This is a genomic window from Paenibacillus sp. FSL W8-0919 (assembly GCF_038003785.1).
Taxonomy (GTDB): domain Bacteria; phylum Bacillota; class Bacilli; order Paenibacillales; family Paenibacillaceae; genus Paenibacillus_AQ; species Paenibacillus_AQ lactis.
This window is the reverse complement of sequence record NZ_JBBOPV010000001.1, coordinates 5,217,187-5,274,857: the sequence shown is the minus strand read 5'-3', so window position 1 is coordinate 5,274,857 and position 57,671 is coordinate 5,217,187. Positions and strand designations below refer to the sequence as shown.

The window sequence follows — 57,671 nt, the reverse complement described above, 5'->3', positions numbered from 1 at the left end:
ACATGTCTCCATTGCGGGGCGAACCCCTTTCATGCAGGGCGGTGAGCAGCATGTGTGGCAATACCAATCCGATGACTACAAGCTCTTGCGAATCGAATGGCAGAACGGAAGATTTATGCTGTATGAAGGAGAGAAAGTGATCCCGGGGGATGTACGAGTCATCCGGGCGACGTAGGGAGTGGTGACATGAAGGAACGCTCTTTTTTAACGATCAAGGTGCTGCTGGTGGTCAGCCTGTTCGTATCCTTGCTCAGCGGATGCGGAGCGCCGAATGTTACGGATACGTATCCGCTCGAATCCGTGAACCGGGATGGGAACGCGACATCCTACGTGTACCGTGCGGCGGATAAGAGCGTACCGGAGGTTGCTGACGAGCTTATGTCCGCAGGCACGCCGGACCAGTCTTCACCCGTTGACAATGAGCGAATGTTTCTCGTCTACGGGGATGAGTATTACCATCTGCAGCAGGATCCGCAAAAGCCTGAGGATACGCTGATTGAAATCGATTCCAAGGAATATGTGCAGCGTAATTATGATTCAAGCTTTCTACAGGGCTACTTAACGGCGGTCCTGATCGGCAATTTGTTTGATACGTTCGGCGGCGGGAGCTACCGCGGGTATACGAGCAAAGACGTGTATAAACCGAGGGAAGGCAATTACCGCAAGCCGACGAGTCAGGACAAGAAGGCAGCGCCTCCGCTTACGGTTGACCGCAGCGGGAAGATTACCCGCAGGGGTCAGGACAAGGTCGGGACGGGAGGCGGCTTGTTTCAGCGAACTCCGGACAACGGGGGCACCCGAGGTTCGATTGAGCGAGGCGAGCGGGGAGGCGGTTTGTTCGACTCTCCTAAACGATCCTACAAAAAACCGAAAACGCGAACCGGCTCGGGCAAGATATACAGGCGGGGCCGAAGATGAATAAATAAAGAAAGCGTACGGCAGGTTGTCCGTGCGCTTTTTTTTCGTCACTGATCGTGATATGCTGCCTTGTCAGAATGAGATGACTGTCCGGTTCAGATTTAGGAAAACCTGCTCAGGTTTTTCGGATATCGAAACACCGATTAGCTGCACCTTCCGTCGTTCACGGTTTCGTTGTTTGCCACGGATACGTGGTTCGCGTTATAACTGAATGGAGAAGTTCGTTTGCAAGCTAACAGGAAAGCGAGGTTTTTTACATGTCGGAGCATAACGCGATAGACGACTTGAGCCATCGTCGTAAATTCAAGCGCCGGCCAATGCAAGTGGCGGATGCCCAAGAGCTAGCGGTCTCCTATGCAGCTACAGGATTGACGGAACATATCCGGCTTCAGGAAAGCGACGGGCGCGTGCTGGCTGCCGATATGATCGCCCCGCATCCGTTCCCGGCGTTTGCCCGGTCGGGGATGGACGGGTATGCGATCCGTTCGGCGGATACGAGCCGGTGTGAGCTTGGAGAGACCGTCTGGCTGAAAGTGGTAGATGAAATTCCATGCGGATACGTATCTTCCATTCCGATTGAATCCGGTACCGCTTCGCGAATCATGACAGGCGCTCAGGTACCCGAAGGAGCGGATGCCGTTGTGATGCTGGAAGCGACGGAGATTCGGCACGAGGGTTCCGAGACAATGGTCGGGATCAAGCGGCCGCTTGCCCCAGGCAAAAATATTACCCCAATGGGCTTCGAGCTGCAGGAAGGCGATCTCATCCTGCGCAAGGGAACGAAGATCGGCCCCGGGGAAATCTCGGTCTTGGCTACTTTTGGACTTCACCAGGTTAAGGTATACCGCAAGCCCGTTGTCGGAATTTTCTCTACAGGGACGGAGCTGCTGGATATCGAATCGCCGCTGGAGCCCGGCAAAATCCGCAACAGCAACACGTATATGCTGGCTTCGCAAATCAGGGAGGCTGGCGGGGTGCCGGTGATCATGGAGGCGATTCCGGATCGCATCGAGCTCGCGAAGCAGAGGGTCGAGGAAGCGCTGGCCGAATATGATCTCGTCGTAACGACAGGCGGCGTCTCTGTCGGCGATTACGACATTATGGGGGAGCTTGTGACCTCCGGCAGTATGGAGATGCTGTTTAACAAGGTGACGATGAGGCCAGGAAGCGTGACAACCGCTGCGGTGAAAGACGGAAAGCTGTTGTTTGCCCTCTCCGGCAATCCGGGCGCGTGTTACGTCGGATTCCTGCTGTTCGTCCGGCCAGCAATTCGAAAAATGCTTGGCATGGAGCAGTTTTACTTGAAGGAATGGACGGCTGAGCTTGGAGCCGACTATGCCAAGGTGAACAACTTCACCCGGTTTGTCCGGGGACGGCTCGAGGTGCAGGGCGGGAAGCTGATAGCGACACCGGCGCTGCTGGATGAATCGAGCGTGATGATCACGATAAAGGACAGCGATTGTTTGATCGTCATTCCGCCGGAGCTGAAGGGTGCTGCGAAGGGACAAGCCGTGCAGGTTCTTGTGCTTCCGGGGGCATGGACATGAACGTTGTTCAAATATGCGGGTATAAAAACAGCGGAAAGACAACGCTGATTGCCGCCCTGCTGCCGCTCCTGAAGGAGCAGGGATTACGGGTCGCGGTGATTAAGCATGACAGCCACGGCTTTGACATCGATCATAAAGGGACGGATACCTTTCGGTTCCGCGAAGCGGGAGCGGAAGGGGTAGCGATCGCTTCGCCTGGCAGAACCGCTATCATGAAGGAGTCCGAGGCGAAACTGGAAGACCTGCTGGCCAGCTATGACGATTTCGATCTGGTTCTGATCGAGGGGTATAAGCGAGAGGGTTACCCGAAGCTGGTGCTGCTTCGGAATGCGGATGACTTGGCACTGCTGGATGAGACGGTGGCGGTACAAGCCGTCATCGTTCGCCCGGCCGTGCTGAAAGAACCGTCCGTTCTGCCGGAGATCCGGCAGCGGCAGACGGTTCCTGTTCTAACCTGGGACGATACTTCGCAGATCGCTGCAATGATAATGAAGCTGTGCTGATCGCCCGTATTTTACAATTCACCGGAGCGGCGTTCAATGGCCTCGGACATCGTTTTGTCCGTCAGATGGGCGTATACTTCCGTCGTCTCCGTTGAAGCATGGCCAAGCTGCTCCTTGGTCTTGTAAATATCATTTTGCAAATAATAGTCGGTAGCAAAGGAATGCCGCAGCTTATGAACCGTCAGGGAAGGCTTGCCAAAGCGTTTGGCGTATTTGATGATCATGGCCTGAATCGCACGCTTGGTCATCCGCTGGCCTTCCTGCTGCCCGTTGCGGAGCGCGACGAACAGCGCTTTTTCCTTCTTGGGCACCTTATATCGCGATTGCCGGAGCTGCAGGTAGCATTCCAGATCGTCCTTGGCCTGCGCCCGGAAGTAGACGGGCGTTTTAAAGGTCTCGTCATTGTTGCCTTTGCGGAACACATGGAGCAGCTTGTTGCTCAGATCGATATCCGACAAATTCAAATTGACGACCTCGGACACGCGAAGTCCCGAGTTCAGGATCAAGCTGGCAATGCATGCGTCCCTGACCTTATTCTGTTCATGGGCGTAGAGCGCTTGCTTGTTGTTCGCGACATCCTGACCATAACCTTCGTGAATATACGTGATAAAGTCCTGGAGCTCTTCCTCCTCGAGAATTTTGCCCTTCAGCTTGGCGGCCGTATCCTTTGGCTTATGAATGCGTTTAATTTCCACCTTGGCCATGATGTTGCGCTTCAGCAGCGGATAGAAATCCTCATCCTCGGCAATCTGACTTAGGTAATGAAACAGAGACCGCAGGGAGGAAAGCTTGCGGGATACGGTAATTCTGGAATTGGCCCCTTCCCTGCGCGTGGTAAGGTACAGCCGATAACCCGTAATGCTGTCCATTCGCAGACGTTCCAGCTCGGCCAAGGTCACCTCGGCATTGGAAGCGGCTTCCGATAAACCTTCCGAACGCAGCCAATTGAAGAAGGTTTCATAGTCCCGCACGTATTCAAGCAGGGTTGAGGGGGACAGGTCCGGCAGCTTGTAGTCGATGAATTGCTGTACATACCAGGGCATGGTTGGAGATTTTTCATCCAGCTTCGCCCGGTCCATATCTTTTTGTATATTCATATGAGCCACCTCGATTTTGAATCATTGTTGTGTTGATTCCTATTATACGATTATACGTTCTAGTGTAACATATGGAAAATTCCTAGTCTCATAACCTCCTGCCGCGCGCTAATGTGATTTACGATTGCATTGCATCCTTGATTGAAATGCCGTTCATCGCATAAGATGGATATGCATGGCAGTCGGCACATAATACATAACAAAATGCTTGGGAGGCGGCAGCGTGATATCCATCCAATCGGAGCGGAAAGGGATCGAACTGGTCCCAAGAAGGAAGCAAGCCGTAATCGAAAATTTGATGCAGCTGTACCTGTATGACTTTACCAAATATTTGGATATTTCCGTGAATGATAAAGGATTGTTTCCGCCCTATCCGGATTTGGATGAATTCTGGAAAAAGCGGGACAGAAAATTTCCGTTCTTGATTAAATATGACGGCAGACCCGCGGGATTCGCTCTGATAGAGCGGGTGACGGATGATCCGAAAGCGGATTATTATATGACGGAATTTTTCATCATGCAGAAATACCGGCGAAGCCGGCTCGGCACATGGGCTGCAACCCGGCTGTTCGAGCACTTCCAGGGGCGCTGGAAGGTGACGCAGGTGAGCATTAATTTTCCAGCCCAGGCTTTCTGGAGAAAGGTGATCGAGGCATATACAGGCGGAAATTACGAGGAAGTCATCGAGTCGCCGCATAATAACCCGAGCCAGTATTTTCAATCCAAGCGTTACTAGATTTGTCTAACGTTATAACCGTGCACACAATCGATCCAATTTACAACCGGGAAACAGCAAACGGAGGGATAGTTGATGTATTTACCAAGCTTCAATCTTGAGGGGAAGAGAGCCTTTGTTACGGGTGCCGGACGCGGAATCGGGCGCGCGATTGCCATCGGGCTGGCGGAGGCCGGCTGCGTTGTCGGGCTGATGTCCAGAACCCGAAGCGATTTGGAGGAGACGGCTGCGATCATTCAGAGCTTGAATAAAGGTGGAAGCATCGTGCTGCCGGGAGATTTAACGAAGCGAACGGAGATGGAAGGGGCCATCGCGGAATTCGTTTCGCAAGCCGGCGGGATCGATATTCTGGTCAATAATGCCGGAATGAATATCCGCACACCTGCTCTTGAAGTGACGGACGACGAGTGGGAGCTGATCGTGCAGACCAATCTGAAATCTGCTTTCGTTGCTTCACAGGCGGCTGCAAGGTACATGAAGGAACAGAAGGAAGGACGCATCATCAACATCGCTTCAGTCGGCGGACATACCGCGCTTCGAACCGGGGTTGTGTACGGATCAACGAAGGCGGCCCTCATTCATATGACCAAAGTATTGGCCATGGAGTGGGCGCAATACGGCATCCAAGTCAATGCGGTCGGCCCGTGGTATTTCCGCACGCCGCTGACGGAGAAGCTGCTTAGCGACGAGGCCTATCTGAAGGACATATTGGACCGTACGCCGATGAAGCGGGTCGGGAAGCTGGAGGAGGTCGTCGGTCCCGTTGTTTTCCTGGCATCCGATGCCGCGAACTACATGACGGGACAGACGCTGCTTGTGGATGGCGGGATGAGCATTTACGGCTTTTAGAAAATTTGGGAATCCCAACTGACCCCTGTTAGAAAAGGGTTCAATAATGGGTAATAAAGTATGGAACTTTGTTAAATTTTAAGATCGGATGCTGCGATCAGACAGTAGAGGAGCGTGAAGGGATGGAACGGAGAGCGTTTGGAAACACGGATATGTCTGTCAGTATTTTGGGATTCGGCGGTGCGGAAATCGGGGAGGCCGACCAGCGCACGGTTGATCGGTTGCTGCATAGCGCCATGGATGCAGGACTGAATATGATCGATACGGCGGAATGCTACGGCAACAGCGAGGAACTGATCGGGAAGGCATTGGCCGGCAGACGGGATGATTGTTATCTGTTTACGAAATGCGGTCACGCGTCAGGGATGGATTATCCGGATTGGGATCCGGTGCTGCTTGCAAGAAGCATTGACCGCAGTCTGAAGCGCCTCAAGGTAGACTATGTCGATGTCGTCCATCTCCACAGCTGCTCTGAAGAAATTCTCCGGCGAGGAGAAGTAATCGAGGTGCTGCAGAGAGCCAAGGAGCAGGGGAAGACGCGATATATCGGATACAGCGGCGATTCGACGAGCGCCCGATATGCGGTTGAGACCGGCGTCTTTGACAGCTTTGAGACCTCAGTGAACATCGCGGATCAGGAAGCCATCGAGCTGACGATCCCCTTGGCGGTGAAGCAGGGAATGGGGATCATCGCCAAGCGCCCTATAGCGAATGTAGCCTGGAAGCATGAGCGTTTAAGCGAGGATGATTACGCGTATCCGTATTGGCTGCGGCTTCAGGAATTGAACTATGATTTTCTGAATGATGTGCAGCAGGGCGTCGAAATCGCGATGAAGTTTACATTAAGCACGCCAGGCGTCGCTACGGCTATCGTCGGTACGGGCAATCCGGACCGATGGCACCAGAATGCGCAGCTCCTGCGAGATGGCATGCTGCCCCAAGAGACCTATCAAGCGATCCGAAGCCGGTGGAAAGAGGTTGCCGGAAGTGATTGGGTCGGCAAAGTATAATGATTTCGATATTTTAGTCGCAAAAGCTCGATTCGGGATTGATGGTGACAAAGTCAGCCTTCCGTGCCCGATCCGGGCTTTTTTTTATGGTCAGAATCGGCATGGTTCTAAGCAATATTAGCACATCAACACATCTACTTATTCCAATATTACACAATATGAAAAATTCACAATAGAAACGATATTAACCTCCCTCGTATCTATCTCCTGTGCTCCAATCACGGTTACCCAAGCCTCACCTATTTACGTTTGAGCGTTGCATTTTTCGTGCTAAACAGGAGTCCTTCCGTGCAATATTCAATCAGGAGGGAAATGGAAATGAATTGGATATCCCTTGATTCCCTTGGAAATATTTCCCCCATCAGAAGATGATTATCCCCCTATCGGTCCAACAAGGCATGGACTAAAATGCTGGTAGACAGCAAGTAATACATACGTCATGAAAAAATACTTAGGGGGATTCCAAATGAAAAGGTCTTCAATGTTACTTCTGAGTGTCATGCTGATGCTCACGATGTTCCTTGCCGCTTGCGGAAACAACGGGAACAACGGTGGCACGACGCCGGCGGCGGATGGCGAGAAGCAGAACACGGAAACGCCTGCGCCTGATAAGAAGGATGACGCAGCTCCCGTTTCTCTCCGCGTGTTCTCGACGTTCGGCGGCACGGACGCAGCACGTGAAGCATTTCAGTCCGCACTGGACGAATTTACGGCAGCGCATCCGAACGTAAAGATCGAGAATGATACGATGTCCGCCAACGATGACGGATTCAGAACGAAGGTCAATACCGATATGAACAGCGGCAATGAGCCGGACCTGCTGTTCTACTTCATCGGGGCTGATGCTGAAGGCTTCGTGAATGCAGGCAAGGTCGTTCCTTTGAACGAACTCCTTGATGCCAACCCGGACTGGAAGAACGGCTTTATCCCGGATGCGCTGGAGCTTGCAAGACAGAAGGATGGCAACATCTACGCGGCTCCACTGACCGGTTTCTATGAAGGGTTGTTTGTTAACAAGAAGATTTTCGAGGAGAACGGCTTGGAGCTTCCTACCGACTGGGAGAAGCTGACGACAGCTGTGAAAACGCTGTCCAAGAAGGGCATTATTCCTTTATCCGTACCATTTGACCAATCCCACTATCTGATCGAGCATACGATTCTGTCTGCAGCCGGTCCTGAAAGCCAGGCCAAGGGCCTGATCGACAGTATCGATCCGAACTGGGAGAAGGGCTATGCAGCCATGAAGGAGCTGTATGACCTTGGAGCGTTCCCGAAAGACGCGGCTACGATTGACCTGGGCATGGCAGGAAACTACTACAGTGAAGGCCTTGCAGCCATGATTCTGGAAGGATCCTGGGCTGTCGGCGGCTGGAGCGACGAGACTCGCGACAATTCGACCGTCGTGCCATTCCCGACTGTCCCTGGCGGCGCCGGCAGCGGCAACGATATCGTCGGCGGTTTCGGATCCGGCTTCTATCTATCGAAGAAAACCTATGATGATGCAGCCAAGAAGGATGCTGCGGTTGAGCTCTTGAAGCATCTGACTTCTCCGGCAACCATTCAAAAAATCGCTTCCGCGAACGGCGGTACGCCTGCAGCTGACGTTGAAGTAACCGGCTTGCCGCAGGTTGCGCTTGACGGCTTCGCGATGGCAGCGAAGGCGAATTCGATCAGCTCTCCGGTAGACAGCAAAGTGTCGCAGGAAACATTCAGCAATCTGCGTGCGAGCGTTCAGCCAGTCGTTGAGGGCAAAAAATCGCCAACAGATGCGATCGCCGAAGCGAAAAAGGTTGAAGACGCCAACAAAAAATAATTCATGTTTGTAGAAACGGTAGAATTATAAGTGACGAAACGCCGCCCCTGTTGTTTTTCATTCGGGCGGCGTAGTCATTTCGAGAGAATTGCACAAAATAACCTCAAAGGTGATGAAAAATGAAGGGTGATCGAAAGTATATCGTACTGTTTTTATTGCCTGCGGTAGCGATCATGACAATCTTCCTGTACTATCCGTTCTTTAAGAGCTTGTACCTGAGCTTCTATCGGACCACCGGTTTCTTCGACAAGAAATTTGTCGGCTGGGCGAACTACGAGAGACTGTTCACGGATAAATTGCTCGGCGCGGCAACCTTGCATACATTAGAAATCATGCTGTATGTTATCGTGTTCCAGGTCGGTATTGCCCTCGTGCTCGCCGTCCTTGTTGACAATATTTCCAAGCTGAAATCATTCTACCGGACCGTTTTTTTCTTCCCTGTCGTCATTTCCGGTACGGCTATATCGCTATTGTTCGTCCTGTTCTACAATTACAATTTCGGCTTGCTTAACAATTTGCTTGCCCAGTTCGATATCGAGAAGGTGCTGTGGCTGGATGATAAGAATGCGTTAAAAGCGGTATCCATTCCGACCGTATGGCATTATGTCGGGTTTTATTTCGTTTTGTTCCTCACAGCGATGTCCAAAATTCCTTCGGACTATTACGAGGCAGCAAAACTCGAAGGGATATCGGCCTTCAAGAGAACGACGATGCTGACCATTCCGCTGATTATGAGCGATATCAAGGTTGTGATCACACTGGCGATCACCGGTACACTGAAAGTGTTCGAGTTCGTATGGGTGATCACGAGCGGCCAGAATGGGACCGAGGTGCTCGGAACCTATATGTACAAAAAGGCCATGGTAGACCAGAACTTCGGCTACGGTTCGACCGTGGCGATCTATATGGTGGTCTTCGGCGTCCTGCTGGCGGTCATCGCTAACCGATTGCTGAAGAGAGATGAGATTACATACTAAGCATTATAGGGGTGTACAGTTATGGAGCCAACCATCGTCGTTGAACACAAAACGCAGCGAGTGAAAAAGCGTCGGTTTAAAATAAGCACCGCTGTGATGTATATCGTATTGACCCTATGGTCTTTAACAACGATCTATCCGTTGTTCTGGATCGTCAACAACTCCTTCAAGGTTTCCAGGGACGTTATGAATAATTCCTTTGCCATCTCCTGGGATCCGGTGTTCGTAAATTATCAAAATGCGTTTGACCGTATCAATATCGGGCGCAGCTATATCAACAGCTTGATCATGTCGTTCGGCACCGTATTTCTGGTGCTTCTGCTCGGGGGATTAGCCGCCTACGTGTTATCCCGATTCAACTTTAGAGGAAAGAGAACGATTTATTCCATTTTGTACGCGACGCTGCTTATTCCTGCGTTTGCAACGGTCGTTCCCGTGTACGAGCTTCTGATCAAAACGAGTCTCGTCAATACGTACTGGGGGTTAATCTTCCCTCAGACGGCTGGCAATCTGACCTTTGCCACTCTCGTGATTGCGGGGTATATGTCCACCATTCCGAAAGAGTTGGAGGAAGCCGCCTTTATGGACGGCTGCAATCGGTGGCAGATGTTTGCCAAGATCTTCGTGCCGATCTCTCAGCCCGTATTTGCATCGGCAAGTATATTTGTTTTCATGTGGTCTTATAACGATCTCTTCTCGGCGTTGATCTTCGTAAACAAGGAGAATGTTCGCCCGATCGTGGCGCTCCTTAACGAAATCAGCTCCCAATACGGGACGGACTTCGGCTTGATGGCTACCGCCGTTTCCTTGACTGTCATCCCGGTGCTTATCGTGTATCTGTTCATATCAAAATATATTCAAAAGGGATTGACGGAAGGCGCGGTTAAAGGCTGATCCGAGCTGCGGAACCAACGAATAGGCAAGTCAAGAGCCGACCTTTGGGCCACTCGGTTGACTTGCCTATTCGTTGTGGGCTAAGAGTGCAAAATATTCGTTGACCTTGACACTAGTGTCAAGGTTTATAATGGAAGGGAATCCCTGTTTACCGAGGAGGTTTCTTCATGAAAATTAGCCAGCTGTCTAAACTGACAGGTGTAAGCGCCCGGTCGATACGCCATTACGAGAAGAAACGGCTGATTCGCCCGAAGCGCCTGGATAATGATTACCGGGAGTTTGATGAGGACGCGGTCGAAAGGGTCAAGGCCATCCAAATCTATTTGGGAATGGGATTGACGACGGATGAAATCGCGGAGGTTCTGGACTGTAATGATGATTATTCGGAAGTATATGAATACTGCGAAGAGATGATGGATTTCTACGAAGACAAGCTGGACGAAATTAATGCCAGGATTCTAAGGCTCGCTGCCGTCAAGCAGAGGCTTGAGGAGAAAATCGGCGAGATGAACCGGATGAAAGACGATGTGCCGCAGATGGCGGAGGACCGCATGTCCGAAGCCGGCTACGGCGTTATGAATTGAGGCCCGAACGGCGTTTAAAACGCCGTTCGGGCTTTTTTTCCTCCATTCAGAGCGTTGATTCGAGAGCATCGTCACCGTTTATGGAACTCAACGAGACGCGAGAAGCCTTCCTCCCCGAACCCTGCCTGAATCGCCTTGTTGGCGACTGTCAGTCCCGCACCAAGTATGCTGCTGTCAAGGCCGTGATGCTCCGCAACGTGCGTGATATGCTCCATTGAGGCAGCCGCAGAGATAATGTTCGAGCGGTCCCCTGGATAGACGCCGCGGTCGGCTTCTTCTGCAAGTTGGGTCATGATGGCAGGCATGATCGCTACGATACCATGGGCATAAGGAGCCAGATCAGAGGCTGCAATGTTCTCGGCCCGTGCAAGGGCAAGCGAATGCATATAACCGTTCATGGCCGTCCAGTAAAGATTAAGTAAGGTAATGTCGTAAGCGGCCGCACGCCCGGGATCGCTGCCGAGGTAAGACGCCTTTCCTCCCAAGCTGGCCAATGTTTGCCTATGCCGCAGGTATACATCCTCCGAGCCGCTGTATAAAATGACAGCCGTGGCCTCGCCAATGGTCGGGGTTGGCGTCATAATGGCCCCATCCACGTAATCAATGCCGTTGGCAGATGCCCAGCCGGCCATCTCCCTGGCCCGTTCCGGCGTGTCTGCCGTCAAATTGATGACGGTTCGGCCTTTCAGTTCTTCCACAGCCGGTGATAGAATGGAGCGCACGGCATTATAATCGAGCACACAGATAATGATCAGCTCGCTTGCGGCTGCTGCATCCGTCACGGATTCCGCAAGAACAGCCCCTTGCCGGGTCAGTTCATCCGATTTGCCGGGCGTGCGATTCCATACGGTCACCGGATGACCGTTCTTCAGAAAGGCGCCTGCGAGCGCTTGACCCATAGGCCCAAGTCCGAGCACCGAGACGGCTTCTTTCGTTTGCCGTTCTGAATCATTGCCAATAGGGCTGGAAAATCCCCATTCGTTAACCATTAGATGTTCCTCCTTATATGTGTCATCCGGTCTTATTCTAAACCTTGGCACTAATGTCAAAGTCAACACGGTATTCGCGAAGGCAGCAAAAAACGAGTCGCGTCACGATCTCAACGCAATTAAAAACGAATGGCATATCGACTGCTACCGGTCCGGAGCGATAGGATGTAGATTTTGAACAGAAACAACCTGATAAATTCACCATATGAAAAATTCACAATAGAAAAAAGCATTTCTCTCTCCCTAGTTCTTTTCCACAACTTCCCGCCATTAGATCTTACCTAATGCATATCGAGCATGTTTTAAATGGAGGGGTTAGAGACCCCATATTAAACAGCTTGCTGCGCGCCATCGGTGTAATGGCCCGATTTGACGGTGATGGCGCGCATTTCGCTGCTCCCGAACAATCATAGAAACCGGATCTGTACGTCGTGATAGCGTCCGCTGCTCAATTTAGGCATTTTGATTTGCAGGGAGGACTGTTTGTACGTAGCGATGCTTTGTGAGGGCTGCACGGGCGCAGGAAGCTGAATGATCTGGACATGCTCTTTCGGAAGTCCATTGATTTTAATATGTGTCCGGTTCACCTGCACCCATAAATTCTCAGGGTGAATGCGCATGGGAACATGGCATTTCACAACAAGGAATTTATGGGTATCAAAGGTTTCATAACGCAGCTCGGACGGTTTCGAGAGAATATCATTTCCTGATATAGCCTGATTGATGGTGTTTTTTACATAATCCTCTATCATGGCCGCATCCAGCTGAACGTCTTCACTCAGATTGTTCAAGTCTTTGAACGGAAACGGGTTGCTGCTGAAGAAGGAATCCTGGGTCAGCCATTCGGGACGTCGATTCTTGGAGCTCAAGTATGCTTCACCCCCTTTTGCCATTGATTCATTGTATGGGCGAATGAAGGTCGCAGTGACATCTGGGCATATATCTACATAACCTATTTAAGGACGATTCTGATTAAAGAGGTGGAATTGTGGTTTCGATTATCGGTAATATGAAGATTGTTAACGTGGGCCCCAGTTCTACGGTCTTGGTTGGAAATACCGGTGCTATTGTATTGAACAGCTCCGCGAAAACCTATTCGGGCTCCAACTCGTTCAATACCGGCGACAATATCGGTCTCAATATCGCGAATAACCAGGGCAACAGCTTAAATACGGTGGATCCGGACCTTATCGATTCCGCGAATGCTTAGTAAGGTTGTGATACATTGTGAATGTGACGGTTCATCAGAGCATTACGATTCATCAACTGCGCGTGGAAGCCGTAACGAATTCATCCGTGCTCCAGATTGGGACTGCGGGAGAAATCAGAGCCTTATCCAATATATATAATACCGGTGGTTTTACCGGACCTGCGCCAGAGTTCGAGCCTATCGATAACGCCAGCCCGATCGTTCCCCTGCCTGCTCCCGAGGAAGGATTGTACAGGCAAGAATGACGCGATTCCACCCTGCATACAATTGCAGGGGAGGGGGTTCTATGTACCCGTATCATTTAAAGCAGCTGCTGAACGGTCTTCAACTCCAAGCGGAGCAGTTACGTCGGATCGAGCAAATGGTGAAGGATTTGAGGACAGAAATGGATACGCTGCGCCAGTCCAAATCGAGTGCTGCCGACCGGATTGAATATCATTTTGATTTATTAAAAATCGAGAGGCTGGAAGGAACATTGAATATCGGAGTCATGCCTACAGGCGGCAAGCCGGAAGGGGATATTGAGGTTAACGGTCAATCTCTGGTCCCGCCGCAAGGGGGCAATGGCGGAAGCGCAGCATATACCGATATTTACGAAGACGTTACGCAATATCTGGATAATGATATCGCCGGGGAGCTTGACCGGAGTCTGAAAAAGCTTCCGGTCGATTCAGCAGGAACTAGTCTTTCCATTATTCTCGAGGACATTCGCAAACAGGTCGGGGAACGCATCAAGGTATATATGGACCAATACGGCCGGAGCGGCGAAGAGCCGGACGCCGTGCTGATGAAGCAAACCATTGCGCAGCAGGTCAAAAAGGAGATTGCTTACGCAATCAATCAGCATCTTCAACAAGTGCAGGGGAAGTGGAAAAGGAATGAAGCTGACAGTCATCAATAAGGAGCTGCATGTGGGCTCCATCCGGGTAACCGCGGTATCCAGCTCGTCCGTGCTGTTAATCGGAGATACGAAAATCATCAACAGCTCATCGATATACGATACGCCATCGGAGTCGTTGCTCGTCAGTCCGCTCGTACCGTTAGCATCGGGATCCGCTCCATGAAGCGAAACGTATTTGTGGAGAACATGCATATCATTAACATCTCGGACGGCTCGGCATGTATTTGCGGTAAATCCGAGGATCTTCATGCGTATACACAGGCACTCGCCGTACAACGGCAGGTGCCCGTCTTTTACGAGGATGAAGGCCGCTTTGAAGATTACCCTATTTTTACGAGAGATATCCCGAAATTACCGGACTCATCGGATGTAGATATGGACGTCATCCAAGAGCATAATCTGATCCGTGTGAATCGTGTCGATGTCTTGTCTGTCGCGTCCGCGTCCACGGTCCAAATAGGAACCACGGAGCAGCTTGAGCTGGAAGCGCGGGTCAAGGCCATTCGCCATTTTATAACAGACCAGCCGAAGGCGCTGGAACGTTATAAGGGCATCATTATTTTGCCCTATCCTGATTGAAAACGAATAACGAATAGGAGAGTCTGCTCGGGAAGCGGGAAGCGCCTTGCCTGATGCAGGCTCTTTTTACCGGATGATGCAGACGGCCCAGGACAGTAATGATTCCATTTATCATTTTTCCCGCCAGTCATGACGCTCCTGTGTTAAAATATGATGTGGTTAAATAACGTAATCATTCAATGCAGGGGGATCGATTCACCCTTTCCATGGCAGGATCGCAGCTCAACATGATAGAGAGAGGACCGAATATATGTTTACCATCACTTCTTTAATGCTGTTTCTAGGATCGGCGATATTGCTTATCCTGGTGCCGGGTCCGGATCTGCTGTTTGCCGTTACGCAGGGCATGACCAGCGGCAAAAGGGCCGGCATATTAAGCGCCATCGGCTTGAGCTTAGGCAATATCGTACATACGCTTGCAGCTGCGCTCGGCGTATCCATCATCATTAAAACGTCTGCGACGGTGTTTACGCTGTTTAAAATCGCGGGCGCCTGTTATTTATTCTATCTTGCCTATAAGTCGTTTAAGCACCGGAAGGATCCGATCGGTCTTCGGGAAGGCAGTCCTGAATCCGGCCGGAATTTGATCTTAAAGGGGTTTCTCATGAACGTGCTGAACCCGAAGGTGGCGATTTTCTTTCTCTCTTTCCTTCCGCAGTTCGTCAATGATAAGCAAGGTCATGCCGGTTTACAGCTCTTTATCTTAGGCATGATGTTCCTCATCCTGACCGGTCTGATATTCGGGATCTTGGCGTACTTTGCGGGGGCATTCAGCCAGCGGCTTCTATCGAAATCGCGTTTTGGCGAATGGATGAACATCCTGGGAGGGTGCATTTTCACCATCATCGGCATGAAGCTGGTATTTACCCGATTATAGGAAGGTTCATGTATTTACAAAAAAATCAGGAGGCGCATAAGAAGCGAACCTCCTGATTTTCTTATGGCAACATCCCGATTATTCGCCCTGATGGGCGGCCTCGTCTTTAATTTCCTCACGGAAGCCGGAGATGCTTCTCTTGCGGCGCTCATTGCGATCCTCGATTTGCTCCTTCTCCGAGGCAGGAATCTCATCGCCGAACTCTTCCAAATAGTCCTCAGCTTCGCGGAAGTTTTCAATGGTGTTCTGCACGGCATCCTGCAGATGCTCTACGTTATCTTCGCGATTGTCCGGTTTTGCCACGAAAATCACCCCCTGGGCATGATATGGTTTCTTGCACCTCAAAAGTTTTCCAATCCGAGGGCTCCCTTATGCATCTTGACGAACAATATCCGTAAAAAGCTACAGGATTGTAAATATTGCAAGCCGGATCTGTACTTATCTGATCGAATGAATATGTTATAATGTCGAAGAAACGCAACCTGGCTTAGTGGTATGGAAGAGGAGGAACCGTTTTGAGACCACGACGTTTTCTATTGCGGCTTAGCACGCTGGCATTCATTGTATGCATGTTAGCGTCATGTACCTCGGAGCCGGTAAAAAAACAACAGCAGCCTTCGACAGAAGGACCTCCTGAACCGATCATGCAGGATGCAGCGGAAGAAGAAGGACAGGTGATTACGCTTGTAACGCCGGAGACTAGCCAGAAAGCTCCGGAGGAGAAGAGCAAATACCAGATACATACCCGGCTGACCGACTTTCACCTGTTAAGCGAAACGACAGGCATCGCCTGGGGAATCACCAACGCTTCGCTCCGACTCTATCAGACGCAGGATTATGGTGAAACGTGGATGGACATCTCGCCTTCGTCCAATGTCGAATTCGGCAGCAAGCTGGTGTATGGGAAAGATATCGTATTTACCGATAAGGATCACGGATGGATCATACGGAACATGCAGGGCTCGACGGAGACCGTGCTGCTTCACACCTCTGACGGGGGAAAGAGCTGGAAAATATCGGCGCTTCCTAAATCCGGCATCGTGACGGCGCTATCCTTTGTGTCCTCAGAGCAAGGCTGGATCATGGCTTCAGGCAGTTCCTCCAAAGGCTTGGAGGAGAAGCTGCTGTATCGAACCAACGACGGGATCGTATGGCATGAGGTTATGCAGAATACAGAGTACCCAAGAACCCGTATACCGGGAACGGTGATTCCAAGAACAGGCTCCATGATCGGCATGAGGTTCACCAATCCTCAAGTCGGGTTTGCAACGGTGCAGGAGCTGCAATCGTCCAAGCTGTACATCACACGCGACGGCGGGAGTCAATGGAAATCTTCCGCTCAGGTATTCCAGAGCGATTCGCTCGACCGCTGCGGTTCGGTCTATGCAGGTACGCCCCAAGCGCTCGGTTTCGTTGGCGAAGAGGTCTATATCCCCGTTGTGTGCATGGTCAAAGATGCCCCTAAGTACATGGGTTATTTTACAGCCGATACTGGGAGGTCATGGAATTTGGTTTCGTTCCCAATGACGGGGGATCCGAACAAAGGCAGCATCCAACCGGTGTTCCGCAGACTGCATGACGGATGGGCAATGGTGAACGGCATCGTGTACCATACAACCGATATGGGCCGGAATTGGAAGCCGTATCCAAGGGATGAGCTGTTGACAAGCAATTTGAAAAAGTACCCGAAAGTGGTGAAAATGCAGTTTATTTCATCAGACGTCGGCTGGCTCCTGATTGAAACGGAAGACAAGAAACGCTCCCGTCTGATGATGAGCACGGATGGCGGGGTATCTTGGCAAGGTCTATAATCATGAATAAGCCAGGCTTTACCGGCGGGAGATCCGTGACGGTGAAGCCTTATTTATATGGGATATCGAAAAGCGACGCGAACAACGCTCTCTGGTGGACAACTTTCCTAAATTTTTCGCTAAAACTTCCCTTTCGAAGGAGTTAAATTGTCCGAGTCTAAGCATATACATATTTCAAGACAAGGTGGAGGGGGGAGCCGCATGGGATCGGGATCGGAGTGGATGTTCGATTTTTTCGGCAGCGTTATGCCCATATTTTTCATCGTCGTCATCGGGATTATTATACTGTCGGCAGGGAAAGGAATATTGCAATGGAGCCAGAACAACCGACAGCCTTTGCTAACCGTCGATTCTAAAATTGTGAGCAAGCGGACCGAAGTGAAGCATACGCATCATACAGATGAAGCGATGTCGAGCCGTACTCGAACCACCTATTATTTAACGTTCGAAGTCGAAAGCGGCGACAGGATGGAGTTTGTCGTGAATGGCGAGGAATTCGGCATGTGTGCGGAAGGGGATGAGGGACTGCTGCGTTTTCAGGGGACCCGCTATTACAGCTTCGTCCGGCATCCGAAGTCGAATCGTGATACCGTCCGAGGCTATGGGCATCACAAAACCTAATTTGCAAGGATTTTAGTCGGGCTCCTCCTGTGGTATATAATGAAGGAGATAAAGGAGGAGCTCGCATGAAATTTAACAATAAATCGGTGATCATAACCGGTGCCGCAAACGGTATCGGACGCGGATTGGCGGAAGCGTATGCCTCCAGAGGCGCGCAGGTCGTATTAAGCGATATCAATGAAACGCGCGGTGAGGAGACGGCAGCTGCCTTGAGGGAGCAGGGATTTACCGCGCTCTTTGTACCTTGCGATGTCCGCAAGGAGGAGGATATCCGCCATCTGATGAATGAAGCGGTAAAGCAGTTCGGCGGAATTGATATTTTGATCAACAATGCGGGGGTTTCGCGTTTCAAGTCGCCTTTTGATTTGACCGTCCAGGATTGGGAGGATGTGCTGAACACGAATGCAAGAAGCTGCTTTTTGGCTACCCGGGAAGCGGCTGTACATATTAGGAAATCCGGCCGTGGCGGTGCCGTTGTCAACCTGTCTTCCACCCGCTCCATGATGTCGGAGCCGAACTCGGAGGCTTACGCCGCATCCAAGGGGGCGATCGTTGCATTAACCCATGCCATGGCGGTCAGCCTGGGACCGGAACGAATCCGGGTGAACTGCATCAGTCCGGGGTGGATCGAGACCGGCAGCTACAAGGAGCTTCGCCCGGAAGACCACAGCCAGCATCCGGCCGGCAGGGTCGGGGTTCCATCCGATATTGCGAAAGCATGTTTTTATCTGACCGATCCGGAGAACGATTTCGTCACGGGCACACATCTGGTCGTCGACGGCGGAATGACACGTAAAATGATATATGAGCCATGATAATGGATAAAGAGAGGGAGCCTACCCACGGAATTTGCTGTTTGGGGACGGGCTCTTTTTGCATTTATTTTTATGGTCAGCGGTGGGATTCTAAAGCCCTAGCCTGAATGCATGGATGATTAGCGCCATTCTCTCTTGTATAAAACCCTCCTATAGTATTTTTATATTCCCGTAAGGATTTTACATAATCCTCGTAAAGAAATGGTGCGGCATCCCGCTTGCCGAAAGACGCCTTCCAGCGGGAATGATACGATTTCGTGATCGATTAACATTTTTCAAGAAAGTCTGTTCATGAAAATTAATTCCAGTATGATGGAATTAATCTAATGTGGTCATCATGAATCATTCAAATCGAACTGGAGGGAAGAAAGTAGATGGGAGTATTTCCAACTAGATTGAAAGCCGAACGATCGAGCCGTACGTCCGTATTTGTTACATTGCTCCTGTCCTATCTTGTAGTGCTGCTCATTCCGGTGATCGTATTCGGAGGGCTGTATACGAGAATCGAAAGCATCATGGTCGAGAACGCCAACAACGCCAATATGGCCCTGATTGAACAGGCTAAGCAAGTGGTGGACGGTCGGCTGGATGAGATGCATCTGATCTCCCGGAATACTTCATCGCATCCGAAGCTGGACACCCTGCTCAAGTCTGGAACGCTCCAAACCGCTGAGGAACGGTATGATTATTTGAGCTTTATGAAGGAGCTGGAGCGTTATCGGAACAGCAGCAGCTTCATAACGGATTTTTATGTGTATCTTCGGAAGAGCGATACGGTGGTGAGCCCGGGCTTCAAAACGAATTCATCCATTTTGTTCTCGGAAATCTACGGCTACCCCAATTTAACGTATAAGCAGTTTCAGGACGATATCCTTCACGGCGTTCATTTTAATCGCTTTCTCCCGGTAACCGAAGTCGGCAAGGGCTTAAACAAGAAACGAATGCTAACCTATTTGCAAACGCTTCCATTCGGGGAAAAGAGCACCCCGAAGGGCGCTTTGGTGATTCTCATCGAAGAACGGCAAATCATGGGATTGCTTGAGGAGATCGTGAAAGCGAATCACGGCACGATCTACATCAAGGATGCGGAGGGGCAGGTCCTGCTCAGTGCGGGTGAGAGGAGTGAGGTCGCTAACGGGGCATCAGCTTCGGAGAGCGGGATGATGACCGTGTCTACCACTTCAGCTCGTAACGGCTGGGAGTATGTATCGCTTGTTCCCGAAAATGTATTTATGGCGAAGGTGATCATGGTCAAGCGAATGGCGGTCGGTGTTCTGGCCTTATGTCTGGCTGCCGGAATTATCGTGTGCGCATATATGACCTATCGGGCTTATCATCCCCTTCGTGACATCATTCGTTTTATCCGGCAATCCCATCCGACTAAAGGAGGGAATATCCGAAACGAATATGAGTTTATCAAATCCACCATGGCGGATTCCTTCGGCAAGCAGGTGGAGATGGAAGAGCAGCTGTTCAGGCAGACGCCGGCCATCCGCGCGAATTTCCTGCTTCGCCTGTTAAAGGGGCATGTCGATACGGATGATATTTCGCAGCAGTCCCTTTCATTCATGGGCATAACCTTCCCGCACTCAAGCTTCGCCGTGGCGCTGATTGAGCTCCGGGACGCAAGCGGCTTTATTCATCATGATTGTGAGCGGGAATGGGCGTTAATCCGATTCGTGACCGGGAAAGTGGCGGAAGAGATGCCGGGTTATGCTGCCTACGCCGTTGAGCTGGAGAAGAACGAAGTCGCCATTATTCTGAACGTTCCTGAGGAATGCGGTAAAGGAGTTGAGCTGTATGAATGGGCCGAGCAGGTGAAAAGAGTCATCGAGCAGCGCTTCCGGACGGTGACCACGATCGGAATCAGCAGCATCCATGCAGGGATGGGGCAGCTGCCAAGCTGTTATGCAGAGAGCGTAAGAGCGCTGGAGTACTCGATCTTTACAGCCTATAAACCTATTCTGTTTTATGAAGAAATGAAACGGGAAGCGGAGGTGTATTATGACTTTCCGATCGAAACGGAAATCCAGCTGATCAATGCGATGAAGAGCGGGGACGCGGTGAAAACGAAGGACATCATTCAGCAGCTGTATGAAAACAACTTTACAGGGAAGCAGATTACCCCGGAGCATGGGCGGCTGCTGTTTGCGAATCTGCTCAGCACCTTGTTTAAATTGCTGAATGCTTTGAATTTAAAGTATGAGGATATCTTGGGGACGCCTGCAAAGCCCATTGAAAACATGACGGAAGCGGGTTCTCTGGAAGAGCTGTATTCGGAGATGCAGTTTATGTTCCATCAGGTTTGCCTGTATGTAAAACAGCAGAGGGGCGATTCCTCAACGCTGCTGCTGGAAAAAATTAAAAAATACATTATCGAGCACCACGACGACGCGATGATCAGTTTGGCATCCATTGCCGAGCAGTTCAATATTACGCCGCCGTATTTATCGGCTTTCTTCAAGAAGAACAGCGGCTCGAATCTGACCGATTATTTGGCGAAGATCCGAATTGAGCGCTCCAAGGAAATGATGAAGGATGCGGGGAGCACCATCTCGCAGATCGCCCGATCAGTCGGGTATACCAGCGACGTCGGCTTTATCCGGGTATTCAAGAAATACGAAGGGATTACGCCCGGAAAATATAAGGAAACGCTGCATTCCCTATCATCCACATTAAGAAAAGATCATGCCGAATCTTAATTGGTGTTTACCGATATTGAAATTGTATGATGTACGATCCCGGCGCTTTCTCCCTAATATTAGGCAAGGGCGGCAGAGCTGTCCCGAGGCTGAACGAAAATCATGCATTCAAAAAAAGGAGGCGTCGACTATGGGAACCATTCGAAAACGTACGGCAAAAATGGCGATCTTGATCTTAATCGTGGCGATGATCGCCGGCTGCAGCGGTAAAGGCTCCGGGGCGGAGGAGCAGGGAGGCGAACAAGGCAAGGAGGTTGCATCCGGCGGTGAGGTCGGTTATCCCGGCAAGCTGACTTATTGGGTGACATTAAATGCAAACGCTTCCGCGACCATGCAGGACATGAATGGCATCGCTGCCTATCAAGAACTGGAGAAGACGACAGGTACCAAAATCACCTTCCAGCACCCTCCGGCCGGGCAGGAAGCGGATGCCTTCAATATTATGGTGTCCTCGGGCAATTTGCCGGACGTCATCGAGTATGGGTGGGCAAACGTATCCGGCGGTCCGGATAAGGCGATCTCGGATGGCACGATCATCCGACTCAATGAATTGATCGAGGAGCATGCGCCGAATTTAACCAAGGTATTGAATGACACCCCGGAGTACCGGAAGCTCATTACGACCGATGACGGCAATATATACGTGTTCCCGTTCCTGCGGGGAGACGAATACTTGCTGACGTTCAACGGGCTCATTATTCGGCAGGATTGGCTGGACCAGCTCAAGCTTGAGGTCCCGGAGACGATCGATGAATGGTATGAGGTTCTGAAGGCGATCAAGACGGGCGATCCGAACGGAAACGGGAAGGCGGATGAAATCCCGCTGCTGCTTGACCTGGACATGACGGGGATCAACCATGCTTTCGTGGGTGCGTGGGGAATTACGACCGGATTTTATCAGGTCGATGGTCAGGTGAAGTACGGTCCGATCCAGCCGGAGTTCAAATCTTATCTGGAAACGATGAGCAAGTGGTATGCCGAAGGGCTGATCGATCAAGATTTTGCCGCCACGGACGCCACACTGAAGGACGCAAAGGTCACGAACAGCCAAGTGGGTGCTTTCTCGGGCTACATGGGCAGCAGTTTGGGCCGTTATACCGAGCTAATGAAGGCATCCAATCCGGATGTCAAGCTGGCGGCAGCGCCAAACGTCGTGCTGAAGAAAGGAGATATGCCGATTCTGGGTCAGAAGGACTCGGCGTATAACGGCTTTGGAGCAGCGATTACGAAGGCCAACAAAAATCCGGCCGAAACGGTGAAATGGCTCGATTACAAATACGGCGAAAAAGGGCATATGCTGTTTAACTTCGGCGTCGAAGGCGTCAGCTACGAGAAGAAGGACGGGTACCCGACGTATACGGATGAAGTGATGAAGAATCCGGACGGGCTGTCCATTACCCAAGCGCTGGCCAAATACAATTTGGCGAGCTACTCCGGTCCATTCGTGCAGGACCGCCGGTATATCGAGCAATATTCCGCGCTGCCTGAGCAGAAAGCGGCGATCGAGACCTGGATGAAGGCGGACAACAGCCGCCTGATGCCGGTCATTTCCCCTACGGCTGAAGAGAGCACGCGGTATGCATCCATCATGAACGATGTAAACACCTATTACGAGGAAATGGTGAACAAATTCATTATGGGCGTGGAGCCGATCAGCGGATTCGACAAGTTCGTCGAGACGATTCAGGGTATGGGGATCGAGGAAGCGGTGAAGATCCAGCAGGCGGCGCTGGACCGTTTCAACAGCCGTTAAGCCCGTTAGGGCATGCTTCGCCATGCGGGAGGGCAGCCGGATTGGCGCTTGTCTCCCGCATGGTTCTATTTCCAAGTCAGGGGAGGGCTGAAATTGCAGCTTAAGCAGGAGATGAACCCAATCGTCAGACCGGTGAAAAAAGAAAGCTTCAGGACCAGGGCAGCAAGGGATTTCCGGCGGAATTCCGTGATTTATCTCATGCTGCTCCCGGTGGTGGCATTCTATGCCGTATTTCATTACGGGCCCTTGTACGGCCTGCAAATCGCGTTTAAAAACTTTTCGGCCGGACTTGGCATATGGAACAGCCCCTGGGTGGGCTTCGATCATTTCATTGAATTTTTCAATGGCTTCTTCTTTGAACGCGTCGTCACCAATACGATCGTCCTGGGGCTCTATGACCTGATCTTTGTATTCCCGGCCTCGATCGTGCTGGCACTGCTGCTCAATGAAGTGAGGAATCGGATGTTCAAGCGGACGGTTCAGTCCATCACGTATATTCCGCATTTTATCTCGGTTGTGGTCGTCGTCGGCATGCTGGTGGATTTTTTGTCCGTTGACGGGCTGATCAATCAGTTGATCGCTTATTTCGGCGGCAAGCCGATATCATTCATGCGGCTGCCGGAATGGTTCCGCACCATATATACCTCGTCTGCAATATGGCAGGGAATCGGCTGGGGCTCGATCATTTATCTGGCAGCCATATCGAACATCGATCCGTCGCTGTATGAGGCGGCGAAGGTCGACGGGGCGGGACGCTGGAAGCAGATGCTTATGATTACGCTGCCCGGCATCATGCCGACGGTGATCATTTTGCTGATCCTGCGGATCGGTTCCTTCATGGCGCTGCAGGATGAGAAAATACTGATTATGTACAATCCGGTCACGTACGAAACGGCGGATGTGATCGGGACTTATGTCTACCGCAAGGGCATCTTGGAGGCGAGCTACAGCTTCAGCGCCGCGGTCGGCATGTTTAATTCCTTAATCAATTTTGTACTGCTTATAGGGGCTAATTACCTCAGCAAACGATTTACCGAAACGAAGCTGTGGTAGGGAGGGGAAGCATGCGAACTTCGAGATCTGTGAGTGAAATCCTATTCGATACGGCCAACGTCGTCTTGTTGTGCCTGTTATCCATCGTGACCTTGTATCCGTTTTTGTACGTCTTGTTTGCATCCGTCAGCACGCCCTCCGAATTCGTTCAGCATCGCGGGATTCTGCTGTGGCCCAAGGGTTTCTCGCTGGACTCCTACCGGATGGTGTTTGAGAATCCGAATATTATCCGAAGCTATCTCAACACGCTGCTGTACGTGGTTGTCGGAACGACGCTGAACATTTTCATGACCGCGCTGGGCGCATACGGCTTATCCCGGAAAAATGTCATGTGGAAAAGCACCATCATGATGCTGATCGTGCTGACGATGTTTTTTGACGGCGGACTGATCCCGAAATATTTGCTCGTAAAAAATATCGGCCTGCTGGATACGTACTGGGCGCTCATTATTCCCAGCGCCATGACGACATGGAATCTGATCATTATGCGTACGGCCTTTCAGGGGGTTCCGGTGGCACTCGAGGAGTCTGCACGGATCGATGGGGCCAATGATTGGACGATTCTGTTCCGCGTCATTATTCCGCTATCGCTGCCAGTCATCGCCGTCATGATTTTGTTCTATGGCGTATGGCATTGGAATAAATGGTTTGATGCGCTTATTTATTTGAGAGACCGAAATTTGTTCCCGCTGCAGCTGATCCTGCGCGAGATCCTCATCCAGAACGACACGAACAGCATGATGACATCCGTCGGAGGCGGCGATCGGATGCCGGTGGGCGAAACGATCAAATATGCGACCATCATGGTGGCGACGCTGCCGATTTTGTTCTTGTATCCATTTTTACAGAAATACTTCGTGAAGGGCGTCATGATCGGCGCGATCAAAGAATAGGAGGTCTTTAGGTTATGTGGGAGCAAGCGATTCGCGATGCGGTTGAGAAGACGAGAAGAAATCTGGAACGACACCCGATGAAATTTCCGCATATCACGCAGGAGCAGCGTTATGAGTGGGGGGAGAGCACGGATTGGATCGAAGGCTTCTACACAGGGATGGTCTGGCTGTGCTATGAGCACACGCAGGACCCGTTCTTTAAGGAAACAGCGCTTCTGCAGATGGATGATTTTAAAATAAGGCTGCAGGAACGCAAGCATCTGGATCATCATGATATCGGCTTTCTGTATCTGCCTTCCGCATTGGCCGCATGGATCGTGGACGGCCGGGATGAGGGGAGGGAGCTCGCGCTGAAGGCTGCGGATCACCTGATGCTCCGTTTCCGGGAAGGCGGGCAGTATATCCAGGCTTGGGGGCCTAAGGGAGACGAGAAGAACGGCGGCCGCATCATTATCGACTGCATGATGAACATTCCGCTCCTGTACTGGGCACACCAACAGACCGGAGAGGAGCGGTACTTCAACGCCGCCATAGCTCACGCAGAAAAGAGCCGTCGCTACTTGATGCGCGGGGACGATTCCTCCTACCATACCTTTTATTTCGATCAGTCCGACGGCACGCCGCTTCGAGGAGGAACGCATCAAGGCTATCATGACGGTTCTACCTGGACACGCGGACAGGCTTGGGCGATCTATGGATTCGCGCTGTCGTACCGGTACACCCGCAATCCGTTGTATCTGGAAACGGCGAAGCGTGCGGCTCGTTATTTTATTCAGCATTTGCCGGAGGATCACGTCGCGTATTGGGATTTCGATGTGCCGATCGAGCCGGGGACTCCGCGTGACAGCTCGGCTTCGGCTATAGCCGCATGCGGTATGCTGGAAATAATGGAGTTTCTCGCTGAAGGGGACGCGGACCGGGTGCTGCTGAACGAAGCGGTGCAGAAATCGATGAGCTCGCTTGTCCGGTCGTATTCCACAATGCATGAGCCTGAAGAGGAGGGGCTGATCAAACATGGCTCCTATTATGTAAGAGGAGGCATGGGGCCCGACGATTACATGGTCTGGGGCGACTATTATTATCTGGAGGCGCTGATGAGGCTAACGTCCGGTATACCGGGTTATTGGTATGAGCGAGAGTAGCTATATAAGATGAACTTAAGAATACGATGCAGGCAATAGAGAAGAGGATTGTCGAAAAAGTCGAATACTTTCTAAGGGAAACAGCTACATCGGAAGCAGGTGCAGTAATTGATGGGAGGATATCCGATGTCAATGGCCATTAAGGGCTACCTCTCTTATGATCAGGTCATCCGAACGATTCGGGTGGCCTTCTTGTTGTTCACGAAGATACGGCGTTGGCCGGGAAAATGCGGGCTGCCCCTGCCTATCCGATCAGGTAAAGAACGTTCACAAATTACTCGATAGCTTTAGGATAATCTCTTTGTTATGATGGGGATGATTAAAATTTAAGATACGTGGTGTGGAGGAGATTAGCATGTTGAAATCATTAAAGACCTCATTCTTATTAACGTTGGGTCTCCTGCTTGTGCTGGTATTTCCTACAGCAACCTGGGCCCATTCCAAACTAGAGACCAGCAGCCCGGCTGCGGATGCCAAGCTCACCGAAAGCGTGAAGGAGTTCAGCCTTACTTTCAATGAGAATATAGACGAGAATCTAAGCACGCTCAAAGTGAAGAACGAGAAGGGGGAAGAGGTCCAGCTATCCGGAACGCAGGTAAGCGGAAAGACGTTGTCCGCAGCGGTTGACGAACCGCTTCCTTCCGGAACCTATACCGTGGAATGGAAAATTGTAGGCGGCGACGGACATCCGGTCGACGGAACCTATTCCTTTCAAGTGGATGCTCCCGAGAAAGAGCCTGTCCTGGAAGAAGAGCCTGCTCCTGATGCGGCAGCAGGTACCGATAATGCATCAACGAATGGCGGCACGGCTTCGAATGGAGAAGCTGACGCGGGTCAAACGGACAGCGCAGCAGATACGGATCAGCAAGCAGATAACGGGGCGGATACCGAGCAGCAAGCAGATAACGGGGAGCCGAAGCAATCCGAAGGCGGAAATTCGACGGTTTGGATTGTAGTCGTTGTTATCGTAGTATTTATTGCGGCCTACTTCGCTATTAAAGCTTCGCGCAAGAGAAAATAATGTCTTACTATTGGATAACCGAACCGCTGCTGTATTTCGCCTATGCTCTTCTTGCAGGACTGACCGTCATGGCACTGATTCCAAGAAGCAGCACGCCTGGCGTGTCCGTTCCGGCCTGGCTGGGACCGGCTGCCTCCATTACGGTGGCGGCATGCAGCTTTATCCCGCTTCTCAAGATCATTATGTTCTTTAAGGATGACATCGGATTCTGGCAGTCCTTCAACAGCATCATGTTCAAATTCAGCGAAGGCGAGCGCTATGCATGGATTTTGGTGCTTTCCATCGTGATGGCCGTGTTGACGGTAACCGTGCGGCGGAACCCGGGGTCGATGCTTCGCTGGCTGATGCCTGTTGCTTTGCTGGGCATAGCGGCGGCGATGTCCTCTTTTAATCATGCGGCATCGTTGTTCGAAAGCGCCGGGCAGCTGGCCTTCTTCGGGCATTTTACGGCCATGGCGATATGGTCGGGCACCCTGCTGCTTGCGGGATGTTTCGGCAAGGCGCTGGACCGTTGGGACGCCTTTTTGAGATGGTTCCACCCGATGGCCATCATTTGCGTTATCACCGTCATTGGTTCAGGTCTGTTTCTGATGACAGGCGTCACGCCGGACCCTGTAAACAGCTGGGCTTTATCTTACGGGCAAGCGCTGCTGGTCAAGCATATCCTGATTCTGCCGCTGCTCGTGTTCGGGTTCGTTAACGGGTATTTGGTGAAGCGGAAGCTGTCCCGAGACCGGTCCTTCCAGCCGGAGCGCTGGGCGAAGTGCGAAGGAATCCTGATCGGACTGGTGTATATCGTGACCGGATACATGAACCAGCAGCCGGCACCTCACGAGGTTGTCGATACGCTCGTCGTATACGGACCGGCACCAACCTTTGAATGGTTTCACCCGGGGTATGCATCCGGTTCGCTTACTTTTGGCTGGAGCTGGTACGGGATCGTTAGTCTAGGGATCGGCTTGGTGCTTCTATGGAACGTGATCCGGGCCTTTCGCAAAAACCGGAGCGCTCTTGAAGGGTTGCTCAGCGGGATGGCTGCCGTTATCCTTCTGTATTCCGGTCTGATGTTTTCGGTAACCGCCGTATAACCAAGGTCATGACAATGAAGGTCCTTGCTGCCTGGTGCAGCAAGGACCTTTTTCATGCCTCTGTTAATTACGGATGAATCACTCGTGGGCTGGACTGGATAATGATGGTATACTAATAGGGATTCTTGCATTCAGAAGACTTCGGGAAACGTTGGGAGTGGATTTCATGAATCGAGTACCAAAGGTGCGTTTGGCCACAAGCTCGGATGCGCCGGCTCTGGTTAACTTAAACGATGAATTTAATGGGGGAAAGATGCCTGTCGCTACCGTGGAGCGGCGCTTGCAGCATGGAGACGAGATCGTCGTGATTGCCCTTCTGAACGATGAACCGGTCGGCTTTGCTTGCGCGCAGACCTACACGTCGTTCTGCTATGAGGAGCTGCTGGGTGAGATTACGGAAATGTACGTGCAGGAACAGGCCCGGGGCATCGGGCTTGCGGGGATGATGATCGAATGCATTGAAGAGCAGCTGCGTACGCAGGGCGTCGCTACCATTAAAGTGCTGACTGGCTGCGATAATGATGCGGCGATCCGTGCTTACGGGAAATCAGGCTTCGTCAAGGAAGATGAAATCATGCTTGAGAAGCAGCTATATGTGAGCCCGGATCAGGCATAGGAAAGAGGGCTCTTTAAGCTGAGCCCACTTGAAAGGGACGCGCGCACCGTTTTTTCCTCAATCGGTATGCAGACAATGAGATTCAGGCAGGCATATTCCGTTGCTACTCTTTGAACGATAAACCGCTGGCTTCCAAAGCCGTTCGCAGCTTCGGCAGTGAAGCGGGTCCCATCCCGTGAAACTTCAAAATGTCCTTCTCGCTGTAGTTCGACAGCTCCTGCAAGGTCGTGATTCCGTGATTCTCCAAGGCCCGTCTTGCAGGTGCCGAGAGCATGGAGAGAAATCCGTTTTCAGGCTTTAGATCCTGCTCGCAAATGGGACAGGTCGGACAATCGCTGCTTTTATAATAAGTATGGCCTTGGCTGCATGTCCTTTTATTTTTGCTTGAGGTTGTCATTGCCTTTAGCTCCTTCATCTTAAAATGGGTGCTGACCGTGTTATCAACTTCACTTTCGAATACTACTTCGCTATCAGCATGAAACTTCCTTTTCCAAATTCGAATGAAATGATCCCTATTTATTATAAGTTACTATTTTCCGATAGACGAGGTGTGGCCTTTATGTTAGAGCATCCGGAGCAGCATGTAAGAGAGCTTACGATCCTTAAGACCATCGCAGAGACGCTCAACCAAAGCAGCGACATGGTGCAAATGCTGCAGACTACGCTTGAGAAGCTGCTGGCTTTGACTCAGCTTGAAACGGGCTGGCTGTTTCTGGCCGGCGATAAACCGGAGTACAGCATGATGGCAGACCGTCATTTGCCCCCTGCCTTAACTTGGGAGGGGAAGAAGCCTATGCGCTGCGGCGACTGTCTATGTCTTCGAATGTACTGGTCCGGCAGCCTGACAGAGCCGGTTACGATCATTGAGTGTGAGCGGCTGCATAATGCAATTAAAGAGAACTGGGGCGAAACTCATCAATTAACGCACCATGCGACGATCCCTCTGACAGTGCAAGGGAACCGTATCGGGATTCTCAATGTGGGTTCTCCAGGCAAAGAGCATTTTTCGGAAAGCGAGCTTGCGCTCCTGCAATCGGTCGCTTACCAGATCGGAACCGCTGTCGAGCGGGCCAGATTGTATGAACTGAGGGAGAAGCAGGCGGTGAGCAGCATGGCCCGCTTCATTGTTGATTATTATGCGAAAGCAACGAGGGTGACCAGATATCTGTGGAAGATCAACGATTTAAATCGGATGTATACGGCGATCGTCGAGCAATTGTGCGCCTCCTTTGACTGGCCGAGCGTCGCCTTGATTACGGCCGAGAAAGATGATGAGCTTTACCTGCATACCCTTTGTCATCATGGTGTGACGCACAGCCCCATGAAGCCGGTCCGTAAAAGCACGCGAAAGTCCGGCAAGGGTGAAGGAATCGTCCATCGAGCTTTTGCTGAGCAGCGAGTCGTAGCCCATGAAGGTCCTGTACGGGTTCTGCCTGGTATTGGGCCCCATCCCCATTCGGCGGCCCTGCCGTTAACCCATCAGGAGCGCACTTTTCAGACCAAGGAATCTATAGGCGTGCTTTTCATCGGGCGGGATAGCGTGCCGTTCAGCGAGCTGGAAATGGAAATTCTCGAGATGCTTGCTGAGCATATCTCACTTGCAATAGAGAAAATTTGCATTTATTACGAATGGCAGGAATTGCTTCTGGCTGAGGAGCGTAATCGTCTTGCCCGTGATCTCCATGATTCGGTCAACCAGAAGCTATTCTCCTTATCGCTCCTAGCGCAAGGGGTTCGCGAGCGGACGCTGATCGAGGATCCGAATACCGCAGAAGCGATCCATGATATCGGGCAGTTAGCCCAAGAGACGCTCGCAGAAATGCGCTCGCTTATTTGGCAGCTGCGTCCATTCGGGGAAGCAAGCGGGATCTTGTCCTCCCTAAAGGATTATGCTGAAAAGCTGGGCATCCAGATCACTTTCCTCATGAAGGAGCTCCCCGAGCTGGCGAAGGAAGTGGAAGAGGCGCTGTACCGGATCGGACAGGAGGCGCTTAACAATATCAGCAGGCATGCGGGCACGAATCGTGCCTGGATCCGGATTGCGCGGGAAGGCTCCAATGTATTCATGAAAATCTCGGATCAAGGACGGGGATTCGTCCCGGGGACCATCGAGAAAAAGCAGCGTTCGCTTGGGCTCACCAGCATGAAGGAGAGGGCTGAGGAAATCAACGGCACCTTAAGCATTAGCAGTGAGGAAGGCATGGGGACCGTTCTTACGGTGACGGTTCCTCTACAGGCCAGGAAAGAGGGAACGGATGAATAAGATAAAGGTATTGATCGTGGATGATCATCTGGTAGTATTAAGAGGTTTGCGATATTTCCTGCAGACGCAGCCCATGATCGAAATCGTGGACCAGGCACTGAACGGGCTCGAGGCGCTTGAAAAAGCCGAGCTGCTGCAGCCTGACGTTATTCTGATGGATCTGGTAATGCCGGAAATGGACGGGATTGAAGCGACGAAGCAAATTATGGCCCGTTTTCCCAAAATGAAGGTCATTATACTTACCAGCTTTGCCGACCGTGATTCAGTTCTGCCGGCGATTAAAGCAGGAGCGATCGGGTACCAGCTCAAGGATATCGAGCCTAGGGTGCTGGTTGAGACAATCATCGCGGCAATGAACGGAAACCGCACGCTCCATCCGCAAGTGACGAATCAGCTGATCGCCCATGTGGCAACAGGCGACGAAGCGGCCAAAGGCATCCACATCCTGACTGCCCGCGAGCGGGATGTGCTGGAGCAAATTACGATGGGGCGAAGCAACAAGGAAATTGCGGCTGCATTGCATATTACCGAGAAGACGGTCAAGACGCATATTTCGCATATCCTCGGTAAAATGGAAGTCCAGGATCGGACCCAAGCCGCGCTGTACGCAATCAAAAATGGATGGTTCAAGACATAAATCCTTATACGACTAAGGTCGTAGATCAAGGTCTTATCTTCGGATAAGGCCTTTTTGGTATGCCAGGGTTAGACTCGTGCTGGACGTTCCGCTCTGGATTTTTCGATTTAATAGAGATAAGCACTTCACAGGATTTCTTTATACAAATCTAGATACCGGAGGGAAACAGGGATGAGTACCGTATTATTCGTCAAAGGAAATGATCGTCCGGCGGAGGAGTCTGTCAGCGTCAAAATGTATGAGGCGTTTTTGAAGTATTACAAGCAGACGCATGCGGAGGACACGATAGTCGAGGTTCATTTGCACGAGCAAGAGCTGCCGCTGCTGGGCTGGGATATGATCCAGGCTAATTACAAATCGGCCACCGGGAAGGAGCTAAGCGGGAAAGAAAAGCATATCCGTTCCATTGTGGAGAAGCATCTGGAGCAGTTCATTTCCGCTGACAAAATCCTCATAGCGTTCCCGCTGTGGAATTTGAGCGTGCCTTCCGTTCTTCATGCGTACCTGGACCTCATGCATCTTCCGGGTAAAACATTCAGATACACGGAGGCAGGACCTGTTGGACTGTTGTCGGATAAAAAAGCTGTGCTGCTGAATGCACGGGGTGGTGTATATGGGGAGGATGCCCCGTCCGAAATGGCCGTTCGTTTCGTTAAAAATCATTTGAATTTCTTCGGAATTACGAACATTTCGACCGTCATCATCGAAGGACATCATCAGTTCCCCGACCGGGGGGCAACCCTTATTGAAGAGGGAATGCGGAAGGTCGTCATGGAGGCGAAACGGTTTTAACATGAGCAGGCTGCTGGTGGAATTTTGGTGGAGTGAGTCACACATAAGTGCTCAAACCGAATATAAGAGGAGGATTACAATGACTATTTTAGTTACGGGCGCGACGGGAAGAGTGGGCCGTCAACTTATCCAAGAGCTGCTGAACGAAGGGCACCGCTTAAGAGCGCTGACCCGGAATCCGGCTTTGGCTAAATTTCCTTCGGAGGTTGAAGTATTCGCAGGTGATCTTAGCGATCCGGCAACGTTGGCGCCAGCGCTTCGTGGCGTAACCGCCCTGCATTTAATAACGACCGGGGCAGGTTATATTCCGCTTACGACAGGGGATGAGATCATACGGATGGCTGAGAAAGCCGGCGTAAAGCGCGTGACCATCCTGTGGGATGGAAGGAAGGGAACGATTGAGCAGGCCGTTGAAGCAAGCGACTTGGAGTGGACGCAGCTGCAGCCGGTGGACTTTATGTCCAATGTGTCTAGTTGGAAGGAGTCCATTCAAACGGAAGGCGTCGTTCGGGATCTATTCGGGGATTCTTTACAGGCTTCCGTCCATGAAGGAGATGTGGGTCGTGTTGCAGCTGCGGCCTTGACGAGAGACGGTCATGCAGGTAAAACGTATTCGCTCACCGGACCCGAGGTTCTGACCGTTCCCCAGAAAGTGGACATTCTGAGCAAAGTCATTGGTAAGGACATCCGGTTCGTTCAGCTAACGGAAGCAGAGGAACGTGCACGCATGGCAAAGATGGGCGTTGAGGAAGAGATTATTGACTACGTCATCAATTGGCATAAGCATCCGCCGGTCGAGGCCTATACCGTCAACTTCACAGTGGAGCAGGTTACCGGCACACCTGCCAGAACGTTCACCGATTGGGCTCGGGAGCATGCGGGTTACTTTGCAGGAGAGTCTTCGGGATAACCTTCAACGGATGGGCAATTACGCGGGGGAACCTCAAATCTTGAAACAGGAAGGGGAGATCCACGAATCCCGCGGGGAGTAGAAAAAGGCATTCCCAATCAGAGCGGAAATGACGCCTATTGCACGGCGACATTTTTCCGCTCTGATTGCGTTACATAAGCTCGTATATTGTGATGCGGTGAAGCATAAACATGGTCGCCATGTTGAAAAAATCAGGGAGAGTGCGAGCCCTTTAAGACCGCTTTCACGTAGATACTCCATTTAAAAAGGGTCCATCAGTCCCCGGGTCTCCATGGAGCGACGAATATCTTTACGGTATTGTCCCGGGGTAAGCCCCATCCGCCGCTTAAATACCCTGTTGAAGGAATGGATGTCTTGATATCCGACCTGCTCGGCAACGGCACTGATCTTGGACGATGTGCTGCGCAGCAGCCTGCGGCTCATACGGATGCGAACCGTCTGCAGGTAATGATGCCATGTCATCCCGGTATACTGCAGAAACAAGCGCTGCAGATGACGCTCGCTGAAGCCGCTCGCATGCGCAAGATGCGTTAACGTCAGCTCCTTCATATAATGGTTCTCCACGTATTGCAGGACATCCTGAAAGGAATGATCGTTTGCCGGCATGGATCCGGCAGGTTCGAGCTCGGCTTTGGCTCGTTTCAATTCGATAATAAGCTGCAGCAGAAGCGCATGCAGGTAATCATTGGAGCCGGACATGGACCTGGCATTCTGCTCATACAGCGCATCGAATAATTGCTCGAAGCGATCATTTCGGTCCGCAACGGAGAGATGACCGAGAACCCCCTCCTCCATCTGCTTCAAGAAGGAGACAATGCCCGGATCCGACACAAAGGCGATCAGCTTCGGCAGGAGAAGGACCGAGAAGATGCAATTGTTGACAATGAGCGTTTTTCCGTTAGCGGAGGTGGGCCTGAACACGTGAGGCACGCCGAGCGGGATGAAAAACAGCTGCCCTTTGCGGACCTTTTGCACCTGATCCTCAATGTGATGAAAGCCTTCTCCCTCCGCAATGTAGGCAATCTCCAAAAAGTCATGATTATGGTAAGAAACCGAGAAGCTTTCCGAGCTCCGATTCACAAATACCATGGCACCCTGCCGGAAAAAATAGTCTCCGCGGTACGTTTCCATCGGTCGCTTCATGGCTTGTCGCCCCTTATTCATTATCGTAAATTATGTCCATTATACCTCATCTAAATGTCCTTTTTACAATCAATACTGAACATAGCAATCCCTATAATGGAAGTTGAGCCTCTCCTTGCAGAGGAGTCTAACGAGGAAACTTTTATCTGAAAAAACATTCAAAAACGCGTACATCACTCATGAACGGAGGTATGAACATGTTGGAAGTGACGGATCTTCGGTGCGAATATTGGCATCATCCGATTGGCATCGGGGAGAGACATCCAAGATTAAGCTGGCGGCTGCAATCGGATAAGCGGGCTGTCTCGCAAAAGGCTTATGAGCTTGAAGTGGCCGAGGACGAGCAGTTTACGATCCCATGCTGGAAGTCAGGGAAGGTGGATTCGGCGCAGTCGGTTCATGTTGAACTCAGCAATTTCGAGGCAGTATCTTGTAAGCGCTATTACTATAGAGTGCGGGTTTGGGATCAAGAAGGGGAATGCTCCGAATGGTCGGATACCTCCTATTGGGAAATGGGCAAGCTGGAAGGGGATGCATGGGATGGTCAATGGATTGCAGCCCCTTTGTCTCTAATCCCGGAGGATTCGACTCAACTGCCGCTGCTGCGGCGAGACTTTCGTCTTGAGGCCGCCGTGAAGGAGGCTAGAGTGTACGCAACCTCGCTTGGGCTGTATGAGCTGGAAATGAACGGACAGCGGGTAGGAGACAGATACTTTACGCCGGGTTGGACGAGTTACACACATACGATCCAGACGCAAACCTTTGATGTAACCCGGATGCTGAAGCAAGGTAATAATGCCATGGGCGCATGGCTGGGTAACGGCTGGTATAAAGGCAATTTAGGATGGCAGGGCGGTCGCAATATCTACGGGAGCCGGCTCGCGCTTCTGCTTGAGCTTCACGTCGTTTACGAGGATGGCCGGAAGGAGATCATCGGAACCGATTCCAGTTGGATGGCTGCGCCGGGACCGATCCTGATGTCGGAGCTCTATCATGGGGAAACCTACGATGCCCGGTTGGAGATACCCGCATGGAGCACTGGGGATGATGAAAACGGTGGGTGGCAGGCCGCTGAGGTGATTGATCATGGGTACGATATGCTGAAGCCTCAGATCAATGAACCTGTACGTGCGATCGAAACGATCCGCCCGGTACAAGTGGTCACGACCCCCGAAGGAGACACTGTCCTTGATTTCGGACAGAATTTGGTTGGCTGGGTCCGGTTTCGTGTTGCGGGTCCGGCAGGAACGTTGGTGACGTTGCAGCATGCCGAGGTGCTGGATGCAGACGGAAATTTTTATACCGAAAATCTTCGGACGGCGAAACAGACTATTTCTTATACGCTTAAAGGTGAGGGAACTGAAACGTATGCCCCGCGGTTTACGTTCCAAGGATTCCGGTACGTTCGGCTCGCGGGGTTCCCGGAACCCATTGATATGGAGGCGTTCGAAGCCGTCGTTCTTCATACCGATATGGAAGAGACGGGGACGTTTCGCTGCTCCGAGCCGCTTGTCAATCAGCTGCAGAGCAATATCCGCTGGGGCTTGAAGGGGAATTTCCTGGATATCCCGACGGATTGTCCGCAGCGCGATGAACGTCTCGGCTGGACGGGAGATGCGCAGATGTTCATCCGGACCGCCGCGTTCCTGTCGAATACGGCACCGTTCTTTACCAAGTGGTTGTCCGACTTGGCTCATGATCAGCGGGAGGATGGGGCGGTTCCGTTCGTGGTGCCCAATATTCTCGGTGATTCGTTCGGATCTGCGGCATGGGGAGATGCCGCCGTGATCTGCCCATGGACGGTTTATGTCAGCTACGGCGATGGACGGATCCTGGAGCGACAGTATGAGAGCATGAAGCAATGGGTGTCATATATTCAAGCGCAGGGCGAGCAGGAGTTTTTATGGAATACGGGGTTTCATTTTGGAGATTGGCTGGGGCTTGATGCCAAATCGGGCGACTATGTCGGCGCAACGGAGCGGGACATTATCGCTTCGGCTTATTACGCCTATTCGGTGGATTTGCTTCAGAAAACGGCAGTTGTGCTGGGTAAAGAGGATGACGCCCGGAAGTATGCCGATCTTCGCAGCAATGTAGTGAAGGCGTTCCGGGAGGAATTCGTGACGCCTGCCGGACGGCTTGCCGCTTCCACTCAAACGGCGCATGTGCTCGCGATCTTCTTCAATCTGCTGGATGAGCCGGCGGAGAAGCGGGCGGCGGCCAAGCTGCACCGCCTGCTTGAAGAGAGCAAGTTCCACTTGACGACAGGGTTTGTCGGCACGCCTTACATCAGCCATGCATTAAGCAAACATGGCATGCACGAAGCAGCCTACAAGCTGCTTCTGCAGCAAGATTTTCCATCTTGGCTGTACCCAGTCACGAAAGGCGCGACAACCATCTGGGAGCATTGGGACGGCATTAAGGAAGACGGAAGCTTCTGGAGCAGCGACATGAATTCATTCAACCATTATGCATACGGCGCCATCGGCGATTGGTTATACCGGACTGTGGCCGGCATCCAAACGGTGGAGGCTTCTCCAGGGTATAAGCACATGGTAATAGCTCCTATCCCGGGACCGGGCCTGACATGGGCGGAGGGCTCGATCAATACCATGTACGGGCCAGTGCGGTCGTTCTGGAGGCTGGAGGAGGCCGACGGCCTTATGCAGGTGGAGGTAACCATTCCGCCGAATGCGACGGCTGAGGTTCGATTGCCGGGTACAACCGATCCTGCAAGCATTACAGAGGGCGGGGGCGTGCCGCTAAGCCAAGCGGCAGGCATCCTTTCGATTAGCGCTGGTGAAGAGGATGTCGTAGTCCAAGCCGGCTCTGGGGAGTACAGCTTTCAGTACAAGTATCGTTTGCAGGTGTCGTAAGGTCACGGGGAATCGGATAACACATCCGGCTGTTTCAGACTTAGGATTCTCGTGAGTTGAGATGTGTTTGCTTAGGAATCGTGATGTTTGCGATTGTTGTTAAAGCTTGTGGATACCATTTGAAATTGTTTGCAGTGATCGAATGCTCAGTAGTGGTAAAATCTCAGGGATCGCAAAGCCTCAGTATGATAAAGTCTCAGTAATTGTAGAGTTTCAATGATTGTATAGTCTGATTGACCGTATTGTCTTTAGTACCTTAATAATTGGTTAGAGAGCCTCCTCTTGAACGGGTGTTCCGTTCGAGAGGAGGTTTTTGTTTGTATCATTTTAGAGGTGTGAAGTTCCAGACCCTTGTTTCGAGCTCCGCAGGCGCAGCAAGTCCTCAAAAGGCATGAGCGTTGCATAAAACCTATCACAACTTTTGCTGAAGTTACTATTTCTGTAACTACCTGTATCTTTTTCATGGACAAAACAAAAAAAGGCTCCTAATTTAGAAGACGTAGCACGTTGTCCACGACCTCTAAAAAGGAGTCCAAACCATGGATAACGTAACCCAAAACACTGTCGTTCGTCAACTGCTTTCTTTACTGCCTTTGGATGTACACGATCGACTCCTTCATGCCGATCGCTACGCCAAGAAGCTCACCATCAACAAAAGCATTCTCATTTTCATTCTGGCTCAGCTCAACCATTGGCAAAGCTATATCGAGATGGAAGAACAAATTTATGCACATTCTGACATTCGGTCCATCCTCGATCTGCCCAGCATCAGCGCAGCCCAATTGTCACGGAAACTCAGCGAAATCCCGACGGAAATCTTGCACATGCTTTTTCTCCATAGCGTTGCCCGTGTCCAGAAGCTGACGGCTCACCAGCAGGGCATTTCTTCAACCATTGGACCTCTGGCACTCATTGATTCGTCGAAAATCACACTCCCCTTGGTACTTGGGGATTGGGCCAGAGTTTCGCATACCTCCAGCGGGGTAAAGCTGCATGTGCGGCTCGTAGCCGCTTCACCCGAAGTGGTATATCCGGACGCTGTCATCCCATCGACTTTAAACGTAGGCGACCGAGCCGGGGCGGTCGAACTGGTCACCGAGCAGGCGGCAACTTATGTCATGGACCGTGGTTATGATAGCTACAAAAACATGGATAACTGGATGGAGCGCGGCATTCAATTTGTCATGCGAATGAGAGATCGCACCTCAATCCATGTTGTGGAGGAACGAGAAATCCCTCCAGGAAGTCCGATCACACGAGATGCTCTTGTGAACGTAGGTAGCGGTTGGCGCAAGATGAAGGAACGAGTCCGGCTCGTAGAGTTTTATGATGAGCAGGGGCGCTTTTATCGCCTACTTACCTCTCGACAGGACATAACGGCCGAAGAAGTAGCTCATATCTACAAATGCCGATGGCTTATTGAACTTTTCTTTAAATGGATAAAGCAGCATCTGCGCCTAAAAAAACTGCACAGCTATAAGCCGCAAGCGATATGGAACCAGATTTACCTTGCGCTGATCGCTTACGTGCTGGCACAGTATATGCAGCTACGTCTAGAAACCAAGAAAAGCGTTTGGCGTGTCCTTGAATTGTTTCGAATTCACATGTATCATCCGTGGTCCCAGTTCTTGAATGCTCTGTTTCGAGCACCTACGCGAACAACTTCTGGAAAGCCACGCGGTGCACCAAGGAAGGTACCTGAATTACGAACGAGCATTGGCATTTTTAAAACAAGCAAAGTGACTTAGGAAACAAAAATCTTGCACAAAATACATTTTATAGGAAAACGTAGCTACATTTAAGAAAGTGTTGGATCTTTTGGTGTAATTCTCGAAAAAACAACTGTAAATTAATTGTTCTTATTCAGATTTCATCCAAGTGATTGCTGATGTAAAGATTTATGCAACGCTCATGCTCAAAAGGGACTTGTGCGGGAGAAAGGGAGCTCCGCAGGCGCAGCAAGTCCTCAAAAGGGACTTGTGTGGGAGAAAGGGAGCTCCGCAGGCGCAGCAAGTCCTCAAAAGGGACGTGTGCGGGTGAAAGGGAGCTCCGCAGGCGCGGCAAGTCCTCAATAGGGACTTGTGCGGGAGAAAGGGAGCTCCGCAGGCGCGGCAAGTCCTCAAAAGGGACTTGTGCGGGTGAAAAGGAGCTCCGCAGGCGCAGCAAGTCCTCAATAGGGACTTGTGCGGGTGAAAGGGAGCTCCGCAGGCGCAGCAAGTCCTCAAAAGGGACTTGTGCGGGAGAAAGGGAGCTCCGCAGGCGCAGCAAGTCCTCAAAAGGGACTTGTGTGGGAGAAAAGGAGCTCCGCAGGCGCGGCAAGTCCTCAATTGCTCTTCTGTCAAGAAAGTAGACACCTCTAAGCTAAGCTATGCACTCGTAATAGCACTGCTCAAAACGCACCGGGGACATATACCCAATCGTACTGTTAGAACGTTTTCGGTTGTAAAAAAATTCAAGGTACCGGTACAGCTTCTGCCCGGCTTCCTCTTTTGTTTTAAACTTAGGTTTGCTGTAAATGAATTCTCGCTTTAGGATACTGTGAAACGCTTCAATACAGGCGTTGTCGTAGCAGTTTCCTTTGCGGCTCATACTGGGCTTCATGTTAAATTGCTTCAACTGTTCACGGTACTCTTTAGCGGCATATTGCGAACCGCGGTCGGAATGGTGAATCAATCCCTTCGGAGGCTTCTTAGCAGCATACGCCATCTTTAGGGCATCGAGGGTAAGGTCTGTGGTCATCCGATCGCTTAGCTTCCAACCGACGATTTGTTTGGTGTACAGATCCAGGATGCTCGCAAGGTAGAGTTTCCCTTGGCGGCAGGGGATGTACGTGATGTCAGCGACCCACTTTTCGTTGGGCTTTGTGGCTTTGAAATTTTGTTCCAACACGTTAGGGGCAATCGGGAGATCATGCTTGGAATCGGTCGTAACCACTCGGAACTTACGGGCCATGCATGAACGAAGGCCATGTTCGCGCATAATGAGGCCCACCGTACGTTCCGATACCGTCCATCCTTCCTTCACCAGCTCGTTTCGTATTCGGGGACTGCCGTAGGTTTCATCGGAGTCATAGAAGTGCCATTTCACACGTTCAGCCAGCGTTGCCTTACGTTTTTCCCGTTCAGAAGCTTCAGAGGTACGCCATTTGTAATAACCGCTCCGAGACACGTGAAAGAGAACGCACATCTTCTCCAATCGAAACTCGGAGCGATGATCTTCGATAAACTGGAACCTTAGTTCTTTTCTTTGCTGAAGATGTGCATGGCCTTTTTTAGAATCGCAATTTCTTCTCTCAAATCATCAATTTCGCGTTTTTGGTCTTCGATAAGTTGGGTTTGCTGACGTAAGGTTTCCCCATGATTGACAGGCTCGTGCTCGAATGCTCGATACTTTTTGACCCAGTTGCGTAATGTGCCTGGATTAATGTTCAACTCATCGGCGATCTGCTCCAGCGTCTTCGACTGTTCTTGCACGTACTTTACGGTTTCACGCTTAAATGTCTCGTTATAATGCTGCCTGTTACCACTCATATTTTTGACACCCTTTCGTCTGCTTTGTTTCATTATCGTTTTATCACTAAGGGGTGTCCACTTTTTATTCTAGCTGCAAAAAGGGACGTGTGCGGGTGAAAGGGAGCTCCGCAGGCGCGGCAAGTCCTCAATAGGGACTTGTGTGTGCATCTTGCGTGCCGCTAAAAGTAAACTTACTTCATGTAGTGGGTCGCATCATCGGCTAGTGTATATCGGTGATAGCGTTTTGCATTTGGATTAAGCGGTTTAATAAGCCCCTTAGCGAGTAAACTATGCATGATTTTAATAGACTTGTTTCGAGAAATTTTGAAGTGTCGCCGTACGTCCGCAAGGGCGAATGGGGTGTGTAACGTGCTGAAATATCGCATGGCCTCTCGTTCATATAAGGATAACTCTGCTATTTTGGGCATGGTGTGACTGTAGTAATCAAGAATATCGGCCAATGAGTTTCTGCAAGTCTCCGGGCGCTTCTCGATATCATCCATGCTGAATGGCAGGTAGGATATCCCGAGCGCTGCCATGGTTCGAATTTTGCTTCTTTCGAAGCTGAACCGTTCACGGGTTATCGTTTCGGCGTGCGCAGCGAATCCCTCACATTCCAAACCAAGCCGAAGCGGAGTATAAAAGACATCGATAAACAATGACACACCCGCGGAGTTCTTAATTCGATACTCCAGATCCACTCCTTGAAGGGTGCCGAGGACTGGCAAGACAACATTCTTAATTAGAAGCTTAGTACCTGTCATATCCCGATTCAGCATTTCAAGGCGGCGTTTGTCGGTTGTGCTTTTTTGTTCCTTGAGAAATAAATTGAACCTATCTTCAAAGCTAATCATAATGTCCTCCTTTTCAATCAGAGTACAAAAAAAGCCTCGATTGTTCCTGACGGAACTTTCGAGGCGTTCTTCGCTAACGGTAATACTCTGCAATATTTACTTGATTTCATTCTACTGCATTTAGTTTACCAAGTAAATGAATATGAAATTGCATTCTGTTCCGGGCAAGGTAAATGCGTAGCTTACAAATGATTTGTTGTGAAGGTCATCTGCCAGGTATGAGTGTGCGCCGTAAAAGTTAGCTAGCAAAGATCTAAATTGGACGGAGCAGCAGCGAGTATTTCAAGTGAGCGCCCTATCCGGAACGAAAATTCCCTTGTGCCTCAGCGAAATGAATACCGGCGGAAATGGTACATAAACGGGATCAAGGTTATGCTGTTGGTCCCCTGACCGCGCATGAATTTACACAACTCCCCGCTCAAACCATTCCAGCAAAAATTTTGCGAGCACAGGCACATTTCTGGGCGAATGCACATACGATACAGAGTGATATCAAGGAAGCGAGGGGAAATCTGTGGCAGTCATCAATGTCAACTCAAACGATGTGGATCTGCTGGCTAGACTCATTCGCGCAGAGGCGGAGGGCGAAGGAGAGCAGGGGATGCTCATGGTGGGGAATGTCGGCGTAAATCGCATTCGCTCCAACTGCTTGGACTTTCAAGGCATCCGCACCATGAACCAAATGGTGTTTCAAAACCCGGGAGGATTTGAAGCCACACAAAAGGGATACTTTTATCAAAGAGCCCGGGATAGAGATCGGCGGCTTGCTCAACGAGTCATCAACGGGGAACGAATCTGGCCTGCTTCTAACGCCCTCTGGTTCTTCCGCCCGGCTGGAGAATGCCCGGCAACCTGGTACAATCAGCAGAATACAGGGCGTTTCAAGGCGCACTGCTTCTTCACCCCGTCCTACGCCGATTGTCCGAGTGTGTTTTGATTTATTCTGTAAACCACCGCATCTTGCGGGCATATAGAAGGAGGAATACTTATGTTTAATCAAGGCGTGCCACCTGTGAATTACATGAATGGAGTTCGTTATCCGGGCGTACCAAGCCGTGGAACCGCAGGGTATACCGGAAATGTACCGCCACAAGTTTCAAGCGGGAGCCAAATTACGCAGGGAGGCGCCGTCATGCCGATGCCTCAATTCGAGCAGTCCTACGTTGAGAACATTCTTCGTCTGAATCTAGGCAAAACCGGCACCTTTTACATGACTTATGAAAATAACTCGCAGTGGAACGCCAAAGTGTTCACTGGCGTAATCGAAGCCGCTGGCCGCGATCATATCATTATCAGTGAGCGCTCAACCGGCCGTCGCATTCTTCTCCTGATGGTCAATCTCGACTATGTCGTGTTTGACGAGCCGCTTCAATACCAATATCCGGGTGTGATCGGCAACCCGCCGACCGGTCGGTAAATCCGATCATATTCACCGCTCGCTAATGTAACCTTCGCTTCCCTGGGAAAGCGAAGGTTATTTAGCATGTGCAACGGGCTGCAGAGAAACCAGTGCTGACGTTTATCGAACATGAGGAACCAATTCTATCTGTTATTAATAGAATATATCAATTCCCGGGAAACGAGGGTTAAGTGAAGAAAATCAAAACATAGCTTGTAACAACGCGTTTTAATGTCATAAGACAAAGTTTGACTGTGTATCGTAGTACTATATAATTACTTATATAGCTCGTAAACGTCGGAATAAGATAAGGAGATGAGTCCATTGGGAAGTTGACGCTTTGTCCGAACAGGTCGTTATGCTTAATGGCACCACACATTTTTAATAACCGAAGGAGGTGTTCCTGTTCGTCATCGCATCTGGAATGACGGATAGGAGATCGATTGAGTGACCCCTTACCGAGTTTGATTAGTCTTACCTTGGTATTGTTTCTCGTATTGTTAAACGGTTTTTTTGTATCGGCTGAAATCGCTTTGGTTAAAGTGAAGAGCAGTCGAATTGATGCATTAGCTGAAGAAGGGCATCGGAACGCAAGGTATGCCCAGAAAATATTAAGAAATCTGGACGGATATGTATCGGCCTGCCAGTTCGGCATAACCTTGGTGTCGATTGGACTCGGGTGGATCGGCGAACGGACGATATCCTCCCTGATCTCGCCATGGTTTACCGGAATCGGCTGGAGCGAAACGGCCATCCATGCGGTATCTCTGGTGATTGCATTCGTACTTATCTCCATCATGCACATTGTGTTCGGGGCGCTAGCGCCAAAAACGGTTGCTGTCCGCAAGGCAGAACGAATTGCGCTGTTATCTTCAGCACCGCTCAGCGTATTTTACAAGATTATGTTTCCTTTTATCTGGTTCGTCAACGGATTCTCGAATACCATTCTGCGCCTGTTCCGCATGCAGCCGGTGGTTGAACGGAACGTTCACACCGAAGAAGAGCTTCGGGATATGATGAAGGAGAGCAGTGAGATCGGCCTGATCGATAATACGGAAATGACGCTGGTCGACAATATCTTCGAATTCTCCGATACGACAGCCCGAGAAATCATGATTCCCCGAACTGAAATGATCTGTCTCTACAACAATTTGCCGATGGAAGAAAATATGAAGATCGCCAGCGAAGGCATGCGGACCAGATATCCCGTCTGTGATGAAGATAAAGACCATATTATTGGCTTCATTCATATTAAAGACTTGATGCGTGGACACATCCGTGACCAGCTTTCCTTGATTCGTCCGATTCTCGCCGTGCCTGAATCGATCAAGATTAGCGAGCTTCTGCGCAGAATGCAGCGAAGCAAGACGCAGATCGCAATTCTCATTGATGAATACGGCGGTACTTCCGGTCTGGTAACATTGGAGGACATTATGGAAGAGATCGTCGGCGAAATTCAGGACGAATTCGATGAAGAGCGGCCGGGAATTGAGTTGGTGGGGGAGGATGAATACTCCATCGACGGATTGATGCTGATTGAAGAAATTAACGAACAGTTTGGTCTGGATATGGAAACGGAGGACTACGACACCATCGGTGGATGGCTGTCATCGCGTCTGGAAGTTTTGCATCCGCATAAAGGCCAATTCGTCATGTACGGAGATTATTCGTTCATGATTGAGGAGACGGAAAATAAACGAATCTCGCGCATCCGCCTTGCAAGACAGCAGCAGGAGCTGCTGCAAGAGGAAGCAGGGGCTTAAACTGGGTGTTATAAGAAACAACGACAATAATTGTCGTTGTTTCTTTTTATTTGCAGAAAAGTTTCAAAAAATATATCAAAAGATGAAGAAAACGATAAGATTGCATTAATAGACTATGTTAAAATATGGATGTTCCTATCAAATTGAGAGAAAGGTGATGTTATGTCAAACGTACGCAGTCCTAAACGTATGGTCTCCGCTCTTGCAGTAAGTGCACTTTTAAGTTTAACCTTGGCGGGAGGGGCTTACGCGGATTCGGCTACAGACATTGCACCCGGTGCCTTAACTCCTCCGCCACCAGTGGAATTGAACGTGAATTCTATGAATCTGATGGCCAACAACTATCTTACGAGTTACTACTCTTCGATCAGCAAGGCTAGCAGCTCGCAGGTCAGCGTTTATGGCTCTACGAGTGCCGGACAAGCCGTCGACGCCATTGGCATCCAGTTCGTCCTTCAGCGATGGACGGGAACCGCGTGGGTCGATGCAGGCGCGTCTTCCGATAACGGGACGAACAAAGCTTCCCACAGCGCTACCAAGACATTCAGCGTGACTCAGGGCTATTATTATCGTGCCAAGACTACGCATTGGATCAACGAGAATGGTACATATGAAGATGGGGTTTATTATACGAATTCCTTGCTGGTAGAAAAATAAGCATAATGAAGAAGAGCACCCAATGAGGTGCTCTTCTTCTATACAACCGACTTCACACGCCTTGCGTGTGGCTTACCGGATGCCGTTCGCGATCTTGAGAAACTCTTCCTTCGAAATAAACCCGCTGATCATAACAAGGATCTGGTCATTATTATGCAGGAAACGAAGGTTTGTTTCCGTGATATAAGCAGCAGCTCCGGAATCCAGCTTCAGTGTGCCCGTTACCTCGCCGCCTACGCTGATGGCTTTATCGGCGGTTATTTCGATAAAGCTTACATGGATTACTTTACCGTCCCCATTCATATATTCGAGTTTCAGATCCTCGATAGGGCCGTCTTCTGAATTGGAGATTCCTGACGCCTGGATGAACTCATAGCCATTAGGAATATAGCCGACTTCAGGAATCTTGAAATTCACGCGTTTCTGGGATTCGGTTAGGGATGCATCCGAATCGGTGAACTCATAGGTCTCGGTTTCAATCAGTTCGGCAGGTGGCACATATTCTTGACCAGGTACAGACGATACATCCGGCGGAGGCGGGGTGAGGGCTTTGCTCTCGTCAACAGGTGCTTTCTTGCCAAAGATTTGACCGGCTAAACCGTTGCCCCAATCCACAATCTGCTGATAAATCGGTGATACCGCTTGCGTGACCGTAGGCTGCGAGAACATGAAGGCGCCGAAAGCCATCGAAGCGGCAACAATTCCGGCATATTGAAATCTGCGCCGGCGTTTCTTGCGCTGGTTCAGCTTCTCAAGCTGCATCTTGACTTGCTGCCAGGATTGACGCTTGCTATCGTCGTTCGTAGGGTATGAGGAGCTAGAAGCTGCACGATCGAAGGCTTCATCAAAAGCCTCATTAAACCAATCATCGTATTTTTCGTTGCTCATCTAATTCACCCCACTCTCTATATAGCATTTTCTTCACGGATTCCCTAGCTCGAAACAATCGCTGCTTGACGATCTCTTCCCGAGTATCGAGCAGGTCAGCAATTTCCTTGTAAGTCATGTTATGCTTCCAGCGGCACTCGATCAACAGCCGGTATTCCGGCTTTAACTGATCCAGGTATTGCACAATCGCCTCTTCCAGCATATTCGACTCCACCTGCTGCTCAACATTGGTGGAAGAAACCACCATTTCTTCTTCATTAATAAAAACACGTTCAACATCCACTTGGTTACGGTATTTTTTATTTTTTCGCAAATAATTCATGGTCGAATTTTTGGCGACGACCCGGAACCATCCGCGCATCTTGCTCTCCATGTCAAATGTAGGCTTACTGGTAATGACTTTAATAAAGGATTCTTGAATTATATCCTCAACAGCAGCATGATCCCGGACTACATACAAAATTTGTCCATACACAAGATCATAAAATTCATAATAGATTTCTTCCTGAATAGGTTCACTGAGTTCCGTGAAATCTGCTGCAAGGAGGAGTTGTAATCGGTTAGACACGCGATATTCCCCTCTCTGGTGTAACCATCCTATTTCTCTCATCATTTTACAACACATTGAAAGAAAAAGCCCTATGATTTCAATTAACAATTACAGTAAGAGACTCTTATAAGAATATGCCGGCGGTCTTCACGATATTATCGGGTAAATCATTCAGGGTCGAACAAGCTGGGTTGAATAGAAGGGGATAGGCAGGACATGAGAATGCTGGAACACCAGTTAAGGAGGGCATGAGTATGCTGAAACAGCAATCAAGCAAAAGAGGCCGTCCCGGTAGAAAACTCCACGTTTGGACAGCCCCTGTGCCACATTCAGATGAGGTTGTAACGATGATCAAGTTGAGCCAAGGCTTTTTAGAGAATGAGCTTATGCCCAGTTTCCGTTAATGAAGACAGGCTCTTCTCTGCCGTCACGGGTAATGCCGGTAATTTGCAAATCTTTGGAGCCCATCATGAAATCGACATGCGTAATACTGGAGTTCAAACCGTGTTCCTGAAGCTGTTCAGGTGTCATCGTCTTGCCTCCTTCGAGGTTAAAGGCATACGCGCTGCCAATGGCGAGATGACACGAGGCATTTTCATCAAACAGGGTGTTGTAGTACAGTATTCCGCTTTCGGATATCGGTGAGCGATAAGGCACGAGAGCGACTTCACCCAAGTAATGCGAGCCTTCGTCCATAGAAATGAGACGGGACAGTGTATCCTCGCCTTGCTCGGCAGAGAAGTTGACGATACGCCCGTTCTCGAAGGTCAGGGAGAAATTGTCGATAATGTTACCGCCATAGCTGAGCGGCTTCGTGCTGCGAACCGTTCCGTTGACTCCGGTTTTGAGCGGAGCCGTGAATACTTCTTCTGTCGGGATGTTGGCCACAAAGCGCTCGCCCTTTTCATTATGACTGCCGGCTTGTGCCCAAATATGCCCTTCCGGCAGCTCGATTGTGAGATCGGTCCCGGGGGATGTAAACCGCAGCTTGCTGTATTTCTTTTGGTTCAACTCATCAGATTTGCGCTGAAGCGTTGCGATATGATCTTCCCAGGCTTGGATCGGATCCTCAAGATCGGCACGCACGGCGTGAAAGATGGCATCCCACATTTTATCCACCTGTTGTTCTTGGGGAACGTCAGGGAACACCTTGGCGGCCCAATCGGGCGAGGCGTAAGCAAGACCCGTCCAGCTCATTTTATCCGCTTGCTGGTATTGACGGTATTTCGACATGGCGGCGCCGTACGTGCGTTGATAATTGGAAATCCGCTCCGGGTCTACGCCTTTAAGCAGATCCGGATTTGAGGACACGATCGTTAGAAATGCGGCCCCCTGCTCCGCGAGCTCCGTAACTTCCTCCGCATAGTATTTCGGCGGTTCAAGAAAGGATTCGTCCGGCGCCAAATCGTAACGGATCCGGTTGACAACCTCATCACTGTAATTCACCTTTACCAGCTTGGCACCGATCTCATAAGCCTTCTTCACGATCAGGCGCACGAGCGGGGCAGCATCAATCATGGCATTGACGACAAGCGTCTGGCCAGGCTGCACATTGGCACCGACTTTTACGGCAAGTTCTGCGTAATTTTCTAATTTTTGTTCAAAGCTTAGCATGGATGATCCTCCAATTCTTAGCGTATTTCCGAAGGTCCCCGCAAAAGTTAAGGAATTATGCTTGCGCCTCCACAATCTCTTTACGAATCGACCTCAGGTCAATAAAAGGTGAAGCTTAGCTTGTTAAGAAAGCAGCTGCTTAGGAAGCAGCTGCTTTATGTACGATTCATCGAGTGCTTAAAATGCCCAATTTCCTTTCAGGAACACAGGCTCTTCACGTCCATCCTCGGTAATGCCGTAGATATCCATTTCGGCCGAGCCGATCATGAAATCCACATGGGTAACGCTCGTGTTCAGGCCCTTCTGAGCAAGCTGCTCTTGATTCATGTCTTTACCGCCCTCGAGGCAGAAGGCATATGCGCTTCCTAAGGCGAGGTGATTGGAGGCATTTTCATCGAACAGGGTATTGTAGTATAAAATGTTGGACTCGGAGATTGGGGACTGGTGGGGTACCAGCGCGACTTCGCCAAGATAACGGGCACCTTCGTCCATGTTCAGGAGACGTTCCAGTGTTTCGTAGCCCTGCTCTGCCGTGAAGCTGACAACCTTGCCGTTCTCAAAGGTAAGCGAGAAGTTGTCCACGATATTGCCGGCATAACTCAATGGCTTCGTGCTTGCGACCGTCCCGTTGACACCGGTCTTCAGCGGCGCTGTAAACACTTCTTCCGTCGGCATATTCGCAACAAAGGAATGGCCGCGCTCATTGATGCTGTCGCCTTGCGCCCAAATATGACCCTCCGGCAGTTCAATGGTGAGATCCGTACCCGGCGCGACGTAATGGAGCTTCTTGTACCTCTTAGCATTCAGCACGGAGGACTTTTGCTCCAGCACAGCCAAATGCTTGTTCCAAGCTTCTACAGGATTCTCCTGGTCCACGCGGACCGTATGGAAGATGGCATCCCACAGCTTCTGTACTTGCTCCGATTCAGGAACATCCGGGAAAACTGCGGCTGCCCATGCTGGCGACGGAATCGCGATCAAACACCAGCTGAATTTATCAGCTTGCTGGTAAGCACGGTATTTCTTCATTGCCTCGCCGCGAGTTTTGTAGAAATTCGCGATTCGCTGCGGGTCAATTCCGCTCAGCAGGTCCGGATTCTCCGACAGCACGTGCAGAATAGCGGCACCGTTCTCGACAAGCTCCGTCAGCTCCCCCGCATACCATTTTGGCGCTTCGGTGAACACGTCATCGGCTGCCTTCTCGAATTGTAGACGAGTGATGGCTTCATCGTTCCACATGATCTTTACCAGGCGCGCACCTGCTTCATATGCCTTCTCGGCAATCAAACGGGTAAAATCGGCGGCTTCTACAGGGGCATGCACGACCAAAGTTTGCCCTTCCTGTATGTTAACCCCAACCTTTACGGCCAGCTCGGCATACTTGTGGAGTGATGTATTCAAATCGGACATTTGGTACCCTCCATTGCGAAAATTAATTTTAACACTCATATTATATACTAGACCAAGCATCATATGAAAAACAATAATCAGGAGCAAATAAAAGTGATATACTAAAATTCTATGATGAGTCATCATCGGATAACCGAAGGAGAGTGAAACACATGTCACAAGTCCGGATTGAACGTGCGGACATGAAACGTGATGAAGAGGATCAATTCGTGGGATACACCGTGTTTTCCATAGATGGACATGCAGCATCCTATGAGATTACATTCCTGAGCAAGAACGGCCGGGATTGGGATTACAGCCTGAACTTTGCGGCCGAGCCCGGGCTTGAAGAGCAATTCCTGCAGGTGGATGAACGTCTTGAAGAGGACGACGAGCTTTTTGACGATCTGTTGGATGCTGCGATTGATGCGGGCAATTTCGATGACGCATCGGAATGAAGCATTGCCGTTCCCGGGTAATTCACCGTTAGTCGTTTGAAATTCTTGACGATGAGAAACAACAAACCGTACACTTCCGGTTCATGAGGAGGCGTACGGTTTGTTTTTCGCGTGTACGAAGGCAAATGACTTCAGCCGTCTAACCGATTGTGATACGGCCTTCCGGGTGCCGGTACAGCTCTTTACTGTTCTTTCTGCTGATCGCATACGCCAGTGTCAGCGGCCCAAGACGGCCCAGGAACATGAGTAATGCGATCGTGATTTTTCCGATCCCGGACAGCTCGCCGGTGAGGCCCATGGATAATCCGACGGTACCGAATGCCGAGACGGCTTCGAACAATATTCGCAGAAATTCGCCGGATTCGGTGATGGACAGGAACATTGAAGCACCGACAAGGAGCAGCAGGGACAGAATGGTTAGCGTAACGGAACGGTAAACAACGGCTTGCGAAATTCGGTGCCGGTAGAGGACCACATCTCGTTTCCCCTGAATCATCGTAATGACCGCGCCGATCAGAACCGCAAACGTTGTTACTTTGATGCCTCCGCCGGTTGAACCCGGGGCAGCTCCAATGAACATGAGCAAGATCATGAAGAATTGGGTCGACTGCTCCAAGCTTGCAATATCGAGCGTGCTCACGCCACCTGAGCGCGGCGTAATGGACTGAAAGATGGCGGCCATCCATTTCGCCGGGTACGATAACGGACCAAGTGTCTTCGTATTATGATATTCCAGCACGAAAATCATGAGGGCTCCGATGACGATCAGGAGCGAAGTGACGGTCAATACCACCTTGGAATGCAGCGACAGCTTCCGGCACTTCGGATATTCAATCAGGTCGAAAATGACGATAAACCCGATGCCTCCGAGAAAAATCAGCACCATCAATACAATATTGACGAACGGATCTGTCACGTAGCTGGCAAACCCGGCAAAGGGTCCGTGAATTTGGCTCATGAGATCAAATCCGGCATTATTGAATATGGAAATACTTTGAAATATACCGAAATAGGCAGCCTCGGATAGCGGCATCATCGATGAGAACCGCAGTGTCAGCAGGAGAGCGCCGGTGCCTTCGATGATCAAGGTGTAGATCAGAACCCGGCGAATCAGATCGACGATACCCTGGATTTGATATTGTCCCATGGCCTCTTGAAGAATCATTCTTTCCCTCAGCGAGATTCGCCGGTTGAACATCAGGGCGACCCAGGTTGCAGAGGTCATGAATCCCAAGCCTCCAAGCTGAATCAGCAGAAGCATGACGACTTGTCCGAATCCGGACCAGTGCAAGCCGGTGTCTACGACCGCCAGGCCGGTTACGCTGATGGAGGATACGGCCGTAAAGAAAGCATCGATGATGGGCGTCGATGTTCCGTCTGCCGTTGAAATTGGAAGCTTAAGTAAAAACGTACCCAACAAGGTGATCGCCGCAAACCCGATCGCAAGAAATTTTGGCGGGGTCATTTGGTTTCGCAGATCTTTCTTTTTCATTCCCTTTTGATCCTTTGCATGTAAAATAATATTGAAATCTTTCTCTAATATAACACGAAAGGTGAATCATACAACTAACATGAAGGCAGACAGAGCACCTATCCCCGTATTCATCCCTTTATTTATAGGCATTATTGCCATTTCATTCTCTTCCATTTTTGTGAAATGGTCCGACAGTCCTGTATCCGTCCAGGCCATGTACCGCCTGATGATCACAGCGATCATGATGCTGCCCTTTGCGGGCAAGTATGCGGGCGATGCCAGATCGTTAAAGCGCTCGGAATGGGGGCTCTTGGCTCTCTCTGCTGCGATGCTGGCCCTTCATTTTCTATTGTGGATGGGCTCCTTGCAGTGGACCAGCGTCGCGAGTTCCACGATCATTTTAGCGCTTCAGCCGGTATTTGTCATGATTGGAGCGTACTTATGGTTCAAGGAGAGAACCTCGCTCGGAGCGCTGTTTGGGATGTCGATTGCATTCCTGGGCGTATTTCTGCTGATCGGCAGCAGCGGCTTCGGCGGACAGGAAGGACATTTCAAAGGCGATCTCATGTCTCTTCTCGGTACGGCTGCCGTTGCGGTCCATATGCTGCTCGGACAGCTTCTTCTAAGACGTCTTCCTTCCTTTCTGTACAGCTGGCTCGTGTTTGTGATGGCGTCACTGATTCTGGCCGTCTATAACCAGATTCAAGGCTATTCCTTTACCGGATACTCGGGCAGGGAGTGGGGAATCTTCCTGCTGCTTGCCATCGTGCCCACGGTCTTCGGGCATTTGCTGTTCAATTGGCTGATGAAGTTTGCATCGGCTTCAACCGTGTCCATGAGCGTGCTGGGGGAGCCGGTTGGAGCAAGCGTGCTGGCTTTTCTTATCCTTCACGAAACGATGTATCCGCTGCAGGCTGCCGGCGGAGCGCTTGTGCTGCTGGGGCTTATTCTGTTTTTGCGGGTCGGAGCATCCCCTAAGCGTCCGAAAGAGTTTGAGCAGAAGGGAGCGGCTTAAAAGCGCTTCGCCTCTTGCTGCCGACTAGTTACGCGTGTAATGGCGCACACTGAGATTATATTGCCCGATGCCATATATTTGTTCGCAGGGGCTGCGGACGGTCAAAGGAGAATCTTGCGTGTGAAAGCTGTTACCTATCAAGGCCGGCATAACATCAAAGTCAAAGAAGTGAAGGATGCATCGCTTCTACGCAGGGATGACATCGTGATCCGGGTTACAACGACGGCCATATGCGGCTCGGATTTGCATTTGTACAATGGCGAGCTCAGACAGATGACCGATGATTATATTATCGGGCATGAACCGATGGGCATTGTTGAAGAGATCGGGCCCGAAGTCGGCAAAGTGAAAAAAGGGGACCGCGTCGTCATCCCGTTCGTCGTCTCTTGCGGGAAGTGCCTGTACTGCCTGAACCAAATGGAAAGCCAATGCGATTATGCCAATGACGCGAGGGACACCGGAGGCTTCTTCGGCTACAGCAGCGCTTTTGGCGGTTTTCAGGGCGCGCAGGCTGAGCTTCTGCGGGTCCCCTACGGAAACTTCATGCCATTTGTCATCCCGCCGAGCGCCGAAATCGAGGATGAGAAGCTGCTGATGCTGTCCGACGCGCTGCCGACGGCTCTATGGAGCGTGGAGAATGCCGGCGTGAAGCCAGGCGATACGGTTGTAGTCCTTGGAAGCGGCCCTATCGGTTTGTTAACCCAGAAGTTTGCCTGGCTCAAAGGCGCCGAGCGTGTCATTGCCATTGACCATGTAGATTACCGACTTGAGCATGCCAAACGGACGAACCTTGTGGAAACCTACAATTTTCAAAGCTTCAAGGAGATCGAAGGGTATATCCGGGAAATTACCAAGGGCGGGGCCAGAATTGTCATCGACTGCGTTGGTTTGGATGCCAAACGGACGGGGCTGGAGATGGTAGGCACGTTGATGATGGTGCAGGGAGGGTCACTCGGAGCATTCCGGATGGCAGCCGGCATGGTCCGCAAATTCGGGACGATTCAGCTGACCGGGATTTACGGGCTGAAGTATAGCGCATTCCCGCTTGGTCAGCTGTTCGAACGGAATATTACCCTGAAGATGGGGTTGGCTCCCGTGACTCACTACATTCCGGTGATCTATCAGATGCTGAAGGACGGAATCGTCGACCCTTCGGATATCATTACGCACCGGCTGCCAATTGATAAAGCTCCGCATGCGTATGACATTTTCAATGAGCGCAAGGACGGATGCATTAAAGTCCTATTAAAGCCTTGACGGTGCGAGACCTGCGGGACCGGAGGACCAAAGGATATAGAAGATTTGAAAATGCTGCGTTTCGACAGATTCCCAATCTGATCGAAGCGCTTTTTTGTGCGAAGCGAAAAGAAACAAGGCCGTTGACAGAATGTTTGGAAGTATTATAGTTATTAGAAAAAGAAATGGGAGTAGGAGAGGGATCACCAACATGAGCATCAGATACAGCGAGCTCACGCCGGATGCGGCAGAGCACTCGTTTCTGCAGGGGGTTAAAGACTGTATTCCGACCTTGCTCGGATATTTAAGCATCGGCTTTGCAGCGGGGGTCGTTGAGCGCACGGCAGGCTTCAGCCTGCTTGAGATTGCGCTGATATCGCTCCTGCTGTATGCAGGTTCAGGACAATTTATCGCGGCCGGCATGGTTGCCGCAGCTAGTCCGGTCATCTCGATTATCGTGACCATTTTTTTTGTGAATGCGAGGCATTTTCTCCTTAGCGCGGCCCTAGCGCCCTATTTCAAAGGCTTGTCGCTAGGAAAGAGCTTCTTCATCGGATCCCTGCTGACAGATGAAACCTTCGGAGTGGCATCGGCGAAGGCGGTCGAGGAGAAGAGACTGGGTTATAAGTGGATGGTCGGGCTTAATATAACCGCTTATCTGTTCTGGTGCGCAGCGAACGTTGCTGGTGGACTGGTCGGAGAGTGGATACCGGATCCGGAGCGGTACGGGCTGGATTTCGCGTTGCCAGGCATGTTCATCGGCCTTCTGGCGCTGCAGCTGATCAGTCGCAAGAAGTATAAGCTGGATTTGCTGGTTGTTGTCGTTTCAGTGATTGCCGTCATGGCAGCAAGCACAATCGTGCCTGGCAGCGCTGCGGTAATTATCGCGATTATGGCCGCGGCTACGGCGGGATTGGCGGTGGAACGATGGAAATAAGATGGCATATCGCTCTTCTCATTATCGGCTCAGCCGTGGTAACGCTTATACCGCGTGTGCTGCCGCTTATGATTCTTAGCAAGCTCCGTATCCCCGAGTTGGCGATCCGTTGGCTCGACCATGTGCCGATCGCCGTGATGTCCGCGCTGCTTGCCTCAGAGCTGCTGCTTTCGGACGGCCGGGTTGATCCCGGCAGCCATTTGCTTGAGCTGATCGCCGCTGTGCCTGCTTTTCTTACCGCCTTTTTGACAAAGAGCTTGTTCGCCACGGTGGTGGTCGGCATTCTATCCTTGGTAGTGCTCCGACTGATCGTTTGATATCAAGCGCTCACCAAGTCACAACAGCTATTCTTGTCTGCCGGACAGCAGAAAGGAATAGCTGTTTTTATATGAAACAGGGATGAATTGGTCTAATGTCAGGGGACAGGGGTCCTAGCGGACAGCGGAGGCGCTGCATATGGTGTACTAACCCATGATGTGTTAACACGAGGAAAGAAACAAGGCAGAAGGAGGAGAGACGGGGGATGATGCCGACGGTTACGATAGTCGTACCTTTCTATAACTGCCCGTATATACAGCAAGCACTGGATAGCGCGGTCCAACAAACGTATCCCGCGGTTGAAATCATCGTGGTGGACGACGGGTCGACGAGTCACGCAGATCTGATCGCTCCTTACACGAACAGGGTCTACTATATGGGGAAAAGCAACGGGGGGACGGCCAGCGCCTTAAATCACGGAATTTTGCATGCTTCGGGAGAATACATTGCTTGGCTCAGCTCGGATGATCGGCTGGTTCCCCAAAAGGTCGAGCGACAGATGGCGTTCATGTTGAGCCGGGGGCTCGATATCAGCTACACTGGTTTTTCCTTAATCAATGAGCATACCCACATGATCAAGCCCTATGAGGGAATCCCGATGGCCAGCACAGCCGATCTATGCCGCAAGTTCATCTATTCCAATCCCATCAACGGATGCACCGTTATTGCGAAAAAAGACTGGTTCCTCCGAGTAGGCATGTTTAACGAGCATCTTCGTTACACCCATGATTACGACTTGTGGATTCGACTATTAATGAGCGGCGCGGCCTTCGGCTTCTTACCGGATATGCTTACGCTGTACCGCGTGCATTCACAAATGGGAACGCTGCGTTATAACGCGACGATTGCAAAGGAATATGAAATGGTCAAAAACAATTATCGGGGCATTCTTGAGCATCTTGCTCGGAAGCACGGCGGATAGCGGGGGATACGATGAAGATTTTGCTTGCAACCCATTGGCTGGTCCCTCATGTAGGCGGCGTTTGGAACTTCATGCAGCAGCTCAAGTACCGACTCGAGCTGCTCGGTCATGAAGTCGATTTGCTTGGCAACAGTCCGGACTATAAAAAAATCCATATCGTCAACCGAGGACTGGAGCTCTCTAAAGACCACCTGGTGCCTATGCTTGAGGCCAAGCTGACTCCCCAGGCGGCGCCGGGATTGAATCAGCACTTTGCTATTCGCCATTATGAGCTCGAGCGCTATTGCATGGAACTGGCGGCAGCCTACTTCGGGCTGGAGCAATACGACTTGATCCATACCCAGGATATTTTCTCGGCTAGATCACTGGGCCGCGTAAAGCCGAAGCGCACCCCGCTCATTTCCCATGTCCACGGTTCCGTAACACAAGAAATGACCGACTATTACCGGGATCACCCTGAAGCCGGCGTCAACGAGAGCAGCCCGGCTTGGCGTTATTTTCCGGCTGTAGAATATCATGCTGCTATGGGCTCTGACCTGATGATCACGGCAAACCAATGGTGTAAAAACATCCTGGTCCACCGGTGCGGGATCCCGGATTACCGAATCACCGTGTTTCAATACGGCCTCGATGCCGAAGCCTTCTGGGCCAAATACCGGGAAGGAAGCACACTGCGGAGACCACTCGGCAAAAAGGTCATTATCTGTCCTGCCAGACTTGTTCACGTCAAAGGAATCCACGTCCTGATCTCTGCACTTGCGATCCTCAAGCAGATGCGCAGCGATTGGGTTTGCTGGATTGCCGGGGACGGTGATCTGCGCAGCCAGCTGGAGGCGCAAACGTACTCGGCTTCCTTGCAGCATGACGTGTTCTTCCTTGGCGAGCATCATAATGTTCCGAGTCTGTTGAAGGAGGCGGATATATTCACGCATACGTGCATTCAGGACAATCAGCCGTTCTCGGTCATGGAGGCGCAGATGGCCGGTCTTCCCTCCGTCGTTTCTTCCGCAGGGGGCCTGCCCGAGATGGTTACGCACGGCCAGA

Annotated in this window: 59 protein-coding genes (2 of these 59 only partly in view); 45 read left to right on the top strand and 14 right to left on the bottom strand. The window is 50.9% G+C overall.

Features of this window, described 5'->3' with window-relative positions:
* The 4 genes from NST44_RS23850 to mobB all read left to right on the top strand — a co-directional run.
* Positions 1-175, top strand: partial view of a DUF4178 domain-containing protein gene (locus NST44_RS23850; protein WP_007130031.1) — the final stretch only. Its footprint begins 332 nt before the window's first position; the window shows 175 of its 507 coding nt (coding positions 333-507); its start codon lies beyond the left edge, outside the window; it ends in the stop codon at positions 173-175.
* An 11-nt stretch (positions 176-186) separates the two neighbouring features.
* Positions 187-918: a DUF4247 domain-containing protein gene (locus tag NST44_RS23845; RefSeq protein ID WP_007130032.1), complete on the top strand. Its 732-nt coding sequence runs from the start codon at positions 187-189 to the stop codon at positions 916-918.
* Positions 919-1,175: 257 nt separating this feature from the next.
* Positions 1,176-2,465, top strand: coding sequence for a molybdopterin molybdotransferase MoeA (locus NST44_RS23840; protein ID WP_340900782.1), 1,290 nt, complete (start codon positions 1,176-1,178; stop codon positions 2,463-2,465).
* Entirely contained in the window at positions 2,462-2,968 is a 507-nt protein-coding gene (mobB, locus tag NST44_RS23835) for a molybdopterin-guanine dinucleotide biosynthesis protein B (RefSeq protein ID WP_340900780.1), read from the top strand. Before NST44_RS23840 ends, mobB begins: the two co-directional genes overlap by 4 nt.
* 11 nt (positions 2,969-2,979) lie before the next feature.
* On the opposite strand, the gene xerS is transcribed toward mobB, so the two are convergent.
* Entirely contained in the window at positions 2,980-4,065 is a 1,086-nt protein-coding gene (gene xerS / locus NST44_RS23830; RefSeq protein ID WP_007130035.1) for a tyrosine recombinase XerS, read from the bottom strand.
* Between the two features lie 223 nt (positions 4,066-4,288).
* Between xerS and NST44_RS23825 the strand changes: the two genes are divergently transcribed.
* From NST44_RS23825 to NST44_RS23795, 7 genes are all read left to right on the top strand, one after another.
* Positions 4,289-4,801 carry a GNAT family N-acetyltransferase gene (locus tag NST44_RS23825; RefSeq protein ID WP_028403501.1) on the top strand — a complete coding sequence of 171 codons (513 nt, stop codon included), beginning with the start codon at positions 4,289-4,291 and terminating at the stop codon, positions 4,799-4,801.
* 75 nt (positions 4,802-4,876) lie between these two features.
* Positions 4,877-5,650: an SDR family NAD(P)-dependent oxidoreductase gene (locus NST44_RS23820; protein WP_007130037.1), complete on the top strand. Its 774-nt coding sequence runs from the start codon at positions 4,877-4,879 to the stop codon at positions 5,648-5,650.
* Between the two features lie 122 nt (positions 5,651-5,772).
* Positions 5,773-6,660, top strand: coding sequence for an aldo/keto reductase (locus NST44_RS23815; protein ID WP_007130038.1), 888 nt, complete (start codon positions 5,773-5,775; stop codon positions 6,658-6,660).
* 466 nt (positions 6,661-7,126) lie between these two features.
* The gene (locus tag NST44_RS23810) at positions 7,127-8,473 is read left to right on the top strand and encodes an ABC transporter substrate-binding protein (protein ID WP_007130039.1); all 1,347 of its coding nucleotides are present in this window, start codon (positions 7,127-7,129) and stop codon (positions 8,471-8,473) included.
* 119 nt (positions 8,474-8,592) lie between these two features.
* Entirely contained in the window at positions 8,593-9,450 is an 858-nt protein-coding gene (locus NST44_RS23805) for a carbohydrate ABC transporter permease (RefSeq protein ID WP_007130040.1), read from the top strand.
* 21 nt (positions 9,451-9,471) lie between these two features.
* A complete protein-coding gene (locus NST44_RS23800) occupies positions 9,472-10,344 on the top strand; it encodes a carbohydrate ABC transporter permease (RefSeq protein WP_007130041.1) in 873 nt (290 codons plus the stop codon).
* Positions 10,345-10,511: 167 nt separating this feature from the next.
* Positions 10,512-10,928, top strand: a complete 417-nt coding sequence (locus tag NST44_RS23795) for a MerR family transcriptional regulator (RefSeq protein WP_007130042.1) — start codon at positions 10,512-10,514, stop codon at positions 10,926-10,928.
* Positions 10,929-10,999: 71 nt separating this feature from the next.
* Here NST44_RS23795 and NST44_RS23790 read toward each other — a convergent pair whose 3' ends face one another.
* The gene (locus NST44_RS23790) at positions 11,000-11,917 is read right to left on the bottom strand and encodes an NAD(P)-dependent oxidoreductase (protein WP_007130043.1); all 918 of its coding nucleotides are present in this window, start codon (positions 11,915-11,917) and stop codon (positions 11,000-11,002) included.
* Positions 11,918-12,324: 407 nt separating this feature from the next.
* Complete coding sequence (locus NST44_RS23785) at positions 12,325-12,786, bottom strand: Hsp20/alpha crystallin family protein (RefSeq protein ID WP_007130044.1); 462 nt, start codon at positions 12,784-12,786, stop codon at positions 12,325-12,327.
* A 119-nt stretch (positions 12,787-12,905) separates the two neighbouring features.
* Between NST44_RS23785 and NST44_RS23780 the strand changes: the two genes are divergently transcribed.
* The 6 genes from NST44_RS23780 to NST44_RS23755 all read left to right on the top strand — a co-directional run bounded on the left by NST44_RS23780 (position 12,906) and on the right by NST44_RS23755 (position 15,484).
* Positions 12,906-13,127 carry a spore germination protein gene (locus tag NST44_RS23780; protein WP_007130045.1) on the top strand — a complete coding sequence of 74 codons (222 nt, stop codon included), beginning with the start codon at positions 12,906-12,908 and terminating at the stop codon, positions 13,125-13,127.
* Positions 13,128-13,144: 17 nt separating this feature from the next.
* On the top strand, positions 13,145-13,372 hold the full coding sequence (locus NST44_RS23775) for a spore germination protein GerPB (protein WP_040738616.1): 228 nt from the start codon (positions 13,145-13,147) through the stop codon (positions 13,370-13,372).
* 41 nt (positions 13,373-13,413) lie between these two features.
* Positions 13,414-14,028, top strand: coding sequence for a spore germination protein GerPC (gene gerPC / locus NST44_RS23770; RefSeq protein WP_007130046.1), 615 nt, complete (start codon positions 13,414-13,416; stop codon positions 14,026-14,028).
* Positions 14,006-14,191: a hypothetical protein gene (locus tag NST44_RS23765; protein ID WP_007130047.1), complete on the top strand. Its 186-nt coding sequence runs from the start codon at positions 14,006-14,008 to the stop codon at positions 14,189-14,191. The genes gerPC and NST44_RS23765 overlap by 23 nt, the downstream gene beginning before the upstream one ends.
* On the top strand, positions 14,188-14,607 hold the full coding sequence (locus NST44_RS23760) for a spore germination protein GerPE (protein WP_007130048.1): 420 nt from the start codon (positions 14,188-14,190) through the stop codon (positions 14,605-14,607). The genes NST44_RS23765 and NST44_RS23760 overlap by 4 nt, the downstream gene beginning before the upstream one ends.
* A 250-nt stretch (positions 14,608-14,857) precedes the next feature.
* The gene (locus NST44_RS23755; RefSeq protein ID WP_007130049.1) at positions 14,858-15,484 is read left to right on the top strand and encodes a LysE family translocator; all 627 of its coding nucleotides are present in this window, start codon (positions 14,858-14,860) and stop codon (positions 15,482-15,484) included.
* A 78-nt stretch (positions 15,485-15,562) separates the two neighbouring features.
* Here the strand turns inward: NST44_RS23755 and tlp are convergent, their stop codons facing one another.
* Positions 15,563-15,787 carry a small acid-soluble spore protein Tlp gene (tlp, locus tag NST44_RS23750; protein WP_007130050.1) on the bottom strand — a complete coding sequence of 75 codons (225 nt, stop codon included), beginning with the start codon at positions 15,785-15,787 and terminating at the stop codon, positions 15,563-15,565.
* A gap of 212 nt (positions 15,788-15,999) precedes the next feature.
* Between tlp and NST44_RS23745 the strand changes: the two genes are divergently transcribed.
* The 11 genes from NST44_RS23745 (at position 16,000) to NST44_RS23695 (ending at position 28,999) form a co-directional block, all read left to right on the top strand.
* Positions 16,000-17,295: a WD40/YVTN/BNR-like repeat-containing protein gene (locus NST44_RS23745; RefSeq protein WP_007130051.1), complete on the top strand. Its 1,296-nt coding sequence runs from the start codon at positions 16,000-16,002 to the stop codon at positions 17,293-17,295.
* Between the two features lie 201 nt (positions 17,296-17,496).
* Positions 17,497-17,916, top strand: coding sequence for a DUF2500 domain-containing protein (locus tag NST44_RS23740; protein WP_007130052.1), 420 nt, complete (start codon positions 17,497-17,499; stop codon positions 17,914-17,916).
* A 65-nt stretch (positions 17,917-17,981) separates the two neighbouring features.
* Complete coding sequence (locus NST44_RS23735; RefSeq protein WP_213615056.1) at positions 17,982-18,731, top strand: SDR family NAD(P)-dependent oxidoreductase; 750 nt, start codon at positions 17,982-17,984, stop codon at positions 18,729-18,731.
* Between the two features lie 374 nt (positions 18,732-19,105).
* On the top strand, positions 19,106-21,433 hold the full coding sequence (locus NST44_RS23730) for a helix-turn-helix domain-containing protein (RefSeq protein WP_213615054.1): 2,328 nt from the start codon (positions 19,106-19,108) through the stop codon (positions 21,431-21,433).
* Between the two features lie 130 nt (positions 21,434-21,563).
* The gene (locus NST44_RS23725; protein ID WP_340900768.1) at positions 21,564-23,186 is read left to right on the top strand and encodes an extracellular solute-binding protein; all 1,623 of its coding nucleotides are present in this window, start codon (positions 21,564-21,566) and stop codon (positions 23,184-23,186) included.
* A gap of 111 nt (positions 23,187-23,297) precedes the next feature.
* On the top strand, positions 23,298-24,239 hold the full coding sequence (locus NST44_RS23720) for an ABC transporter permease (RefSeq protein ID WP_050954030.1): 942 nt from the start codon (positions 23,298-23,300) through the stop codon (positions 24,237-24,239).
* Between the two features lie 11 nt (positions 24,240-24,250).
* Entirely contained in the window at positions 24,251-25,132 is an 882-nt protein-coding gene (locus NST44_RS23715) for a carbohydrate ABC transporter permease (RefSeq protein WP_007130057.1), read from the top strand.
* Between the two features lie 14 nt (positions 25,133-25,146).
* On the top strand, positions 25,147-26,274 hold the full coding sequence (locus NST44_RS23710; RefSeq protein WP_007130058.1) for a glycoside hydrolase family 88 protein: 1,128 nt from the start codon (positions 25,147-25,149) through the stop codon (positions 26,272-26,274).
* 355 nt (positions 26,275-26,629) lie between these two features.
* Positions 26,630-27,295: a copper resistance CopC family protein gene (locus NST44_RS23705; RefSeq protein WP_007130060.1), complete on the top strand. Its 666-nt coding sequence runs from the start codon at positions 26,630-26,632 to the stop codon at positions 27,293-27,295.
* A complete protein-coding gene (locus tag NST44_RS23700) occupies positions 27,295-28,383 on the top strand; it encodes a copper resistance D family protein (protein ID WP_340900765.1) in 1,089 nt (362 codons plus the stop codon). The genes NST44_RS23705 and NST44_RS23700 overlap by 1 nt, the downstream gene beginning before the upstream one ends.
* Before the next feature lie 166 nt (positions 28,384-28,549).
* The gene (locus tag NST44_RS23695; protein WP_251536754.1) at positions 28,550-28,999 is read left to right on the top strand and encodes a GNAT family N-acetyltransferase; all 450 of its coding nucleotides are present in this window, start codon (positions 28,550-28,552) and stop codon (positions 28,997-28,999) included.
* Positions 29,000-29,102: 103 nt separating this feature from the next.
* On the opposite strand, the gene NST44_RS23690 is transcribed toward NST44_RS23695, so the two are convergent.
* Entirely contained in the window at positions 29,103-29,396 is a 294-nt protein-coding gene (locus NST44_RS23690) for an RNA polymerase alpha subunit C-terminal domain-containing protein (protein ID WP_340900764.1), read from the bottom strand.
* A gap of 162 nt (positions 29,397-29,558) precedes the next feature.
* Between NST44_RS23690 and NST44_RS23685 the strand changes: the two genes are divergently transcribed.
* From NST44_RS23685 to NST44_RS23670, 4 genes are all read left to right on the top strand, one after another.
* Positions 29,559-31,262 (top strand): GAF domain-containing sensor histidine kinase, encoded by a 1,704-nt coding sequence (locus NST44_RS23685; protein ID WP_007130064.1) that lies wholly within the window; start codon positions 29,559-29,561, stop codon positions 31,260-31,262.
* The gene (locus tag NST44_RS23680) at positions 31,255-31,899 is read left to right on the top strand and encodes a response regulator (protein ID WP_007130065.1); all 645 of its coding nucleotides are present in this window, start codon (positions 31,255-31,257) and stop codon (positions 31,897-31,899) included. The genes NST44_RS23685 and NST44_RS23680 overlap by 8 nt, the downstream gene beginning before the upstream one ends.
* Before the next feature lie 171 nt (positions 31,900-32,070).
* Positions 32,071-32,691, top strand: coding sequence for an FMN-dependent NADH-azoreductase (locus tag NST44_RS23675; RefSeq protein ID WP_340900761.1), 621 nt, complete (start codon positions 32,071-32,073; stop codon positions 32,689-32,691).
* A 79-nt stretch (positions 32,692-32,770) separates the two neighbouring features.
* Complete coding sequence (locus NST44_RS23670; protein ID WP_007130067.1) at positions 32,771-33,601, top strand: NmrA family NAD(P)-binding protein; 831 nt, start codon at positions 32,771-32,773, stop codon at positions 33,599-33,601.
* A gap of 261 nt (positions 33,602-33,862) precedes the next feature.
* Here the strand turns inward: NST44_RS23670 and NST44_RS23665 are convergent, their stop codons facing one another.
* Positions 33,863-34,765 (bottom strand): AraC family transcriptional regulator, encoded by a 903-nt coding sequence (locus NST44_RS23665; protein WP_028403476.1) that lies wholly within the window; start codon positions 34,763-34,765, stop codon positions 33,863-33,865.
* 197 nt (positions 34,766-34,962) lie between these two features.
* On the opposite strand from NST44_RS23665, the gene NST44_RS23660 reads away from it, so the two are divergent.
* Positions 34,963-37,641 carry a glycoside hydrolase family 78 protein gene (locus tag NST44_RS23660; protein ID WP_340900760.1) on the top strand — a complete coding sequence of 893 codons (2,679 nt, stop codon included), beginning with the start codon at positions 34,963-34,965 and terminating at the stop codon, positions 37,639-37,641.
* A gap of 539 nt (positions 37,642-38,180) precedes the next feature.
* Positions 38,181-39,389: an IS4 family transposase gene (locus NST44_RS23655; RefSeq protein WP_213617303.1), complete on the top strand. Its 1,209-nt coding sequence runs from the start codon at positions 38,181-38,183 to the stop codon at positions 39,387-39,389.
* 613 nt (positions 39,390-40,002) lie between these two features.
* Here NST44_RS23655 and NST44_RS23650 read toward each other — a convergent pair.
* The 3 genes from NST44_RS23650 to NST44_RS23640 all read right to left on the bottom strand — a co-directional run bounded on the left by NST44_RS23650 (position 40,003) and on the right by NST44_RS23640 (position 42,007).
* Entirely contained in the window at positions 40,003-40,863 is an 861-nt protein-coding gene (locus tag NST44_RS23650) for an IS3 family transposase (RefSeq protein WP_244152709.1), read from the bottom strand.
* 11 nt (positions 40,864-40,874) lie between these two features.
* A complete protein-coding gene (locus tag NST44_RS23645) occupies positions 40,875-41,171 on the bottom strand; it encodes a transposase (protein WP_007129247.1) in 297 nt (98 codons plus the stop codon).
* Between the two features lie 173 nt (positions 41,172-41,344).
* Complete coding sequence (locus NST44_RS23640) at positions 41,345-42,007, bottom strand: hypothetical protein (protein WP_007130407.1); 663 nt, start codon at positions 42,005-42,007, stop codon at positions 41,345-41,347.
* A 514-nt stretch (positions 42,008-42,521) separates the two neighbouring features.
* Here NST44_RS23640 and NST44_RS23635 point away from each other — a divergent pair.
* From NST44_RS23635 to NST44_RS23620, 4 genes are all read left to right on the top strand, one after another.
* Complete coding sequence (locus tag NST44_RS23635) at positions 42,522-42,944, top strand: cell wall hydrolase (protein WP_007130406.1); 423 nt, start codon at positions 42,522-42,524, stop codon at positions 42,942-42,944.
* A gap of 51 nt (positions 42,945-42,995) precedes the next feature.
* Entirely contained in the window at positions 42,996-43,424 is a 429-nt protein-coding gene (gerQ, locus tag NST44_RS23630) for a spore coat protein GerQ (protein ID WP_007130405.1), read from the top strand.
* A 425-nt stretch (positions 43,425-43,849) separates the two neighbouring features.
* On the top strand, positions 43,850-45,169 hold the full coding sequence (locus NST44_RS23625) for a hemolysin family protein (RefSeq protein WP_007130404.1): 1,320 nt from the start codon (positions 43,850-43,852) through the stop codon (positions 45,167-45,169).
* 312 nt (positions 45,170-45,481) lie between these two features.
* Positions 45,482-45,826, top strand: coding sequence for a hypothetical protein (locus tag NST44_RS23620; RefSeq protein WP_232239339.1), 345 nt, complete (start codon positions 45,482-45,484; stop codon positions 45,824-45,826).
* A gap of 72 nt (positions 45,827-45,898) precedes the next feature.
* Here the strand turns inward: NST44_RS23620 and NST44_RS23615 are convergent, their stop codons facing one another.
* From NST44_RS23615 to NST44_RS23600, 4 genes are all read right to left on the bottom strand, one after another.
* Positions 45,899-46,714, bottom strand: coding sequence for a DUF4367 domain-containing protein (locus NST44_RS23615; RefSeq protein ID WP_007130402.1), 816 nt, complete (start codon positions 46,712-46,714; stop codon positions 45,899-45,901).
* On the bottom strand, positions 46,692-47,282 hold the full coding sequence (locus NST44_RS23610; protein WP_007130401.1) for an RNA polymerase sigma factor: 591 nt from the start codon (positions 47,280-47,282) through the stop codon (positions 46,692-46,694). The genes NST44_RS23615 and NST44_RS23610 overlap by 23 nt, the downstream gene beginning before the upstream one ends.
* A 366-nt stretch (positions 47,283-47,648) precedes the next feature.
* Positions 47,649-48,878 carry an aminopeptidase gene (locus NST44_RS23605; protein ID WP_340900756.1) on the bottom strand — a complete coding sequence of 410 codons (1,230 nt, stop codon included), beginning with the start codon at positions 48,876-48,878 and terminating at the stop codon, positions 47,649-47,651.
* 177 nt (positions 48,879-49,055) lie between these two features.
* Positions 49,056-50,288 carry an aminopeptidase gene (locus NST44_RS23600; protein ID WP_007130399.1) on the bottom strand — a complete coding sequence of 411 codons (1,233 nt, stop codon included), beginning with the start codon at positions 50,286-50,288 and terminating at the stop codon, positions 49,056-49,058.
* Between the two features lie 152 nt (positions 50,289-50,440).
* Here NST44_RS23600 and NST44_RS23595 point away from each other — a divergent pair, with 152 nt between their 5' ends.
* Complete coding sequence (locus NST44_RS23595; protein WP_007130398.1) at positions 50,441-50,725, top strand: hypothetical protein; 285 nt, start codon at positions 50,441-50,443, stop codon at positions 50,723-50,725.
* A 139-nt stretch (positions 50,726-50,864) separates the two neighbouring features.
* On the opposite strand, the gene NST44_RS23590 is transcribed toward NST44_RS23595, so the two are convergent.
* Positions 50,865-52,217, bottom strand: a complete 1,353-nt coding sequence (locus NST44_RS23590; RefSeq protein ID WP_007130397.1) for a TrkH family potassium uptake protein — start codon at positions 52,215-52,217, stop codon at positions 50,865-50,867.
* A 79-nt stretch (positions 52,218-52,296) separates the two neighbouring features.
* Here NST44_RS23590 and NST44_RS23585 point away from each other — a divergent pair, with 79 nt between their 5' ends.
* The 6 genes from NST44_RS23585 to NST44_RS23560 all read left to right on the top strand — a co-directional run.
* Entirely contained in the window at positions 52,297-53,214 is a 918-nt protein-coding gene (locus tag NST44_RS23585) for a DMT family transporter (RefSeq protein ID WP_007130396.1), read from the top strand.
* A gap of 120 nt (positions 53,215-53,334) precedes the next feature.
* Positions 53,335-54,471 (top strand): alcohol dehydrogenase catalytic domain-containing protein, encoded by a 1,137-nt coding sequence (locus NST44_RS23580; protein ID WP_007130395.1) that lies wholly within the window; start codon positions 53,335-53,337, stop codon positions 54,469-54,471.
* Between the two features lie 190 nt (positions 54,472-54,661).
* Positions 54,662-55,387 (top strand): AzlC family ABC transporter permease, encoded by a 726-nt coding sequence (locus NST44_RS23575; RefSeq protein WP_007130394.1) that lies wholly within the window; start codon positions 54,662-54,664, stop codon positions 55,385-55,387.
* Positions 55,378-55,704 carry an AzlD domain-containing protein gene (locus NST44_RS23570; RefSeq protein WP_007130393.1) on the top strand — a complete coding sequence of 109 codons (327 nt, stop codon included), beginning with the start codon at positions 55,378-55,380 and terminating at the stop codon, positions 55,702-55,704. Before NST44_RS23575 ends, NST44_RS23570 begins: the two co-directional genes overlap by 10 nt.
* Before the next feature lie 206 nt (positions 55,705-55,910).
* On the top strand, positions 55,911-56,627 hold the full coding sequence (locus tag NST44_RS23565) for a glycosyltransferase (protein ID WP_007130392.1): 717 nt from the start codon (positions 55,911-55,913) through the stop codon (positions 56,625-56,627).
* An 11-nt stretch (positions 56,628-56,638) separates the two neighbouring features.
* Positions 56,639-57,671, top strand: the 5' portion of a protein-coding gene (locus NST44_RS23560; protein ID WP_210095279.1) for a glycosyltransferase family 4 protein. The gene runs 194 nt beyond the window's last position; only the first 1,033 of its 1,227 coding nucleotides appear in the window; it begins with the start codon at positions 56,639-56,641; its stop codon lies off the right edge, out of view.

Coding starts and splice junctions, on each gene's coding strand:
- NST44_RS23845 (WP_007130032.1), top strand. CDS start 187: ATGAAGGAACGCTCTTTTTTAACGATCAAGGTGCTGCTGGTGGTCAGC.
- NST44_RS23840 (WP_340900782.1), top strand. CDS start 1,176: ATGTCGGAGCATAACGCGATAGACGACTTGAGCCATCGTCGTAAATTC.
- mobB (WP_340900780.1), top strand. CDS start 2,462: ATGAACGTTGTTCAAATATGCGGGTATAAAAACAGCGGAAAGACAACG.
- xerS (WP_007130035.1), bottom strand. CDS start 4,065: ATGAATATACAAAAAGATATGGACCGGGCGAAGCTGGATGAAAAATCT.
- NST44_RS23820 (WP_007130037.1), top strand. CDS start 4,877: ATGTATTTACCAAGCTTCAATCTTGAGGGGAAGAGAGCCTTTGTTACG.
- NST44_RS23815 (WP_007130038.1), top strand. CDS start 5,773: ATGGAACGGAGAGCGTTTGGAAACACGGATATGTCTGTCAGTATTTTG.
- NST44_RS23810 (WP_007130039.1), top strand. CDS start 7,127: ATGAAAAGGTCTTCAATGTTACTTCTGAGTGTCATGCTGATGCTCACG.
- NST44_RS23805 (WP_007130040.1), top strand. CDS start 8,593: ATGAAGGGTGATCGAAAGTATATCGTACTGTTTTTATTGCCTGCGGTA.
- NST44_RS23800 (WP_007130041.1), top strand. CDS start 9,472: ATGGAGCCAACCATCGTCGTTGAACACAAAACGCAGCGAGTGAAAAAG.
- NST44_RS23795 (WP_007130042.1), top strand. CDS start 10,512: ATGAAAATTAGCCAGCTGTCTAAACTGACAGGTGTAAGCGCCCGGTCG.
- NST44_RS23790 (WP_007130043.1), bottom strand. CDS start 11,917: ATGGTTAACGAATGGGGATTTTCCAGCCCTATTGGCAATGATTCAGAA.
- gerPC (WP_007130046.1), top strand. CDS start 13,414: ATGTACCCGTATCATTTAAAGCAGCTGCTGAACGGTCTTCAACTCCAA.
- NST44_RS23765 (WP_007130047.1), top strand. CDS start 14,006: ATGAAGCTGACAGTCATCAATAAGGAGCTGCATGTGGGCTCCATCCGG.
- NST44_RS23760 (WP_007130048.1), top strand. CDS start 14,188: ATGAAGCGAAACGTATTTGTGGAGAACATGCATATCATTAACATCTCG.
- NST44_RS23755 (WP_007130049.1), top strand. CDS start 14,858: ATGTTTACCATCACTTCTTTAATGCTGTTTCTAGGATCGGCGATATTG.
- NST44_RS23740 (WP_007130052.1), top strand. CDS start 17,497: ATGGGATCGGGATCGGAGTGGATGTTCGATTTTTTCGGCAGCGTTATG.
- NST44_RS23735 (WP_213615056.1), top strand. CDS start 17,982: ATGAAATTTAACAATAAATCGGTGATCATAACCGGTGCCGCAAACGGT.
- NST44_RS23730 (WP_213615054.1), top strand. CDS start 19,106: ATGGGAGTATTTCCAACTAGATTGAAAGCCGAACGATCGAGCCGTACG.
- NST44_RS23725 (WP_340900768.1), top strand. CDS start 21,564: ATGGGAACCATTCGAAAACGTACGGCAAAAATGGCGATCTTGATCTTA.
- NST44_RS23720 (WP_050954030.1), top strand. CDS start 23,298: ATGAACCCAATCGTCAGACCGGTGAAAAAAGAAAGCTTCAGGACCAGG.
- NST44_RS23715 (WP_007130057.1), top strand. CDS start 24,251: ATGCGAACTTCGAGATCTGTGAGTGAAATCCTATTCGATACGGCCAAC.
- NST44_RS23710 (WP_007130058.1), top strand. CDS start 25,147: ATGTGGGAGCAAGCGATTCGCGATGCGGTTGAGAAGACGAGAAGAAAT.
- NST44_RS23705 (WP_007130060.1), top strand. CDS start 26,630: ATGTTGAAATCATTAAAGACCTCATTCTTATTAACGTTGGGTCTCCTG.
- NST44_RS23700 (WP_340900765.1), top strand. CDS start 27,295: ATGTCTTACTATTGGATAACCGAACCGCTGCTGTATTTCGCCTATGCT.
- NST44_RS23695 (WP_251536754.1), top strand. CDS start 28,550: ATGAATCGAGTACCAAAGGTGCGTTTGGCCACAAGCTCGGATGCGCCG.
- NST44_RS23690 (WP_340900764.1), bottom strand. CDS start 29,396: ATGACAACCTCAAGCAAAAATAAAAGGACATGCAGCCAAGGCCATACT.
- NST44_RS23685 (WP_007130064.1), top strand. CDS start 29,559: ATGTTAGAGCATCCGGAGCAGCATGTAAGAGAGCTTACGATCCTTAAG.
- NST44_RS23680 (WP_007130065.1), top strand. CDS start 31,255: ATGAATAAGATAAAGGTATTGATCGTGGATGATCATCTGGTAGTATTA.
- NST44_RS23675 (WP_340900761.1), top strand. CDS start 32,071: ATGAGTACCGTATTATTCGTCAAAGGAAATGATCGTCCGGCGGAGGAG.
- NST44_RS23670 (WP_007130067.1), top strand. CDS start 32,771: ATGACTATTTTAGTTACGGGCGCGACGGGAAGAGTGGGCCGTCAACTT.
- NST44_RS23665 (WP_028403476.1), bottom strand. CDS start 34,765: ATGAAGCGACCGATGGAAACGTACCGCGGAGACTATTTTTTCCGGCAG.
- NST44_RS23660 (WP_340900760.1), top strand. CDS start 34,963: ATGTTGGAAGTGACGGATCTTCGGTGCGAATATTGGCATCATCCGATT.
- NST44_RS23655 (WP_213617303.1), top strand. CDS start 38,181: ATGGATAACGTAACCCAAAACACTGTCGTTCGTCAACTGCTTTCTTTA.
- NST44_RS23645 (WP_007129247.1), bottom strand. CDS start 41,171: ATGAGTGGTAACAGGCAGCATTATAACGAGACATTTAAGCGTGAAACC.
- NST44_RS23640 (WP_007130407.1), bottom strand. CDS start 42,007: ATGATTAGCTTTGAAGATAGGTTCAATTTATTTCTCAAGGAACAAAAA.
- gerQ (WP_007130405.1), top strand. CDS start 42,996: ATGTTTAATCAAGGCGTGCCACCTGTGAATTACATGAATGGAGTTCGT.
- NST44_RS23615 (WP_007130402.1), bottom strand. CDS start 46,714: ATGAGCAACGAAAAATACGATGATTGGTTTAATGAGGCTTTTGATGAA.
- NST44_RS23605 (WP_340900756.1), bottom strand. CDS start 48,878: ATGCTAAGCTTTGAACAAAAATTAGAAAATTACGCAGAACTTGCCGTA.
- NST44_RS23600 (WP_007130399.1), bottom strand. CDS start 50,288: ATGTCCGATTTGAATACATCACTCCACAAGTATGCCGAGCTGGCCGTA.
- NST44_RS23595 (WP_007130398.1), top strand. CDS start 50,441: ATGTCACAAGTCCGGATTGAACGTGCGGACATGAAACGTGATGAAGAG.
- NST44_RS23590 (WP_007130397.1), bottom strand. CDS start 52,217: ATGAAAAAGAAAGATCTGCGAAACCAAATGACCCCGCCAAAATTTCTT.
- NST44_RS23585 (WP_007130396.1), top strand. CDS start 52,297: ATGAAGGCAGACAGAGCACCTATCCCCGTATTCATCCCTTTATTTATA.
- NST44_RS23575 (WP_007130394.1), top strand. CDS start 54,662: ATGAGCATCAGATACAGCGAGCTCACGCCGGATGCGGCAGAGCACTCG.
- NST44_RS23570 (WP_007130393.1), top strand. CDS start 55,378: ATGGAAATAAGATGGCATATCGCTCTTCTCATTATCGGCTCAGCCGTG.
- NST44_RS23565 (WP_007130392.1), top strand. CDS start 55,911: ATGATGCCGACGGTTACGATAGTCGTACCTTTCTATAACTGCCCGTAT.